Annotated in this window: 54 protein-coding genes and 1 tRNA gene (2 of these 55 only partly in view); 27 read left to right on the forward strand and 28 right to left on the reverse strand. The window is 66.6% G+C overall.

The window, feature by feature from the left end:
- A protein-coding gene (locus JAO74_RS10205; RefSeq protein WP_233150876.1) for an HpcH/HpaI aldolase/citrate lyase family protein crosses the window boundary here: on the forward strand, positions 1 to 176 show its final stretch. 676 nt of this gene lie to the left of the window's left edge; the window shows 176 of its 852 coding nt (coding positions 677–852); the start codon falls outside the window, past its left edge; its stop codon occupies positions 174 to 176.
- A 294-nt stretch (positions 177 to 470) separates the two neighbouring features.
- On the opposite strand, the gene JAO74_RS10210 is transcribed toward JAO74_RS10205, so the two are convergent.
- From JAO74_RS10210 to JAO74_RS10240, 7 genes are all read right to left on the reverse strand, one after another.
- Positions 471 to 1,064 (reverse strand): ABC-type transport auxiliary lipoprotein family protein, encoded by a 594-nt coding sequence (locus JAO74_RS10210; RefSeq protein WP_199037581.1) that lies wholly within the window; start codon positions 1,062 to 1,064, stop codon positions 471 to 473.
- A 7-nt stretch (positions 1,065 to 1,071) separates the two neighbouring features.
- Entirely contained in the window at positions 1,072 to 2,034 is a 963-nt protein-coding gene (locus JAO74_RS10215) for an MlaD family protein (RefSeq protein ID WP_199037583.1), read from the reverse strand.
- Positions 2,034 to 2,963, reverse strand: a complete 930-nt coding sequence (locus JAO74_RS10220; RefSeq protein WP_199037585.1) for an ABC transporter ATP-binding protein — start codon at positions 2,961 to 2,963, stop codon at positions 2,034 to 2,036. Before JAO74_RS10220 ends, JAO74_RS10215 begins: the two co-directional genes overlap by 1 nt.
- Complete coding sequence (locus tag JAO74_RS10225) at positions 2,963 to 4,060, reverse strand: ABC transporter permease (protein WP_199037587.1); 1,098 nt, start codon at positions 4,058 to 4,060, stop codon at positions 2,963 to 2,965. Before JAO74_RS10225 ends, JAO74_RS10220 begins: the two co-directional genes overlap by 1 nt.
- Before the next feature lie 88 nt (positions 4,061 to 4,148).
- Positions 4,149 to 5,411, reverse strand: coding sequence for a DUF445 domain-containing protein (locus JAO74_RS10230; RefSeq protein WP_416194302.1), 1,263 nt, complete (start codon positions 5,409 to 5,411; stop codon positions 4,149 to 4,151).
- 75 nt (positions 5,412 to 5,486) lie between these two features.
- Positions 5,487 to 8,711, reverse strand: a complete 3,225-nt coding sequence (locus tag JAO74_RS10235; RefSeq protein WP_199037589.1) for an efflux RND transporter permease subunit — start codon at positions 8,709 to 8,711, stop codon at positions 5,487 to 5,489.
- Between the two features lie 6 nt (positions 8,712 to 8,717).
- Positions 8,718 to 9,914: an efflux RND transporter periplasmic adaptor subunit gene (locus JAO74_RS10240; protein ID WP_199037951.1), complete on the reverse strand. Its 1,197-nt coding sequence runs from the start codon at positions 9,912 to 9,914 to the stop codon at positions 8,718 to 8,720.
- Between the two features lie 208 nt (positions 9,915 to 10,122).
- On the opposite strand from JAO74_RS10240, the gene JAO74_RS10245 reads away from it, so the two are divergent.
- Positions 10,123 to 10,869, forward strand: a complete 747-nt coding sequence (locus JAO74_RS10245; protein ID WP_199037591.1) for an SIMPL domain-containing protein — start codon at positions 10,123 to 10,125, stop codon at positions 10,867 to 10,869.
- 71 nt (positions 10,870 to 10,940) lie between these two features.
- Here the strand turns inward: JAO74_RS10245 and JAO74_RS10250 are convergent, their stop codons facing one another.
- The 3 genes from JAO74_RS10250 to JAO74_RS10260 all read right to left on the reverse strand — a co-directional run bounded on the left by JAO74_RS10250 (position 10,941) and on the right by JAO74_RS10260 (position 12,024).
- Positions 10,941 to 11,198, reverse strand: coding sequence for a GlsB/YeaQ/YmgE family stress response membrane protein (locus JAO74_RS10250; protein WP_199037593.1), 258 nt, complete (start codon positions 11,196 to 11,198; stop codon positions 10,941 to 10,943).
- Between the two features lie 165 nt (positions 11,199 to 11,363).
- On the reverse strand, positions 11,364 to 11,663 hold the full coding sequence (gene sciP, locus JAO74_RS10255; protein WP_056524071.1) for a CtrA inhibitor SciP: 300 nt from the start codon (positions 11,661 to 11,663) through the stop codon (positions 11,364 to 11,366).
- Between the two features lie 100 nt (positions 11,664 to 11,763).
- Positions 11,764 to 12,024 (reverse strand): hypothetical protein, encoded by a 261-nt coding sequence (locus JAO74_RS10260; RefSeq protein WP_199037595.1) that lies wholly within the window; start codon positions 12,022 to 12,024, stop codon positions 11,764 to 11,766.
- Positions 12,025 to 12,184: 160 nt separating this feature from the next.
- Between JAO74_RS10260 and mnmA the strand changes: the two genes are divergently transcribed.
- Positions 12,185 to 13,303: a tRNA 2-thiouridine(34) synthase MnmA gene (mnmA, locus tag JAO74_RS10265; RefSeq protein WP_199037597.1), complete on the forward strand. Its 1,119-nt coding sequence runs from the start codon at positions 12,185 to 12,187 to the stop codon at positions 13,301 to 13,303.
- Positions 13,304 to 13,604: 301 nt separating this feature from the next.
- Here the strand turns inward: mnmA and JAO74_RS10270 are convergent, their stop codons facing one another.
- Genes JAO74_RS10270 through pdxH form a run of 3 tightly spaced genes read right to left on the reverse strand, consistent with a single transcriptional unit; the run spans position 13,605 to position 15,927 of the window.
- Positions 13,605 to 14,402, reverse strand: coding sequence for a PhzF family phenazine biosynthesis protein (locus JAO74_RS10270; protein WP_199037600.1), 798 nt, complete (start codon positions 14,400 to 14,402; stop codon positions 13,605 to 13,607).
- Positions 14,403 to 14,404: 2 nt separating this feature from the next.
- A complete protein-coding gene (locus JAO74_RS10275) occupies positions 14,405 to 15,352 on the reverse strand; it encodes a cation diffusion facilitator family transporter (RefSeq protein WP_199037602.1) in 948 nt (315 codons plus the stop codon).
- Positions 15,349 to 15,927 carry a pyridoxamine 5'-phosphate oxidase gene (gene pdxH, locus JAO74_RS10280; RefSeq protein WP_199037604.1) on the reverse strand — a complete coding sequence of 193 codons (579 nt, stop codon included), beginning with the start codon at positions 15,925 to 15,927 and terminating at the stop codon, positions 15,349 to 15,351. Before pdxH ends, JAO74_RS10275 begins: the two co-directional genes overlap by 4 nt.
- Before the next feature lie 98 nt (positions 15,928 to 16,025).
- Between pdxH and ku the strand changes: the two genes are divergently transcribed.
- Both ku and ligD read left to right on the forward strand, forming a co-directional pair.
- Positions 16,026 to 16,877, forward strand: a complete 852-nt coding sequence (gene ku, locus JAO74_RS10285; protein ID WP_199037606.1) for a non-homologous end joining protein Ku — start codon at positions 16,026 to 16,028, stop codon at positions 16,875 to 16,877.
- Positions 16,878 to 16,957: 80 nt separating this feature from the next.
- The gene (gene ligD / locus JAO74_RS10290) at positions 16,958 to 19,477 is read left to right on the forward strand and encodes a DNA ligase D (RefSeq protein WP_199037608.1); all 2,520 of its coding nucleotides are present in this window, start codon (positions 16,958 to 16,960) and stop codon (positions 19,475 to 19,477) included.
- An 84-nt stretch (positions 19,478 to 19,561) separates the two neighbouring features.
- Here the strand turns inward: ligD and JAO74_RS10295 are convergent, their stop codons facing one another.
- Entirely contained in the window at positions 19,562 to 19,726 is a 165-nt protein-coding gene (locus JAO74_RS10295; protein ID WP_199037611.1) for a hypothetical protein, read from the reverse strand.
- Between the two features lie 65 nt (positions 19,727 to 19,791).
- Between JAO74_RS10295 and JAO74_RS10300 the strand changes: the two genes are divergently transcribed.
- From JAO74_RS10300 to JAO74_RS10315, 4 genes are all read left to right on the forward strand, one after another.
- Positions 19,792 to 20,172, forward strand: coding sequence for a PEPxxWA-CTERM sorting domain-containing protein (locus JAO74_RS10300; protein WP_199037613.1), 381 nt, complete (start codon positions 19,792 to 19,794; stop codon positions 20,170 to 20,172).
- Positions 20,173 to 20,275: 103 nt separating this feature from the next.
- Positions 20,276 to 20,758 (forward strand): hemerythrin domain-containing protein, encoded by a 483-nt coding sequence (locus tag JAO74_RS10305; RefSeq protein WP_199037616.1) that lies wholly within the window; start codon positions 20,276 to 20,278, stop codon positions 20,756 to 20,758.
- Positions 20,759 to 20,865: 107 nt separating this feature from the next.
- Positions 20,866 to 23,343 (forward strand): circularly permuted type 2 ATP-grasp protein, encoded by a 2,478-nt coding sequence (locus tag JAO74_RS10310; RefSeq protein WP_199037618.1) that lies wholly within the window; start codon positions 20,866 to 20,868, stop codon positions 23,341 to 23,343.
- Between the two features lie 201 nt (positions 23,344 to 23,544).
- The gene (locus JAO74_RS10315) at positions 23,545 to 24,450 is read left to right on the forward strand and encodes a transglutaminase family protein (RefSeq protein WP_199037619.1); all 906 of its coding nucleotides are present in this window, start codon (positions 23,545 to 23,547) and stop codon (positions 24,448 to 24,450) included.
- Positions 24,451 to 24,549: 99 nt separating this feature from the next.
- On the opposite strand, the gene JAO74_RS10320 is transcribed toward JAO74_RS10315, so the two are convergent.
- Positions 24,550 to 24,804, reverse strand: coding sequence for a hypothetical protein (locus JAO74_RS10320; RefSeq protein WP_199037621.1), 255 nt, complete (start codon positions 24,802 to 24,804; stop codon positions 24,550 to 24,552).
- Positions 24,805 to 24,904: 100 nt separating this feature from the next.
- Here JAO74_RS10320 and JAO74_RS10325 point away from each other — a divergent pair, with 100 nt between their 5' ends.
- The 6 genes from JAO74_RS10325 (at position 24,905) to JAO74_RS10350 (ending at position 29,756) form a co-directional block, all read left to right on the forward strand.
- Complete coding sequence (locus tag JAO74_RS10325; RefSeq protein WP_199037623.1) at positions 24,905 to 25,870, forward strand: DnaJ C-terminal domain-containing protein; 966 nt, start codon at positions 24,905 to 24,907, stop codon at positions 25,868 to 25,870.
- A 7-nt stretch (positions 25,871 to 25,877) separates the two neighbouring features.
- Positions 25,878 to 26,837, forward strand: a complete 960-nt coding sequence (locus tag JAO74_RS10330; protein ID WP_332908779.1) for a YihY/virulence factor BrkB family protein — start codon at positions 25,878 to 25,880, stop codon at positions 26,835 to 26,837.
- Between the two features lie 8 nt (positions 26,838 to 26,845).
- Positions 26,846 to 27,637, forward strand: coding sequence for an enoyl-ACP reductase FabI (gene fabI / locus JAO74_RS10335; protein ID WP_199037953.1), 792 nt, complete (start codon positions 26,846 to 26,848; stop codon positions 27,635 to 27,637).
- Positions 27,637 to 28,161, forward strand: a complete 525-nt coding sequence (locus JAO74_RS10340; RefSeq protein WP_199037627.1) for a GNAT family N-acetyltransferase — start codon at positions 27,637 to 27,639, stop codon at positions 28,159 to 28,161. Before fabI ends, JAO74_RS10340 begins: the two co-directional genes overlap by 1 nt.
- On the forward strand, positions 28,158 to 29,225 hold the full coding sequence (gene aroC, locus JAO74_RS10345; RefSeq protein ID WP_199037629.1) for a chorismate synthase: 1,068 nt from the start codon (positions 28,158 to 28,160) through the stop codon (positions 29,223 to 29,225). Before JAO74_RS10340 ends, aroC begins: the two co-directional genes overlap by 4 nt.
- 63 nt (positions 29,226 to 29,288) lie before the next feature.
- The gene (locus tag JAO74_RS10350) at positions 29,289 to 29,756 is read left to right on the forward strand and encodes a hypothetical protein (RefSeq protein ID WP_199037631.1); all 468 of its coding nucleotides are present in this window, start codon (positions 29,289 to 29,291) and stop codon (positions 29,754 to 29,756) included.
- Positions 29,757 to 29,778: 22 nt separating this feature from the next.
- Here the strand turns inward: JAO74_RS10350 and JAO74_RS10355 are convergent, their stop codons facing one another.
- The 4 genes from JAO74_RS10355 to JAO74_RS10370 form a co-directional block, all read right to left on the reverse strand.
- Positions 29,779 to 31,476, reverse strand: coding sequence for a long-chain-fatty-acid--CoA ligase (locus JAO74_RS10355; protein ID WP_199037633.1), 1,698 nt, complete (start codon positions 31,474 to 31,476; stop codon positions 29,779 to 29,781).
- A gap of 45 nt (positions 31,477 to 31,521) precedes the next feature.
- On the reverse strand, positions 31,522 to 33,225 hold the full coding sequence (locus tag JAO74_RS10360; RefSeq protein WP_199037635.1) for a sensor domain-containing diguanylate cyclase: 1,704 nt from the start codon (positions 33,223 to 33,225) through the stop codon (positions 31,522 to 31,524).
- Between the two features lie 90 nt (positions 33,226 to 33,315).
- Complete coding sequence (gene clpA, locus JAO74_RS10365) at positions 33,316 to 35,634, reverse strand: ATP-dependent Clp protease ATP-binding subunit ClpA (protein ID WP_199037637.1); 2,319 nt, start codon at positions 35,632 to 35,634, stop codon at positions 33,316 to 33,318.
- Between the two features lie 110 nt (positions 35,635 to 35,744).
- Positions 35,745 to 35,939 (reverse strand): DUF1192 domain-containing protein, encoded by a 195-nt coding sequence (locus JAO74_RS10370; protein ID WP_199037639.1) that lies wholly within the window; start codon positions 35,937 to 35,939, stop codon positions 35,745 to 35,747.
- A gap of 68 nt (positions 35,940 to 36,007) precedes the next feature.
- Here JAO74_RS10370 and JAO74_RS10375 point away from each other — a divergent pair, with 68 nt between their 5' ends.
- Complete coding sequence (locus JAO74_RS10375) at positions 36,008 to 37,009, forward strand: NAD(P)H-quinone oxidoreductase (protein WP_199037641.1); 1,002 nt, start codon at positions 36,008 to 36,010, stop codon at positions 37,007 to 37,009.
- Positions 37,010 to 37,028: 19 nt separating this feature from the next.
- On the opposite strand, the gene JAO74_RS10380 is transcribed toward JAO74_RS10375, so the two are convergent.
- On the reverse strand, positions 37,029 to 37,286 hold the full coding sequence (locus JAO74_RS10380) for a hypothetical protein (protein WP_199037643.1): 258 nt from the start codon (positions 37,284 to 37,286) through the stop codon (positions 37,029 to 37,031).
- Between the two features lie 249 nt (positions 37,287 to 37,535).
- On the opposite strand from JAO74_RS10380, the gene JAO74_RS10385 reads away from it, so the two are divergent.
- The 5 genes from JAO74_RS10385 to JAO74_RS10405 all read left to right on the forward strand — a co-directional run bounded on the left by JAO74_RS10385 (position 37,536) and on the right by JAO74_RS10405 (position 41,435).
- Complete coding sequence (locus JAO74_RS10385; protein ID WP_199037645.1) at positions 37,536 to 38,222, forward strand: DUF1013 domain-containing protein; 687 nt, start codon at positions 37,536 to 37,538, stop codon at positions 38,220 to 38,222.
- Positions 38,223 to 38,304: 82 nt separating this feature from the next.
- Positions 38,305 to 39,174 (forward strand): dienelactone hydrolase family protein, encoded by an 870-nt coding sequence (locus JAO74_RS10390; protein ID WP_199037647.1) that lies wholly within the window; start codon positions 38,305 to 38,307, stop codon positions 39,172 to 39,174.
- A gap of 3 nt (positions 39,175 to 39,177) precedes the next feature.
- A complete protein-coding gene (locus tag JAO74_RS10395; protein ID WP_199037649.1) occupies positions 39,178 to 39,801 on the forward strand; it encodes a glutathione S-transferase family protein in 624 nt (207 codons plus the stop codon).
- Between the two features lie 99 nt (positions 39,802 to 39,900).
- Positions 39,901 to 40,170 carry a hypothetical protein gene (locus JAO74_RS10400; RefSeq protein ID WP_199037651.1) on the forward strand — a complete coding sequence of 90 codons (270 nt, stop codon included), beginning with the start codon at positions 39,901 to 39,903 and terminating at the stop codon, positions 40,168 to 40,170.
- Positions 40,171 to 40,352: 182 nt separating this feature from the next.
- The gene (locus JAO74_RS10405; protein WP_199037652.1) at positions 40,353 to 41,435 is read left to right on the forward strand and encodes a D-alanine--D-alanine ligase family protein; all 1,083 of its coding nucleotides are present in this window, start codon (positions 40,353 to 40,355) and stop codon (positions 41,433 to 41,435) included.
- Positions 41,436 to 41,577: 142 nt separating this feature from the next.
- Here the strand turns inward: JAO74_RS10405 and JAO74_RS19080 are convergent, their stop codons facing one another.
- The 3 genes from JAO74_RS19080 to JAO74_RS10420 form a co-directional block, all read right to left on the reverse strand.
- On the reverse strand, positions 41,578 to 41,808 hold the full coding sequence (locus JAO74_RS19080; RefSeq protein ID WP_332908780.1) for a DUF1289 domain-containing protein: 231 nt from the start codon (positions 41,806 to 41,808) through the stop codon (positions 41,578 to 41,580).
- Positions 41,805 to 43,286, reverse strand: coding sequence for a DEAD/DEAH box helicase (locus JAO74_RS10415; protein WP_199037654.1), 1,482 nt, complete (start codon positions 43,284 to 43,286; stop codon positions 41,805 to 41,807). The genes JAO74_RS19080 and JAO74_RS10415 overlap by 4 nt, the downstream gene beginning before the upstream one ends.
- Positions 43,287 to 43,396: 110 nt before the next feature.
- Positions 43,397 to 43,846 (reverse strand): hypothetical protein, encoded by a 450-nt coding sequence (locus JAO74_RS10420; RefSeq protein ID WP_199037656.1) that lies wholly within the window; start codon positions 43,844 to 43,846, stop codon positions 43,397 to 43,399.
- 88 nt (positions 43,847 to 43,934) lie between these two features.
- Between JAO74_RS10420 and JAO74_RS10425 the strand changes: the two genes are divergently transcribed.
- The 3 genes from JAO74_RS10425 (at position 43,935) to JAO74_RS10435 (ending at position 46,892) form a co-directional block, all read left to right on the forward strand.
- Positions 43,935 to 45,392 carry an FAD-binding oxidoreductase gene (locus JAO74_RS10425; protein WP_416194303.1) on the forward strand — a complete coding sequence of 486 codons (1,458 nt, stop codon included), beginning with the start codon at positions 43,935 to 43,937 and terminating at the stop codon, positions 45,390 to 45,392.
- A gap of 63 nt (positions 45,393 to 45,455) precedes the next feature.
- A complete protein-coding gene (locus JAO74_RS10430; protein WP_199037658.1) occupies positions 45,456 to 46,229 on the forward strand; it encodes a SapC family protein in 774 nt (257 codons plus the stop codon).
- Between the two features lie 120 nt (positions 46,230 to 46,349).
- Positions 46,350 to 46,892 (forward strand): cytochrome b, encoded by a 543-nt coding sequence (locus JAO74_RS10435; RefSeq protein ID WP_199037660.1) that lies wholly within the window; start codon positions 46,350 to 46,352, stop codon positions 46,890 to 46,892.
- Between the two features lie 197 nt (positions 46,893 to 47,089).
- Here the strand turns inward: JAO74_RS10435 and JAO74_RS10440 are convergent, their stop codons facing one another.
- Positions 47,090 to 47,953, reverse strand: coding sequence for an N-formylglutamate amidohydrolase (locus JAO74_RS10440; protein WP_199037662.1), 864 nt, complete (start codon positions 47,951 to 47,953; stop codon positions 47,090 to 47,092).
- A 93-nt stretch (positions 47,954 to 48,046) separates the two neighbouring features.
- Here JAO74_RS10440 and cpdR point away from each other — a divergent pair, with 93 nt between their 5' ends.
- Entirely contained in the window at positions 48,047 to 48,424 is a 378-nt protein-coding gene (gene cpdR, locus JAO74_RS10445; protein WP_199037664.1) for a cell cycle two-component system response regulator CpdR, read from the forward strand.
- A 45-nt stretch (positions 48,425 to 48,469) separates the two neighbouring features.
- Positions 48,470 to 48,544: transfer RNA gene (locus JAO74_RS10450), tRNA-Val, on the forward strand.
- A gap of 41 nt (positions 48,545 to 48,585) precedes the next feature.
- Here the strand turns inward: JAO74_RS10450 and JAO74_RS10455 are convergent.
- From JAO74_RS10455 to JAO74_RS10470, 4 genes are all read right to left on the reverse strand, one after another.
- Positions 48,586 to 48,840 carry a hypothetical protein gene (locus tag JAO74_RS10455; RefSeq protein ID WP_199037666.1) on the reverse strand — a complete coding sequence of 85 codons (255 nt, stop codon included), beginning with the start codon at positions 48,838 to 48,840 and terminating at the stop codon, positions 48,586 to 48,588.
- A 146-nt stretch (positions 48,841 to 48,986) separates the two neighbouring features.
- Positions 48,987 to 50,390, reverse strand: coding sequence for a glucoamylase family protein (locus JAO74_RS10460; RefSeq protein WP_416194304.1), 1,404 nt, complete (start codon positions 50,388 to 50,390; stop codon positions 48,987 to 48,989).
- Positions 50,391 to 50,447: 57 nt separating this feature from the next.
- A complete protein-coding gene (locus tag JAO74_RS10465; protein WP_233150878.1) occupies positions 50,448 to 53,507 on the reverse strand; it encodes a TonB-dependent receptor in 3,060 nt (1,019 codons plus the stop codon).
- A gap of 2 nt (positions 53,508 to 53,509) precedes the next feature.
- Entirely contained in the window at positions 53,510 to 54,532 is a 1,023-nt protein-coding gene (locus tag JAO74_RS10470) for a LacI family DNA-binding transcriptional regulator (RefSeq protein ID WP_199037668.1), read from the reverse strand.
- Between the two features lie 178 nt (positions 54,533 to 54,710).
- On the opposite strand from JAO74_RS10470, the gene JAO74_RS10475 reads away from it, so the two are divergent.
- On the forward strand, positions 54,711 to 56,353 hold the 5' portion of the coding sequence (locus JAO74_RS10475; protein WP_199037670.1) for a glycoside hydrolase family 3 N-terminal domain-containing protein. It continues 646 nt past the right edge of the window; the window shows 1,643 of its 2,289 coding nt (coding positions 1–1,643); it begins with the start codon at positions 54,711 to 54,713; the stop codon falls past the right edge of the window.

The raw sequence follows: 56,353 nt of genomic DNA on the forward strand, positions 1-56,353 counted from the left end.
ATGCCGCCAATGCCGCCTTCGGCCCCTCCCCCGACGACATCGCCTGGGCCACCCGCGTCATCGCCGCCTTCGCCGATCCCGTCTATGACGGACGAGGCGCGATCCGTCTGGATGGTGCCATGGTGGAACGGCTGCATCTGGCGGAGGCGGAACGCATCATGGCACTAATGCGATAGGAGTTGCGGTCAGTCTATCGCGCCACACCGTTCTCCTGCGAACGCAGGAGTCCAGAATAACGAGTGGCACCGCCCGTGATACGGGATTCCTGCGTTCGCAGGAAAACACCCATCAGCCGCTCACGAGCAACCTAGAGCATCGAGCGTGAAATCAGACCCACCCTCCGTTCGGCCTGAGCGAAGTCGAAGGCCATGTCCCGCGGCGGTGCTTCGACTTCGCTCAGCACGAACGGATCATATTAAACGCTCGATGCTCTAAAAAGACACAGGAAAGCACACCCGCCTCAGGCAATCCTACCGCCCGATCCAGTCCGCCACCTGCGTCGCCACCTGATTGGCCGCCTGATTCAATGCCGGCCCGGCACTGGCCGCATCAATCGCCGCTACCGGCACCCGCGCCTCGAAGCGGCGCTTCTCGGTGTTCGATGCACCCGAACGCGACAGCGCCGCGTCGAACGTCACCACCGCCTCGCGCGTCGTCGCGTCCAGCCCGAAATTGCGGAGTTCACCCGCCAGCTGGTCGTTGGCCTCGGTCACCGCCTGCACCTGACTGATGACCACGCGCCCCGCGCGTGCCGCGATCGTGTCGGACATCAGGCGCGCGAACAGCCGCGCCGGCGGTTCCGACCATTGCGCATCCTTCACATAGGCCAGCGTCGTCGGCGTCGCCTGCACCGGCACCCGCGCCGCGGCGAGCGCGGTCGGCGTCACCGGCACCTGCACCACGATCGACTTCGCCCTGGCCGAATCCTGCTGCTGGCCCACCGGCACCGATGCCGTGCTGGTCAGCGTCATCAGCGTATCGGGCGGGGTCGCGCCGAAACTGATGCATCCGCCCAGCGGTGCGGCCACGGCCAGCATCATGGCGACGGTGATCGACTTGTTCATGATGCCCTCACTTACCCTTGTAGTCCGGCAGCTTCTGCTGCCCGATCAGCGAGCTCGCGCCGCCCTGATCGACCTTTTCCGCCACCGACGACAGTGCCGCCGCCGTCACGCGCAAATCGCGCACCAGCCGGTTGGCCTCCGGCACCGTCTGGCGCGAGAAGGTCTGCAGGCCCGGCCGGGCATCGCCGATCGCCGCGTTCAGCGTCTCCGCCGATTTCTGCGCCGACGCGATCGCGCCGTTCAGGTTCTTGATCGTCGGCTGGATATCGTTCGCCAGCACGCCGTTGGTCGTCTCCGCCAGCGCGCCGATCTGCTTGGACGCCTCGCCCGCCTGCTGGATCGCGATCCGCGTCTGCGCCAGCGTCGCGGCGATCTCCGGCCCACGATCGGCCAGCGCATCGGTCAGCCGGTTCGTGTTCTCCAGAATGCCCGCGATCGATGCCTGATTGCGATCGGTCAGCAGGCCGGTCAGCCGCTCGGTAAGCGTCGACAGGCGTTCCAGCAACTGCGGCGCCGAATTCAGGATCGCGCCGATGCCGCCCTGCTTGGTCGCGATCACCGGTACGCCGTAAGGGCAGACCGTCGGGTTCGGCGGCTCCGGGCAGACGATCGGCGCGGCGCCCTTGCGCGCGCCGTCCAGCGACACCGTGCTGGTGCCGGTGAAGCTGCCGATCACCGTCGCCGTCGTCCCTTGCAGCACCGGCGTATCGTCGTTCACGCTGATGCGGACGCGCACGAACTGCGGGTCGTTCGCCCACAGCACGATCTGCTTCACCTGCCCCGACGGGACGCCCGAATAGGTGACGACCGATCCGCGCGCCAATCCATCCACCGACTGGCGGAAGAAGATGTCGTACTCCTTCTCCTCGGCGCCACCGACACGCGCGATCCACACGGTGAACAGCGCCAGCACCGCCAGAAGGATCAGCACGACGGCACCGACCAGAACATGGTTCGAACGGGTTTCCATCAGCCTGTTCCTGTTGCCTCGTGAGTCGCCCCACGGGCGTTGTTGTCTGCCTGTCCGCCCTGCGACCGTTCGCCGGTGCGGTTCGCCTCGACCTCAGTCGGATGGCGACTTGCCTCGACCTCGGCCCCGTGCATTTCCTGCGTCGAGGCCGCCGCACGGCCACGCGGACCCTTGAAATATTCCTGGATCCACGGATGATCGGTGGCCAGCAGTTCGTCGATCGTGCCGACCGCGATCACCCGCTTTTCCGCCAGCACCGCCACCCGGTCGCAGATCGCGTACAGCGTATCGAGATCGTGCGTGATGAGGAACACCGTCAGCCCGAGCGTCCGGCTGAGCGAGCGGATCAATTCGTCGAAGGCCGATGCGCCGATCGGGTCCAGCCCCGCCGTCGGCTCGTCGAGGAACAGCAGCTCCGGGTCGAGCGCCAGCGCCCGCGCCAGCCCGGCCCGCTTCTTCATGCCGCCCGACAGTTCGGCCGGATATTTCGGCCCGGCATCCGCGGGCAAGCCGGTCATCACGACCTTGTACGACGCGATCTCGTCGAGCAGCGAGCGCGGCAGCGTGCCGTAGAATTCACGCAGCGGCACCTGCACGTTCTCGGCCACCGTCAGCGTCGAAAACAGCGCCCCGCCCTGGAACAATACGCCCCAGCGCTTGCGGATATTCGTCGCCTCGGTCTCGTCACGGCCGATCGTCGGCTCGCCGAACACGGTGATCTCGCCCTTGTCCGGTGTCTGGAGCCCGATGATCGATCGCATCAGCACCGACTTGCCGGTGCCCGATCCGCCGACCACGCCCAGAATCTCGCCTCGACGCACCTGCAAATCGAGATTGTCATGGACGACCGACGATTCGCCGAAACTGTTGCGCAGCCCCTTCACGTCGATGATGACGTCGTCGCGGCGCTGGTTGCGGTCATGGGGCATCAGTTCCACCCCACCCATGTGAAGAATACCGCAAAGAACGCATCGAGCACGATCACCAGAAAGATGCCCTGCACCACCGCCGATGTCGTGCGCAGGCCGACCTGTTCCGCATCCGCCTCGACCTGCATCCCCTGGAAACAGCCGGCGATGGCGATGATCGCACCGAATACCGGCGCCTTGATGAGGCCGACATACAGGTCGGTGATCGGCACCACTTCGCGGATGCGGCTGATGAACGTGACCGGCGGAATGCCCAGCGATATCCACGCCAGCAGGCCACCACCGATGATCGCGATCAGCGAGGCGTAAAAGCCCAGCAGCGGCATCAGCATGATCGCCGCCAGCGTGCGCGGCAGCACCAGCGCCTCCATCGGCGACACGCCGATCGTCCGCATCGCGTCGATCTCTTCGGTCAGCTTCATCGTGCCGAGCTGCGCCGCGAACGCCGAACCCGAACGGCCCGCCACCATGATCGCGGTCATCAGCACGCCCAGTTCGCGCAGCGTCAGCCGCCCGACCAGATTGATCGTGAACACCTCCGCCCCGAACTGGCGCAACTGCACCGCGCCCTGTTGCGCGATGACGATGCCGATCAGGAAGCTCATCAGGCCGATGATGCCCAGCGACGCGACGCCGACCGTTTCGAATTCATGCACGACCGCATTGAAGCGGAAGCGGCGCGGATGGCGGATGACCGATCCGAACGCCAGCGTCGTCGCGCCAAGGAAACCGAGCAGCCCCAGCAACGTGCGCCCGGTCAGGACGACCGCATCACCGATCTCGCCCAGCACGCGGGTGAAGCCGCTCGCCTGCGACGGGCGCAGCGCGACGTGCTGGTCGGACCCGACCACCTGATCGAACAACTGCCGCGCATCGTCATCCAGTCCCTCGACCGGCGCATCGTGACGGGCGGCGAAGCGATGGACGATCCACGCACCGACCGTGTCCATCCGGTCGACATCGGACAGATCGACCCGGTCCACTTTGCCGCCGACCTGTTCCAGTCGATCCGGCAACGTCCCGAGTCGCGCTAGCGACAGGTCGCCGGAAAAGCGAACCGTGTCGCCATCTTCGCGGAAGTCTGCAGCGGCGGTCATCGATCGCCTCTCTGCGGGAAAGCGCCCGCCACGGCAAGCCGGTACTGCATCACGGCGAACCGCGCGGGCGATCGGCCGATGCGTCCGATCACAACAGCTTGTCGACCAGATGGATGACCAGACCGACCAGTCCGCCGACCAGCGTGCCGTTGATCCGGATATATTGCAGGTCGCGACCGACCGCATTCTCCAGCCGGCCAGTGATCGTCCGCGCATCCCAGCCGCGCACCGTTTCCGACACCAGCCGGACGATATGGTCGCCGTAATCCGCGGCGATCCCCACCACGGCGCGACGGACGAAGCGATTGATCGTCGTCGCCAGCCGCCGGTCCTGACGCAGCGTCGCACCCAGTTGGTGCAGCACCTCGCCCAGCTTCCCCGCCATCGCCGCTTCCGGATCGCGCGCGATGCTCAGCAATGCGGCCCGCGCCTGTTCCCACAACCCGTCCAGCCAGCGCGCCATCGCCGGGTTGGCGATCAACTCTTCCTTCACCCGCTCCACCCGCGCGCGCATCGCCGGATCATATTGCAGGTCCCAGGCCAGCCGATCGAGCCCCTCCTCCGCCTTCACCCGCAACGGATGGTCCGGGTTTTCGGCCATATCGATCAACAGCTTGTCCAGCCCGCCGATCAGCTTGTCCGCCAGCGTCTCGTCCAGCCCGGTCCAGCGCAACAGCGCGCCGGCGCGTTCGTGCACCATCTGGCGCATCAGCGCGTCGTTGCTGGCCAGCGCAGCGGCGGCCCAGCGGATACCGGCGTCCAGCACCGGCTTGTGCCGCCCCTGCGCCATCGTCGCCGTCAGCAATTGGCCGGCGATCGGCGACACCTCCGCCTCGCGCAGGCGATTGACCGCCGCCGCCTTCACCATGCCGCCCAGCCGCGCCGGATCGAGCGATTCGAGGATCTGCGCCACCAGCTTCGACGCGCCCTGCCGGAAACGGCCGCCGGCACCCTCGGGCGGATCGGTCAGCCAGCGCGCCACCGCGCCCGCGACGTCCAGCCGCCGCATCCGCCGCGCCACCACGCGCGGGATCAGGAAATTGGTGCGCAGGAATTGCGCCAGCGTGTCGCCGATCCGGTCTTTGTTGCGCGGCACGATCGCGGTGTGCGGGATCGGCAGGCCCAGCGGATGCCGGAACAGCGCCGTCACCGCGAACCAGTCGGCCAGCCCACCGACCATCGCCGCCTCGGCAAAGGCGCGGACGAAGCCCCAGGCGGGATGCTCGTCGACCAGCAGGCGGCTGACGAGAAACACCGCCGCCATCACCACCAACAGCACGGTCGCGACCAGCCGCATCCTCACCAGACCCGCCGGTGGGGCATCCATCATACGCGCGCTGGCCATGTTCATCGCAGGGACAATGACCGAGCGCGCGGATGGTTCATGCCGCCGCGCCGGCGCCTGTCCGAATCCGCGGCGGGCGCATCATTCCGCGGGATGCGGCCCGTCCTCGCGATACCCGATCGATCCCGGTCCGACGCCCAGACGCGGACCGCGACCCGGCCCGACCACGCCGATCACCTCGGCGCCGTCGTCGCCCGGCCTGAACGTCAGCAAGCGACGACCCAGCCGGCTGCCCAGCCGCGTCTCGACCCCCACCGCCAGGCTGAACCCCGCCGGCACGATCAGCAGCGTCAGCAGCGTCGACAGCACCAGTCCGCCGATCACCGTCACGCTCATCGGCGCGCGGAACGATCCGTCGCCGGTCAGCGACAGCGCGGTCGGCACCATGCCCGCCACCATCGCCACCGTCGTCATCACGATCGGCAGCGCCCGCTTGTGCCCGGCATCGACGATCGCCTCGAACTTGGGCACGCCGTGGCTCATCTCCTCCAGCGCGAAATCGACCAGCAGGATCGAATTCTTGGCGACGATGCCCAGCAGCATCAACAGCCCGATATAGACCGGCAGCGACACCGACATGCCCGCGATCCACAATGCCAGACACGCGCCCAGCGGCGCCAGGAACAGCGACCCCAGATTGACGAACGGCGGCAGGAACCGGCGATACAGCAGCACCAGCACCGCGAAGAGCAGGAAGAAGCCCGAGGTGACGGCCAGGATGATGTTCGTCACCAGCTCCGCCTGCGCCTTGGACTGGCCGACCGACAGCCGGCTGACCCCGATCGGCATCGACGTGACCGCCGGCAGCGCGAGGATCTGCTTCATCGCATCGCCCTCGACGATACCCGGCGCCAGATCGGCACCGATCGTCAACTGGCGTTGCTGGGCGATCCGGTCGATCTGGGTCGGACCGGCGCCGAAGCCGATATCGGCGACCACCTTAAGCGGCACCGATCCACCGTTAGACGTGCTGACCGGCAGGTTCTCGATGCTCGACAGCTTCTCGCGCGCGCTTTCGGCCAGCGCGACGCGGATCGGGATCTGGCGGTCGTTGAGCGAGAAGCGGGCGCTGTTCTGGTCGATATCGCCAAGCGTCGCGACGCGGATCGCGTTCGACAGCGCGCTGGTCGTCACGCCCAGATCGGCGGCCAGATCCATCCGCGGCCGGATCACGATCTCCGGCCGTTGCAGACCGCCCGCGGTGCGCGGCGCGCGCAGGATCGGCAGGTGGCTCATCTGCTCGACGATCCGGTCCGCCGTCTGCTGCAACATCACCGGATCGTCACTGCCCAGCGTGATCTGCAGATCGCGGCTCGGCCCGCCCCAGCCATTCTGGTTCTGGAACGACACCCGCGCATCGGGGATCGCCGACAGCGTCGGGGTCAGCGCGCGTTCGAATTCCACGCTGGTCCGGTCGCGATCGTCCGCCAGCGTGGCGGTGACACGACCGGTGCCGAGAAACGCACGTTGATAGACCGAGGTGACGATCGGCTTCTGCGCCGACAGGATGCCGGCCACCCGGCTGACCACCGCCTGCGTCTGTTCCAGCGTCGATCCCGGCGGCAGTTCGACCTGTACCGTGCTGCGATCGTTATCGCGCTGCGGCTGGAATTCCTGCGGCAACATCATGAAGATCGCGACCGTGGCGATCAGCGCGAGCACGCTGATGCCCATGATCCACACTCGGTGATCGACGAAATGCGACACCAACCGCCGCCAGCCGCCCTGCGCCGACAGCCGGCGCTGCCGCGTCTGGTCGAGCGACCAGCGCAACAGCGCGACGTACCGGCTCATCACCGGCCCGTCCTCCGCCGGCTCATGTCCGCCCGCCTTCAGGAAATAGGCGGCGATCATCGGCGTGATGAGCCGCGCGACGGCAAGGCTCATCAGCACCGCCGCGACCACGGTCAGGCCGAAATTCTTGAAGAACTGCCCCGACACGCCCGGCATCAACGCCACCGGCAGGAAGACCGCGACGATCGACATCGTCGTCGCCAGCACCGCCAGCCCGATCTCGTCGGCGGCGTCGATCGATGCCTGATACGCGTTCTTGCCCATCCGCATATGCCGGACGATATTTTCGATCTCGACGATCGCATCGTCCACCAGCACACCCGCCACCAGACTGAGCGCCAGCAGCGTCATGTTGTTCAGGCTGAACCCCAGCAGGTCCATGAACCAGAAGGTCGGGATCGCCGACAGCGGGATCGCCAGTGCCGAGATGAACGTCGCGCGCCAGTCGCGCAGGAACAGGAACACCACGACCACCGCGAGCACCGCGCCCTCGATCATCGATCCGATCGCGTTCTCATATTCGTGTTCGGTATAGGTGACGCTGGTCGACAGCAGCTTGAACTGCACCGACGGATTGCGCTTTTCCAGCGCCTCCAGCTTCTTGACCGCCTCGTTATAGACGGTGACGTCGGACGAACCCTTGGTTCGCGTGAAACTGAACGAGACGACCTGATGGCCGTTCACCGCCGAGGACGATTTCTGTTCGGCATAGGCATCGCGCACATCGGCGATATCGGCCAGCCTGACTGTCCGCCCGTTGCCCAGCGAAATCTGCGTCTGGCCTAGTGCATAGGCGTTCTTGGCATTGCCCAGCACGCGCACCGATTGCTCGGATCCGGCGATCTCCGCCTTGCCGCCCGTCGCGTTGAGGTTGACCGCGCGCAGCGCCGCGTTGACGGTGTTGGCGGTCAGCCCTTGTGCCTGCAACTTCACCGGATCGAGGATGACCCGGATTTCGCGCGCGACGCCGCCGTTGCGCTCCACCGCGCCCAAGCCCGGCACCGACAGCAATTCCTTGCTGACGGTATCGTCGATGTACCAGCTCAACTGCTCCACCGTCATGTCGGTGGTCAGCGCCGAGAAGTTCGCGATATCCTCGTCGCTGGTGTCGAAACGGCCGATCTGCGGTTCCAGAATACCGTCGGGCAGGTCGCCGCGGATCTGCGTGATCGCATTGCGCAGGTCGTTGACCGCGCGGTCGATATCGGTGCCCAGTTGCAACTGGATGATGGTCTGCGAATTGCCTTCCTTCACCGTCGACCGGATCTCGTCGATCCCGCGCAGGCCCCGCGCCGCCGCCTCGACCCGCTTGGTCACCTGCGTTTCCAGTTCGCTGGGTGCCGCGCCCGGCTGGCTGATGATGACGAAGGCGACCGGGAAGTCGATGTCCGGCTGCTGGTTCACATCCATCCGCATGAAGCTGACGATGCCGGCCAGCGTCAGCGCCACGAACAGGACGATCGGCACCACGGGGTTGCGGATCGACCAGGCGGAGATGTTGCGGAAGTTCATATGCGGTTATCCGTTGGTCGCAGCGGCGGCGGGGGCCGCGGCGCGCAGGACCGGCTTCACCTTCTGACCCGGCGACAGGAACGCACCTGCCGCCAGCACGACCCGCTCGTTACCCGCCAGTCCGCCGACCACCGACACGCCTGCATCGCTGACCTGACCGACCTTCACGTCGCGGCGTTCCGCGCGGTTCTGGCCGTCGAGGACGTACACGTAATTGCCGCGGCCATCGCTCTGCACCGCCGATTCGGGCAACAGCGGCACCGCGCTGGTCGCGCCGCTCACCGTTGCCGATGCGAACCCGCCCGGCCGCAGCGCCGGATCGTACCGCAGGCCGATGCGCGCGATCCCCTGCCGCGTCTGCGGATCGATGATCGGCGACACCTGCCATACCTCGCCCGCGAAGGTCTGCGTGCTGCCGACCGGCGTCACCTGCGCCCGCGCGCCGGCATGCAGGCCCTGCAGGTCCGCCTCGCTCATCTGCGCGCGCATCTCCATCTGGCCGCCCTGCGCCATGCGGAACAGCACGCCGCTGCCCGAACTCACGATCTGGCCGGGTTCCGCCTGCCGGGTCAGGACCAGCCCGGCGGCCGGCGCGCGGATGTCGAGGCGGCCGTTGCGCGCCTGCGATTCGGCATAGGTGGCGCCCGCCACCTTCACCCGCGCCGCCGCGGCATCGCGCGTCGCGGTGCGGCGTTGCAGATCGGCCTTCGAGATGAAACCACGATCGACCAGCGATACGGCGCGATCCAGCTCCGCCTGCGCCAGCGTCAGGTCGGCGCGCGCGACATTCACCTGCGCACCCAGCGCGGCGGCGGTCTGCACCTGTACAGACCGGTCGACCGTCGCCAGCACCTGGCCCGCATTCACCCACTGGCCGGGTTCGACGAGCACGCGCGTAATCATGCCGCCCTCGCCCGCGACGCCCACCGGCATCTCGCGGCGCGCGGCCAGCGTGCCGGTCGCGGCGATCGATCGGTCGACGGTGCTGCGCCCCGGCACCACCACGGTCACGCTCGGCAATTGTTCGGCACCGGCGGCGGTGCCGGGCGCGGCGGCGGAGTGGTTGCCGCGTCCCCAGATCGCCCATGCGCCGATCGCCAGCACGACCGCGATCACCGCCGCGACGATCCATGCACGACGGGCAGGCGGCGTCACGGGGCCGGTCAACCGGTCCTGCGCGATAGAGCCCGATTCGTAATTCATCCCGTCGCCATCCCATCCCCGGCTGTTCACGGCCGCCTCGTCAGAGCTGTATTATCGAAATAAGTCACCGGGCTCAAGACACTTCGCCGACGGCCGGTCACTGCCTGCCTGCAAACGTCGGTTCCCGCAACCTGACTTGGCATTCGGTCCGTTCATCGCCGGTTGATCGTGAGCGGGGCATGGCATCGGGGCAACAGGAGAAACAACGATGCGTCTCGCCCTTCCCGTCATGATCGCCCTCGCCGCGCTGCCCGTCGCCACCCTGCCCGTCGCCGCCGCCGCGCAGGGGCAGCAGACCAGCATCCAGCCGATGATCCCGGCCAGCGGCACCGTGGTCGATGTGGTGGCGGAGGGTCGGACGACCCGCGTTCCCGATCTCGCCACGATCCGCGCCGGCGTCGTCACCCCCGGCGCCACCGCCGCGCAGGCGCTGGCCGACAACGCCACCGCCATGGCCCGCGTGCTGGCCGCCCTGCGCAAGGCCGGTGTCGCCCCGCGCGATCTGGCCACCGCGACGGTGCAACTGGCGCCGCAATATCGCTACGCCGAAAACCAGCCGCCGGTCATCACCGGTTATCAGGCGACGAACAGCGTGTCGGTCCGTTTCCGTGATGTCGCGCGATCGGGCGCGATTCTCGATGCGCTGGTGAAGGAAGGCGCCAACCAGATCGACGGGCCGAACCTGTCGCTGGCCGAACCGGATGCGGCGCTGGACGAGGCGCGCGCCGATGCGGTGAAGCGCGCCCGCGCCCGTGCCGATCTCTATGCCCGCGCCGCCGGCCTGCGCGTCGTCCGCATCGTCTCGATCGCCGAGGCGGGACAGGACAGCGGCGGCCCCGAACGTCCGGTGATGCTGATGGCCCGCGCGGCCAAGGCGGACGCCTCGACCGAGATCGCACCGGGTGAGAAGGACATCACCGCGACGCTGCAGGTCCGCTTCCTGCTCGATCAGTAACGAAAAAGGGGCCGCCCGGTCGCCCGGACGGCCCCTTTGGTCGATCCCGCCGAAGCGGCGGGATCAGTGCTTCAGCGCACCCGGCCGCGACGGACCAGGTTCACGATCGCCAGCAGGATGACCGCACCCAGCAGCGACACCAGGAACGAGGTGACGTTCAGCGGCTGGTTGTTGATCGACCCACCCGAGATGATGAGGCCGCCCAGAAACGCGCCGACGATGCCGACGATGATGTTCAGGAAGATGCCCTGCTGCGCATCGGTGCGCATGATGATGCTGGCAAGCCAGCCGATGACGCCGCCGATGATCAGCCAAAGAATAATGCCCATGTCCAGTCCCTCCGTTAAAGCCCGCGACCGGAGCGGGCGATGCCGGAATAACCTGTATTGCTCTATCTTGTTCCGGGTGCGGTTCGATTAGTGTCGACGTTTCGCGCACCGGGTCCAGGATCGGGACGACTTCGCCATCGTCGTCGTCGCCGTTCCCGTACCGGGTCAGTACTTCAGCTGGCGCTCGTACAGCGTGCGATAATGCTGGATGCGCGTGACGCGCAGGCCGGGCATCCCCGACCGGTCGATCGCCCGCTGCCACCCGGCGAATTCCTCCGCCGTCAACCCGTATCGATCGCATACCTCGTCCACCGACAGCAGCCCGCCGTTGACGGCAGCGACAACCTCGGCCTTGCGGCGGACCACCCACCGGGTGGTGGAGGGCGGCGGCAGGGTATCGACCGTCAATGGCTCGCCCAGCGGGCCGATGACTTTGGCGGGACGAATCTTTTCGTTCTGGATCATGTTCAACCTCTGCCGGGGCTCCCGGCCCCCTCGAAACGCGTACTGGTGATGTATCCGGCGCTCCTGAAGAACGCCTGAAACGCCACGGTAAACGAACCCTTCATCTGTCTTTCCACCGGCTTAGCCGGACCGCCACGCGCGGATTGAACGCGCCGTGCGTGGGTGCCAGCAATCCGCCGCCCATGACGGCGACCGCCGCCATCGGCCCGGTTCCCGGACCGGCCGGCGCCAGCCCCGACTGCACCACCGCGGTCGGGCTGGTCTCCTGTCGAGCCGACAGGTCGATCATCAGCGTGCCCAGGTCCTCGGGCAACGCGGCGATGTCGACGATGCCATCGAAAGAGGAGTGGGTCAGGTCCAATGCGGCGTATCTCCGGGTTCGTCGGATGAACGCTCTACACGCGGGGTCATGAAGGTCGGGTAAAGCCGCGGATAACCTATCGTGAACCTTCGTTTACGCCTGCGTGGCTGTCCTTTGTCGATTTGCACCGCCCTGTGCGCGCGCCTATGTGCGCGGGTCTATGGACAACGGCATCGATCAGGACGGCGAATTCCAGCTCGACGACCCGCGCGGCAAGCGGATCGTGGTGGCGATGTCGGGCGGCGTCGACAGTTCGGTCGTCGCCGCGCTGGCGGTGCGGACGGGGGCGGAGGTGATCGGCGTCACCTTGCAATTGTACGATCATGGCGAGGCGGTCGGCCGCGCCGGCGCCTGCTGCGCCGGCCGCGATATCCGCGATGCCCGCGCGGTGTGCGACCGTCTCGGCATCGCGCATTACGTCTTCGACCATGAAAGCGCCTTCCGCACATCGGTCGTCGACAAGTTCGCCGACGAATATCTCGCCGGCCGCACGCCGATCCCGTGCGTGTCGTGCAACACCGGCCCGAAATTCACCGACCTGCTGGGTCTGGCGCGCGAGCTGGGCGCCGATTGCCTCGCCACCGGTCATTACGTTCGCCGTGTGCCCGGCCCCGCTGGTGCCGAATTGCACCGCGGTGCCGACCCGGCCCGCGACCAGAGTTACTTCCTGTTCGCCACGACGCAGCCGCAACTCGACTATCTCCGCTTCCCGCTGGGCGGCCTGCCCAAGTCGCGCGTGCGGGAGATTGCGGCCGAACTGGGCCTCGGCGTCGCGGCCAAGCCCGACAGTCAGGATATCTGCTTCGTACCCGATGGCGATTATGCCGGGCTGGTCCGCAAGCTGCGGCCCGATGCGGTATCGGGCGGCGACATCGTCGACCTGTCCGGCGAAAAGCTGGGCGAGCATCGCGGCCTGATCCACTTTACCGTCGGCCAGCGCCGCGGGCTGGAGATCGGCGGCCATGCCGAACCGCTCTATGTCGTGCGGCTGGAACCCGCCACCGCCCGCGTCGTCGTCGGCCCGCGCCGCGCACTGGCGGTCGAGGCGGCGTCGCTGGAGAACGTCAACTGGATCGGCGGCGATCATGACGGCCCGCTGACCGCAAAGGTTCGATCGATGGCCCGCCCGGTCCCGGCGCGCTTCGTCGACGGCCGGCTGTCGTTCGACACGCCTGAATATGGCGTCGCCCCCGGTCAGGCGGCGGTGCTGTATGCCGGTGAGCGGATATTGGGTGGCGGCTGGATCGCGGCCACCGAAGCGGCGCTGATCGCCGCGTGATTCGAAGTTAGGGGCAAGGCGGGAGAGAGCGCCTGCACTGCGCTCGATCTCCCGCACCATCGTGTCGCCGGTGCCGGTTTTGACCGGCGGCTCCGCTCCGCATTCATATTTCTGATTGACGGCGCAACGACAGTGGCCGGTCGCTAGCGGAGTTGCGCACGAAAAAAAAGGGCCGGCAAAGCCGACCCGTAAAAGTTTTTAGGAGAGGATGCCTGAAAGGCACAGTCGTTGTGCAGCGCAGCGTATGATTTCGCAAGTGCAACTTTATCGCCTCCGATTGCACGAATTGCAATCGTGTCGGTCAGGGAAGCAGAAACGCGCCCTCGATCACCGTGACGCATCGTCCGCCCAACACCACGCGGTCGTCCGCCAGCCGGCATGACAACCGTCCGCCGCGCTCGCTCGCCTGCCACGCGGTGAAGGCATCGCGTTCCAGCCGCGCCGCCCAATATGGCACGATCACCGCGTGCGCGCCGCCGGTCACCGGGTCCTCGTCGATCCCGAAACCGGGGGTGAAGGCGCGGCTGACGATATCGGTCGTGTCGCCCGGCGCGGTGACGATCACCAGCAACCGCCCCGCCGCCGCCAGTGCCCGCTGATCCGGATCGCATGCCCGCACCGCCGCCTCGTCGGCCAGCACGACCACCGCATAACCGCCATCGTGCCACAGCGTCTCGACCGGATCGGTCACGCCCAGCGCCGCGACGATCGCCGGCAGCGGCTTCGGCGCCGGGGCAAGCGCGGGCAGCGCCATCAGATAACCCGTCCCCTCGCGTGCCACTTCCAGCACGCCGGATCGACGCGTGCGGAACCGCACCCGGTCGAGCGCGGTATCCGATTGCAGCACGACATGCCCGCTCGCCAGCGTCGCATGACCGCACAGCGCGATCTCGGCGGCCGGCGTGAACCAGCGCAGCTCGAAATCCGCCTCGCCCGTCTCGTCCGGCAGGAAGAACGCCGTCTCCGACAGGTTGTTCTCCTGCGCGATCTTCAGCAGCAGCGTGTCGTCCAGCCAGGACGACAACGGCATCACCGCCGCCGGATTGCCCCCGAACGCCTCGTCGGCAAAGGCATCGACCTGAGTGAAGGGAAGCCGCATCGTTACAACCTCTTGCCGAACCAATGGGGCGTCACATCCGCCTCGACCAGCGGATTGTCGGTATCCACATGGCCCTCGGGGTCCAGATGGATCAGCACCTCGACCTTCGGGAACGCACGCTTCAGGTTCATCTCGACCGCCTCGACCAGATCATGCGCCTGCGCGACCGTCAGGTTGCGGTCGACCTCCATATGGAACTGCGCGAAATCATGGCTACCCGACCGGCGTGTGCGAAAATCGTGGATGCCGCGCAGGCCTTCCTGCCGCGCCGCCACGTCCAGGAAACCGGCGCGCTGATCCTCCGGCCATTCCTTGTCCATCAACTGGTCGATCGCGTTGGACGATGCCTGAAACGCGCCCCATGCCAGCCATAGCGCGATGACGATGCCGAAGATCGGGTCCGCCTTGGTGAATCCGAAATACTGATCCAGCACCAGCGCCACGATCACCGATCCGTTCAGCAGCACGTCCGACTGGTAATGGACATTGTCCGCCATGATCGCGACCGACCCGGTCTGGCGGATGATGCGCCGCTGATACCAGAGCAGCACCACCGTCGCGCCGATCGCGATGATCGACACGCCGATGCCGAACTCCGCGTCCGCCGTCGGCGCGTGACTGCCAAACGCCTGCACCGCGCGCCAAGCGATGCCCGCCGCCGACGCGGTGATGAGCGCCACCTGAAACAGCGCCGCCAGCGCCTCCGCCTTGCCATGCCCGAACCGGTGGTCATGGTCCGCCGGCGTCGCCGCCAGCCGCACGCCATACAAGGTAACAAGCGAGGCGAGCAGATCGAGGCCCGTATCGGCCAGCGACCCCAGCATCGCGACCGACCCGGTGTGCCACGCGGCAAAACCCTTCAACCCCAGCAGGAACGTCGCCATCGCGACGCTCGCCAGCGCGGCCCGCGTCGCGTGGGGCATGAACCGGCGCTGTTCTTCGCGTGTCATGGGAACAGCAACCCCTCGCTCCAGCCGGCACCGTCGCGCGTGAACAGACGCCGCTCATGCAGCCGGTGCGCGCGATCCTGCCAGAATTCGATGCGTTCGGGCGCGACGACATACCCGCCCCAGAATGGCGGCCGTGGCACGTCCTGCCCCTCGAACCGCGCCGTCACCTCGGCCACGCGCGCCTCGAACGTCGCGCGGGAATCGAGCGGCCGCGACTGGTCGGACGCCCATGCCCCCAGTTGCGAATCCCGCCCGCGCGATGCGAAATAGGCGTCGGACTGCGCATCGGTCGCCAGCGTCACCGGCCCTTCGATCCGCACCTGCTTGCGCAGCGATTTCCAGTGGAACATCAATCCGGCGTGCATATTGGCCGCCAGCTCGCCCGCCTTGCGCCCCTCGCGATTGGTATAGAACACGAAGCCGTCGGGGCCGTGCCCCTTAAGCAACACCATCCGCACCGACGGACGCCCGTCGGCATCCGCGGTCGCCAGCGCCATCGCGTTGGAATCGTTGATTTCGGACGCTCTTGCCTCGGCATACCATGCGTCGAACAGGGCGATGGGATCGTCGGTCATGGCCGCCCCATAGCCGATCTTCGCGACCAACGGAACGAGTCCCCATTCACGTACATTGTCGCAACGGCATTGAGTAGTGCGCGAAACTGAGGTGGCAGATGGCGGCACGGGCATATTGGCAGGGACAGATCCGGCTCGCGCTGGTGTCGATCCCCGTCGAAATCTATTCCGCCACCAAGAGCGGCGCCGCGGTCCAGTTCCGCCAGATCCACGAACCGTCGGGCAAGCCGATCTCGTATGAGAAGGTCGTCACCGGCGTCGGCCCGGTCGATGTCGACGAGATCGTGAAGGGCTATGAGGTCTCGAAGGGCGAATATGTCCTGCTGGAGCAGGACGAGATCGACGCGGTGAAGCTGGAATCGAAGAAGACGCTGGAATTGACCCAGTTCGTCGACGCGCACGAGATCGACGTCCTCTATTACGAGAAACCCTATTTCGTCGTCCCCGCCGACGATCTGGCCGAGGAAGCCTTCATCGTCCTGCGCGAGGCGCTTCGTCGGACCAAAAAGGTCGGGCTTGGCCAGCTCGCGATGCGCGGCCGCGAATATATCGTCAGCCTGAAACCCTGCGGGCGCGGACTGGTGATGGAGACGTTGCGCTACGCCGACGAGGTCAACAAGGCGCAGGGGTATTTCCGCGAAATCCCCGACGACAAGCCCGACGCCGAACTGCTCGATCTGGCCGAGGCGCTGATCGACCGCAAGACCTCCGCCTTCGACCCCGCCAGCTTCCACGACCGCTATGTCGATGCGCTGAAGGCGCTGGTGGAGCGCAAGCGCAAGGCGAACGGCAAGAAGATCATCGAAGATAAGGACAAGGGCGACACCGGCGGTTCCAACGTCGTCGACCTGATGGCGGCACTCCGCAAGTCGATGGGCGACAAGGCTGCGAAAAAGGCGCCGGCAAAGAAGGCACCCGCCAAAAAAGCGCCCGTCAAAAAACGTGCATGACCCCCTCCATCCGTCACCCCAGCGAAAGCCGGGGTCTCTCCGCTACAGGGAGATGCAAGCCTCCGCCGGCATGACGGCCAATGGCTGACGCCCCCGCCGACCCCCTCGCCCTATACAACGCCAAACGGAACTTCACGAAGACCGCCGAACCCGCCGGCACGCTCGCCCCCGGCCACGGCAACAGCTTCATGGTCCAGAAGCACGACGCCACCCGCCTGCACTGGGACTTCCGCCTCGAAATCGACGGCGTCCTGAAAAGCTGGGCCGTCACCCGCGGCCCCAGCCTCGACCCCGCCGAAAAACGCCTCGCCGTCCGCACCGAGGATCATCCGCTCAGCTATGCCACGTTCGAGGGCACGATCCCCGCCGGCGAATATGGCGGCGGCACCGTGATGCTCTGGGATCGCGGCACCTGGTCGCCGATCAAGGGGAAGAGCGCGAAGGACCTCGACAAGGGCCATCTCCACTTCGTCCTCGATGGCGAACGGATGAAGGGCGAATGGCTCCTGATCCGCCTGAAGGGCCGCCCCAAGGAAAAGCGCGAGAACTGGCTGCTCCGCAAGATCGACGACGCCGAAGCCGGCGGCACCGACACGCTGGTCGAGGAAGCCCTGACCAGCATCTCGACCGGCCGCACGATGGCCGAAATAGCCGATGGAAAATCCTCCCCGGCAAGGAGTTCGAGGGTGGATCGCCCCCGGCGATCCAAGATTGTGCCGGGGGCACAATCGACCTCGAACTGGGGACCGCGCACGAAGCGCGTGGTGGAGGGGGGCCAGCCAAAAGCGGCGCGCTCCCGAAAAACCACCACGCCCCAATTTCGCGAACCGCAACTCTGCACCCTGGTCGACACCGTCCCCACCGGCACCGCCTGGTTGCACGAGATAAAATACGACGGCTACCGCGCCCTGATCGCCTTCGCCCACGTCAAGGCCAAGGTCCACACCCGCTCCGGTCTCGACTGGACCGACAAGTTCCCCGCCATCGCGAAAGCAGCCGCCACCCTCCCCGGCACCGCGTTGATCGATGGCGAGATCGTGTCGTTCAAGGACGGCAAACCCGATTTCTCCACCCTGAAGAACGCCATCGCCGACAACGGCGCGATGACGATGTTCGCGTTCGACCTGATCGAACAGGACGGCGAGGATCTTGCCGACCTGCCCCTCACCACGCGCAAGGACCGCCTCCGCGCGCTGATCGGCGATGGCACCGACGAACTCCGCTATTCGGAACATGTCGTCGGCTCGGGCGAAAAACTGTTCGACCAGATGTGCGCCGAGGGGATGGAGGGCATCGTCTCCAAACGCGCCGACAGCCCCTATCGCGGCGGCCGCAGCAAGGCGTGGCTGAAGGCGAAATGCATCCAGCGGCAGGAATTCGTGATCGTCGGCTGGCAACCCTCCACCAAGGGTCGCGGCTTCGCCTCGCTGTTGCTCGCCACCCATGACGACGGCGAATGGACCTATCGCGGCAAAGTCGGCACCGGCTTCGACGCCGCCACCCTCGATGAAGTCGGCGCGAAGCTGAAACCTCTTGCCCGCAAGACCGCCACCGTCAAAGCACCCAAAGCCATGGTCCGCGGCGCGCACTGGGTATCGCCCGATCTTGTCGCCGAGGTCGCCTATGCGGAAATCACCCCCGACGGCATCCTCCGCCACGCCAGCTTCGTCGGCCTGCGCACCGACAAGCCCGCGACCGAGGTCGTGACCGAAACACCCGCCGCCCCGCCGGCCGACCCGAAACTCCCGAAAATCTCCAGCGCCGATCGCCTGATCTTCCCCGACTCCGACGTCACCAAGGGCGATCTCGCCGCCTATTACGCCGCTGTCGCGCCCGTCATGCTGCCCTGGGCCGGCGACCGCCCGGTCAGCCTCGTCCGTTGTCCGCAAGGTCGCGCCCGCGCCTGTTTCTTCCAGAAGCACGACGCCGGCAGCTTCGGCGACATGGTCCATCAGGTGCCGATCCGCGAAAAGGACGGCTCCACCGAAAACTATCTCTATGTCGACGACGCCGCCGGCCTCGTCGCCTGCGTGCAGATGGGGTCGATCGAGTTCCACGGCTGGGGTGCCGCCAATGCCGCGCTGGAAAAGCCAGACCGCATGGTCTTCGATCTCGACCCCGACGAGGGCCTCGATTTCGCCGACACCAAAAAGGCCGCCGAGCATCTGAAGGAACAGCTCGCCGAACTCGGCCTCGTCAGCTTTCCTTTATTGTCGGGCGGCAAGGGCGTGCACGTCGTCGTACCGCTGACCCCGCAGGCGGAATGGCCCGCCGTGAAGGACTTCGCCAGCCGCTTCGCCCAGGCGCTGGCGCAGGCCGAACCCGACCGCTTCGTCGCCACCATGGCCAAGGCGAAGCGCAAGGGCCGGATCTTCATCGACTGGCTGCGCAACCAGCGCGGCAGCACCGCGATCATGCCCTATTCCGCCCGCGCCCGCGCCGGTGCCCCCGTCTCGGCCCCGGTATCGTGGACCGAACTGCGCGACACCGACACCGCCGCCCGCTTCACCGTCCGCGACGCAAAGACCCTGATCGACCGCGCCGGCAGCCGCGCGTTGCAGGGATGGGGCATCGCCAACCAGACGCTGCCCGATCTTTAGGGGCATCGTCCCGTCAGAGCACGGACAGCGGCGAGCCGAACGATGACGCTTGCCGACTTTACCGTCGCGCTTATGACGCGTGCCTCATTCGGGGGAAATAATCATGCGATATGCGATGGCGGCCATGGTCGCGCTTTTGATGTCGGCACCCGCCGATGCGGCCACAATTATCCGCGCATTCGAGGTGACGGCCACCAGTTTCCGGAATTTCGACGGCAGTCCTGCGCCCTTCGCTTCGCTCGTCAGCACGTTCCAGTTGACCTACGACGATGTCAACGGCAGTTTTTTTTGGCACGCCGGATCGCTTCCGGGCGATGACCGACGGCAAACCGGATACCGGTCCGTTTTCGGTCACGCCGACATTCGCCTACATGCCGCCATCGGCATTCTCGACGACACCGCGACTGGTGGTCGGTGGCGCCGTCAACGGGATCAATATGCTGGTGAACGGGACGAACGACTTCTTCCTCTCGTTCGATGCCAATCCTGCCGCGGCCGGTTACGCGATGATGAATTTCACGACGATGGCCGACCGGGTAGGATTTGTCGCCACCGACGCCAGGGTCGTCGAAGTGCCGGTGACGACTGCGGTTCCCGAACCATCCGTCTGGACGATGATGATCCTCGGTTTCGCAGCCATCGGTCTGGTGTTGCGGCGGCGATCGCTTTTCTGCCGGTCGGCCATCCACGCCTGATCCTCTTCTAGGCGACGTCAAGCCGGACGGGAAAACTACCGTTTTCGATGGCGGATATACCTGCGTTCTTGGGGATCGACCGGAAACGCCATATCTATGGTGCATGAGGAAAGAATTCGACCTTCCCGACAGCGATCTGGCCGAACGCGCGTCATGGGCGCGGTTGATCGGGGATCATGACCGGATCGCGCGGATGTGCCGCGCGCTCGTTGCGGTGTCGGAGGAGCCGGTGTCCAGCCGCGGCAAGGCATCGGGCATGCTGGCGCGGCTGGCGGTCGTCGTCGCCGACCATCTCGGCGTCGAGCGCGAGGTGGTGGACATGACCGCCGTCGCGATGGCGGCCGATTACACGGCCGACACCGTCATCGACATGCAGGCGACGCTCGACCTGCTGAAACAGGACTGGAAGGCGTTCATCGCCCGCTGGCTGCCGACGATCGAGGCGGATGGCTGGTCGCAATTCGGCCGCGACGCCGCGGCGATGCTGCCCCGACTGTCGCAACAGGTCGAACAGGAGAACCGTCTGCTCTACGACGGCGCCGTCCGGTACGGCATCATCGGGCTGGGCCATAGCGTCGTGCATTGATCCGGCCCCCGATCGCCGAAACAGGTTGCGCCTGAACCCGGTCCTGTGTGACCACGCCCGGCAATCACCGCACCCGACGATCGTAAAAGGACGTGCAAGCGACAGCCATGGCGACGCAGCCCGCTCCCCCTGCCCCCGGCCAGTCGGCGCCGCTGTTCGATGCGCAGGTCCATGCCCGCCGCTGGATCGACGATTATATCGCCCGCGCGCCCCTCCACGATCTGTTGCGCAGCGGCCCCACCGCGCCGTGGCAGGCGATGCTGGAAGAGTTGGCCGCCGTCGCCTCCGACGATCTCGGCCATGCGCGAGAACGGGTTCAGCGGCACGCGACCGATATCGGCACCGGTTTCCGCATCATCGGCGATGGTGAGGAGCGGCCCTGGCCCGTCTCCCCGGTCCCGCTGCTGATCGACGCCGCCGAATGGACCGGTATCGCCGCTGGCGTCGCCCAGCGCGCCGAACTGCTGGAACGGGTCACCGCCGATCTCTACGGCGCCGGCACGCTCGTCGCGAACGGCACGTTGCCCGCCGCGCTCGTCACCGGCAGCCCGCTGTTCCTGCGCCCGATGGTCGGTATCGATCCGCCCGGCGGCCATCATCTGCATTTCATCGGCGTCGATCTCGCTCGTGGCCCCGGCGGCGAGTGGCGGGTGCTGGCCGACCACCTCCGCGCCCCCGCCGGTGCCGGCTATGCGCTCGAAAACCGGCTCGCGGTCGCGCGCACGCTCGGCGGGTTGCAGGCCAAGCTGAACGTCCAGCGCCACGCGCCGTTCTTCGCCGCCTTCCGCGCCGGCATCGCCGCCGCCTGCCGCCGCACCGATCCGCGCATCGGCCTGCTGACCCCCGGCCGCTACAATCCGTCCTACCCTGAACAGGCGCACCTCGCCCGGTATCTCGGCCTGTTGCTGGTCGAGGGCGCGGACCTCGCCGCATTGGAGGGCAAGGTCTATGTCCGCACCATCGCCGGCCTGAAACGCATCGACGCGCTCTGGCGCCGGCTCGATCCGCGCCTGCTCGATCCGCTGGCGTTCGACACCCATTCGCAGATCGGCGTGCCCGGCCTGATCGACGCCTGGGCGGACGGCGAGGTCGTGCTCGCCAACGCCCCCGGCGCCGGCGCGCTGGAGGCCCCCGCCTTCGCCGCGTTCATGCCCACCCTGTCGCGCGCCGTGCTGGGCGAGACGTTGAAGCTGCCCACCATCGCCACGTGGTGGTGCGCGGGCGATGCGCAGCGCGCGCATGTCGAGGCGAACCTCGACACCCTCACCATCGCCCCCGCCTTCGGCCATCTGCCGCTCGGCCTCGCCGACCATGCCTCGCGCGCCGACCTGCTCGCCGATCTCGCCCGCCGGCCGCAGGATTATGTCGGGCAGGAGGAGGTCGCGCTGTCGACCATGCCCGTCGTCGTCGGCGACCGGCTGGAACCGCGCCCCTTCACGCTGCGCGTCTTCGCGGCGCGCGGGGCGGATGGCGAATGGGTGGTCATGCCCGGCGGCTTCGGCCGGATCGGCGAACATCCTCAGGCCACCGCCGTGGCGATCGGCGAGGGACTGTGGTCGGCGGACGTCTGCATCCACGGCTCCGAACCCGTCGCCGCCATCTCGCTGCTGACCGCGCCCGATTCGCTGCACGTCCGCCGCAATCCCGGCACCCTGCCCAGCCGCGTCGCCGACAATTTCTATTGGCTCGGCCGCTATCTGGAACGGGGCGAGGCGCTGCTGGCGGCGATCCGCGTACTGCTCGGCAATTCGATCGACGTCGATGGCGGAGCGGTGCTGTCGCCGGCGACGGTCGGCAAGCTCGTCGGCCTGATCGTCGGCGCCGGCGGCGCGGCGCATCCGCCCGGCCTGTCGCGCGCGGCGCTGACCGCTTTCGCTCGCGCCGCGATGGAGGACGAAGGCTGGCAATCGGTCGCCGCCGTCAACCGCTACGCACGAGAGATCGGCGAGGCATCGCGCGACCGCCTGTCCGCCGATATGGTCCGCCTGCTGGAGGCGCCCTTTCCCACCCAGCGCGGGATGCTGGAACGCGCCGGCACGCTGCAGCGCCGTTACGCCGCCATCGCCGGGCTGTCGGCGGAACACATGGTCCGCAACGATGCATGGCGCTTCCACGATCTCGGCCGCCGGATCGAACGCGCCATGGCCACCGCCCGCGCGCTGCGCCTTTTCGGGATGAAGGACGACACCGTCTCGACCCCCGACGACCTGTCGACGCTGCTCGATCTCGGCGACAGCCAGATCAGCTATCGCCAGCGTTATCCCACCGGCGTCGCCCGCGTGCCCGTCGTCGATCTCGTTGCGCTCGACCCCGGTAACCCGCGCAGCCTCGCCTTTCAGGCCGAGCGCATCGCGGAGCATCTGGCGAAGCTGCCGGTGCTGGGCGACGACGACATGGCCGAATCGCAACAGTCCCACGCCACCGCCCTTGCCGCGATCATCGCGACGGCGACGGCCGCCGACCTGAACCCCGACACGCTCGGCGACGTCGAACGCCGTCTCGGCACCCTGTCGGAAGCCGTCGCCCGCCGTTACTTCCTGCAAGGCGCCGAACCGCTGCGCGCCGTAGGCCTGACGCTTGCGTGAAGCGATCCAGATCCTCCCCGGCACAGGGAGGGGGACCATCGGCAAAGCCGATGGTGGAGGGGGCTCACCGCGAACGCCACGCCTGCAAAAAGGCACCGGCCCGCGACAGCAGGTTCAGCCACCCGCCCGCCTGCGGTCACCCCCCTCCACCACCAGCTACGCTGGCGGTCCCCCTCCCCGTGCCGGGGAGGATTTAGGCATATGATCTACCACATCCGCCACATCACCCGCTTCGACTACGGCAATCAGGTGAAGTTCGCCCGCTGCAACCTGCGGCTCAAACCGATCGACTGGCCGGGCCAGCACCTTGAGGACTATACCCTCACCGTCGAACCCGTCGGTCGCCTCGGCCCCGCCCATGCCGAGGCGGGGCTGGCGAACGTCACGCGACTCGTCGTCGACACCCCCGTCCGCACCCTGTCGATCGAAAGCGCCGCGCGCGTCACCGTCGATCGCCTGATCCCGATCCCCGACGCCAGCGACCCGACGCTGGCGGACATCGCGGCGTGGGCGCGCGCCAGCCACGACCTGTCCGCCGCCGGCCCGGCCAATTACATCTATCCCTCGCCCCTGATCCCGCTCGATCCAGAGATCGGCGACTGGTGCGCGCAGGACCTGACCCCCGACCGCGGCTGTCTGGAGGCCGGGATGGCGCTGGCGCTTCGCATCCAGCGCGATTTCCAGTTCGACGGCACCGCGACCTTCGTCGATACGCCGCCGCGCGACGCCTTTCGCCAGCGGCGCGGGGTGTGTCAGGATTTCGCGCAGATCATGATTACCGGGCTGCGCGCCGCCGGCCTGCCCGCCGCCTATGCCTCGGGCTATATCCGCACCATCCCGCCCCCCGGCCAGCCCCGCCTCGTCGGCGCGGACGCGACCCATGCCTGGGTGTTGCTGTGGTGCGGGCCGGTGCGCGGCTGGGTCGGCATCGATCCGACCAACGGCATCTGGATGGCCGGCGATCACATCGTCATGGCGGTCGGCCGCGACTATGCCGAAATCGCCCCCGTCGATGGCGTCGTGCTGGGGTCGGGCGCGCAACAGATGGACGTCAGCGTCGATGTCGAACCGCTGGAGGGCGGGCTGTCCTACAGCACCGCTCCCTGATATCATCCGATCGCCCCCGGTCCGTCCAGTCGGGGGCGAAGCGTCGGAAAGTCACACTCCACCCCGTCCACGGTGTGACTTTCCGTTGTCGAAGGCCGGTTACCCCCCGGTCACCGCATTGGGATTGCCCGTCTTGTCGTCGTTCTCGCCACCCGGCCCGGAATAATCCATCTCGGTCTGGCCGCCATGTTTCAAGAAGCCCTCGTTCTTCTCCTTCTTGCCGGTCTGCGGGTTGGGATAGGCACCCCCGCCGCTCTCGCCGCCCGCACCCTTGGCCGGCGCGTCCTCGATCCCGTCGGGGCGGGTGCCGGGGCTGTCCTGCCCACTGGCCTGCATCGGTTGCTTGTCGGTCATGTTGGCTTCTCCTCGGTCGTTCAACGCACCAGCAACCAACCGCGTTGCGCCGGGCGCACGACTGCCCCACATAGGCCGGTAACACACATAGGACCCGTGAATGGCCGATCCCTACAAGACCCTCGGTGTCGCCCGCACCGCTACCGAGGCCGACATCAAGAAGGCATATCGCAAGCTCGCCAAAGAGCTTCATCCCGACCGCAACAAGGATAATCCCAAGGCGTCGGAGCGGTTCAGCCAGGTCACCAACGCCTATGACCTCCTGTCCGACAAGGACAAGCGCGCCCGCTTCGATCGCGGCGAGATCGACGGCGACGGCAATCCCGCCTCGCCCTTCGGCGGCGGCTTCGGCGGCGGAGCGACCGGTCGTCCCGGTTACGGCCCGCCGCCGGGTGGCGGTTTCCGCAGCCAGGGGTTCGACTTTCCTGGCGGTGGCGACACCGGCGACATGAGCGATATCTTCGAGGGACTGTTCGGCGGCGGCACCCGTGCCGCCGGCGGCGGTTTCCAGGGCGGCTTCGGCCGCCGCCAGCCGCCGCCCAAGGGTGCCGACATCCAGTACAAGCTGCAGGTCTCGTTCACCGACGCGGCGACCCTCGCCCCCCAGCGGGTGACGCTGGGCGACGGCAAGGCGATCGAGGTGAAGCTGCCCGCCGGTCTCCAGTCCGGCACCCAGATGCGCCTGTCGGGCAAGGGCGAACCCGGTGCCGGCGGCGCCGGTGACGCCATCGTCACGATCGAGGTCCAGCCGCATCGCTTCTTCGAACGCGACGGTGACGATGTCCGCCTCGACCTGCCCATTGCGCTGGGCGAGGCGGTGCTGGGCGCCAAGGTGAAGGCACCGACGGTCGAGAATGCCGTCATGCTCACGATTCCCGCCGGCACCTCGTCGGGCCGCACGCTCCGGTTGAAGGGCAAGGGTTTCCACAAAAAGGGCGGCGGTCGCGGCGATCAGCTGGTGACGTTGCTGGTCAACGTCCCCGCCGACGATGCGGCCCTGCGCGAGTTCGTGGAGGGCTGGCCTGGCCGCGACGGGGGGAACCCGCGCGCCTCCATGGGCGTCTAAAGCCCCCGTGGACGATAATGATGATCTCACCCCGGAATCGCGCGCGCATCACCGCGCCCGCGCCAAATTCGATCGCCAGCTGGCGAAGGTCAGACCCGGCAGCTATGCGTTCGAAGTACTGAAGCGGGCCGCGCTGGGTGTGTTCAACGACGGTTTCACCCATGCCGGCAACCTCGCCTATCTGGCGTTGATGACGCTCTTCCCGTTCTTCATCACCGCCGCGGCGGTGCTGTCGCTGCTGGGCCAGAGCGAGGAGACGGTGCGGGCGGTGGACGGTTTCCTGCACGTCCTGCCGCCCGACGTCGCCAGCCTGCTCCAGAAACCGATTTCGGACGTGCTGGCGGCGCGGACCGGCAATCTGTTGTGGCTTGGCGGTCTGGTCGGCCTCTGGACGGTCAGTGGCTTCGTCGAGACGATCCGCGACATCTTCCACCGCGCCTATGGCCTGAAGGCGACCGCCGCCTTCTGGAAATCGCGCCTGTCGTCGTCGGGCGTCATCATCCTGTCGGTCATCGTCGCGCTGTTCGCCTTCGTGGCGCAAGGCGTGCTGACCGCCGCCGAACAGTTCGTCTATCGCCTGCTGCCCTTCGCCCAGGATTGGGTCGGCCTGATCGGCCTGTCGCGGTTCATTCCCGGCCTCATCATGTTCGGCGCGCTGTACATGCTGTTCTATTCGGTCACCCCGTCCAAGTACCGCTATACCGACAGCCGCAAATGGCCGGGTGCCGCCTTCACGACGGTCTGGTGGGTCAGCATGACCGCGCTGTTGCCCATCGTGCTGGGCCAATTGGGCGGGTATGACCTGACCTATGGCAGCCTGGCAGGCGTGATCGTGATGCTGTTGTTCTTCTACATCATCGGCTTGGGACTGGTTTTTGGCGCTCATCTGAACGCAGCACTGGCGGAACCGCCCGAACCGGCGCTAAACGACACCGCGATGACAACGGCAGAGGCACAGGCGGCGTGAACGGATTGATGGCAGGCAAGCGGGGACTCATCATGGGTCTCGCAAACGACAAGTCGCTGGCCTGGGGCATTGCGAAGTACCTGTCAGAGGCCGGGGCGGAACTCGCCTTCTCCTATCAGGGAGCGGCGATGGAAAAGCGCGTGCGGCCACTGGCGGAGCAACTGGGTGTCGCCCGCCTGTTCGATTGCGACGTCGCCGACATGGCCGCGCTGGACGCCACCTTTGCCGCAATCGCCGAGGAATGGCCGACGATCGATTTCGTCGTTCACGCCATCGGCTTTTCGGACAAGTCGCAGCTGCGCGGTCGCTATTACGACACCACGCTCGACAATTTCCTGATGACGATGAACATCTCCGCCTACAGCCTTGTCGCCGTCGCCCAGCGCGCGCGCAAGCTGATGCCGGAGGGTGGTTCGATCCTGACGCTGACCTATTATGGCGCCGAAAAGGTCATCCCGCATTACAACGTGATGGGCGTCGCCAAGGCCGCGCTGGAAACCAGCGTGAAGTATCTCGCGGTCGATCTGGGGCCGGAGAACATTCGCATCAATGCGATCTCCGCCGGTCCGATCCAGACGCTGGCGGCACGCGGCATCGGCGATTTCAACTACATCCTGAAGTGGAACGAGCTGAACAGCCCGCTCCGCCGCACCGTGACGATCGAGGATGTCGGCGGCGCCGGCCTGTACCTGCTGTCCGATCTGGCCAGCGGCGTGACCGGCGAGATCCACCACGTCGATGCCGGTTACAACGTGATCGGCATGAAGGCCGAGGACGCACCCGACATCGCGCTGGCCTGATGCTTGCCATCCGCCCCGCCGCGCCCGGCGATGTCGCCGCGATCGACGACCTGTTGCTTGCCAGCTTCCCGGCGCCAGCCGAAGCACGCCTGATCGGCGACCTGTGTGCCGAGGGTGATATGGTCCTGCTGCTCGTGGCGGCGGAAGAAGGCAGCGGGCAGATCGCCGGCGTCGCAGCATTCAGCCGGATGGACGTGTCGGTGGCGGATCGATCCGTCCCCTCGGTCGCCCTGGCGCCGGTCGCTGTCGCCGGCGATCATCGGCGACAGGGTGTGGCGGAGGCATTGGTCACCGCCGGGATGGAGCGGCTGGAGGCGGAGGGCGTCGTGTTATGCTTCGTGCTCGGTGATCCCGCCTTCTATACCCGGTTCGGGTTCGATCCGCTGTGCGCAAAGGGTTTCGCGTCGCCCTATGCCGGCGATTATCTGATGGCGACGGCGTTGCAGGGCGGTTTGATGCCCTGCGGCGTGCGCGGCGAGGCGCGACATGCCGCCGCCTTCGCCCGGTTGGGACAATCCGCATGAGCTGGAACAGCTTCGGCCGCGTGCTGCGTTTCACGACCTGGGGCGAAAGCCATGGCCCGGCGATCGGTGCGGTCGTCGATGGCTGCCCGCCGGGAATCGCCCTGACCGAGGCCGATATCCAGCCATGGCTCGACAAGCGCCGCCCCGGCACCTCGCGCTTCACCACGCAGCGGCGCGAGCCGGACGAGGTCCGCATCCTGTCCGGCGTGTTCGACGGCTGCACCACCGGCACGCCGATCAGTCTGATGATCGAGAATGTCGACCAGCGGTCGAAGGATTATTCCGAGGTCGCCAAGGCATATCGCCCCGGCCACGCCGATTACGCCTATGACGCCAAATACGGCTTCCGCGACCATCGCGGCGGCGGCCGGTCCTCCGCCCGCGAAACCGCCAGTCGCGTGGCGGCCGGGGCGGTCGCCCGTCTCGTCATCCCGCAGGTTCGGGTCCGCGCGTGGGTAGAGGCGATCGGCGGCGACACCATCGACCCAGCCCGCTTCGATGCTGGCGAGATCGACCGCAATCCCTTTTTCTGCCCCGATCCCGAAGCCGCCCGCCGCTGGGAGGCGTTGGTCGATGAAGCGCGCAAGGCCGGTTCGTCGCTCGGCGCGGTCATTGCCTGCGAAGCGACCGGCGTCCCTGCCGGCTGGGGCGCGCCGCTCTATGCCAAGCTGGATGCCGAACTCGCCGCCGCCTGCATGGGCATCAACGCGGTGAAGGGCGTGGAGATCGGCGACGGTTTCGCGGCCGCCAGCCTGTCCGGCGAACAGAATGCCGACCCGATGCGCCCCGGCGCCGACGGCCCCGAATTTCTCGCCAATCACGCCGGTGGCATCGCCGGTGGGATTGCGACGGGACAGCCCATCCGCCTGCGCGTCGCGTTCAAACCGACCAGCTCGATTTTGACGCCGGTCGAGACCATCACCCGCGAGGGTGACGCGACCGAGATCATGACCAAGGGTCGTCACGACCCCTGTGTCGGCATCCGCGGCGTTCCCGTCGTCGAAGCGATGGTCGCGCTCGTCCTGGCGGATCAGGCGTTACTTCACCGTGCCCAATGCGGCTGACCATACGGAACGTCTGCCGGTAGCAAGTCGTTCTACCTCTGACAAAAATTAGGAGAGAACATCATGCGTATCACCCTCCCCCTTGCCGCGATCATGCTGGCCGTCCCGGCGATCGCCACCGCCCAGACCGGATCGACCACCACCGGATCGACCGCCACCGGATCGGCGGGCAGCACCGTCGGCAGCATGCCCGGCCAGACGACCGGTACCCTCAGCACCGGCACGTCCGGAACCCTCGGCACCAATCCGATGGGTACCGGTACAATGGGTACGGGAACGACGGCGACCGGTACGACGGGCGTCGGCACCACGCCCGGTACGCAAGGCCAGACCACCCGCTCGACCCGCACTCGTCGTGGTAGCACGACGCAGACGCCCGGCGGTGTCGGCGCGACCGTCAATGGCGGTGCCACGGTCAACACGCCGGGAGCGGCCGGTAACTATGGTGGGACCACCACGGGATCGACGACGCCGGGCAGCACGACGACGACCGGAACCTCGACCACCGTCACCACCCCCGGCCCACGTTAAATAATGGCAGGCGACCGGGGCTTCATGCCCCGGTCGCCTCGGCCAACACCTCCGCCAGTAAATCCTTCCGGCTCAACTTGCCGATCATCGTCTTTGGCATGCTGGACCGAACGATGACCCGATCGACCCTCTCGTGGCGCCCCAGTTGCGGATTGAGCCAGCCGCACAGCGCCTCTTCCGTCACCACCGCGTCGTCGTTCAGCGTTACGAATGCCCGTGGTCGCTCGCCGCGATAGGCGTCCGGCATGCCGATCACCAACGCCTCTTTCACCGCCGGGTGATGATAAAGCACCGCCTCGATCTGGCTGGGAAAGACCTTGAAGCCACTGACGGCGATCATATCCTTCAACCGGTCGACGATCGTCACGAACCCCTCGGCATCGATCACGCCGACATCGCCGGTCCGCAGCCATCGGTCGCCCGCTGCATCGACGACGAACACCGCTTCATCGGCATCCGGCCGGTTCCAGTACCCCTTCATGATCTGCGGCCCACGCACGACGATCTCACCGGGCTCGCCCGGCGCGGCAGACCGGGTGGGGTCTTCCTTGTCCACCAGTCGCAGGTCCGTGCCGGGAACCGGTTGTCCGATCGTGCCGTCCTTGCCCCCCGTTTCATACGGGTTGCACGACACGACCCCGGAACTCTCCGACAGTCCATATCCTTCGACCAGCGCCGCCCCCGTCACCGCCCGGAACCGCGCCTTCAGTTCGGCCGCGAGCGGCGCGCCGCCTGAAATGCAGAGTCGGAGCGACGAGAAATCCGTCGTGGCGGTTTTGGGATGATCCAATAGCGCCTGATACATCGTCGGTACGCCCGGCAGCGACGTCGCCTGCGTCCGCTGAAGCGCGGCCAGCACCTGCCCGGCATCGAATCGTGGCAGCAACACGATCTCGCCGCCGGTCACGATCGTCCGGTTCAGCACGCATGTATTGGCGAAGACGTGGAACAGCGGCAGCACGCCGAGGATGCGGTCGGTGATCTGCCCCCGCTCGGGATCGAGACCCGCAACCTGCACCGCATTGGCCGCCAGATTGCGGTGGGTCAGCATCGCCCCCTTGGGCGTGCCGGTGGTGCCGCCCGTGTACTGGATCAGCGCGACGTCGCGATCGGGATCGATCGACGGCGTGGCGCACGTCCCCTTGTTGGCGATCAATCGCGAGAAGGCGGTGACGCGCGGGTCGTTCGGGGTCTTCGCAACCTCGCGCCGACGCCACAATCGATAGATCAGCGACTTGGCCGGCGGCAGCGCCCCCGCCACCGACCCGACCACCAGCCGTTCCAGCGCGCTTCGTTCCAGCACCGCTATAGCTGTTGGCAACAAGGCGGTCGCCGACAGCGTGAACAACAACCGCGTCCCCGAATCGGCCACCTGATCGGCCAGCTCCGCCACCGTATAGAGCGGCGAGAAATTGACGACCGTCGCGCCCAGTTTCAGGATGCCGTAATAGGCGGCCAGATAATGCGGCACGTTCGGCAGGAACAATCCGATCCGGTCGCCGGGGCCATACCCCATCGCCGCCAGCCCGCACGCTACCCGGTTCGCGCCGTCATGCGTCTCGGCATAGCTGTAACGCCGGCCGAGAAAATCGATCAGCGGCGCCGATCCGTGCCGCGCCGCCGCGTCGTTGAACAGATCGACCATCGACCGTTCATCGGGCACGTCGCCCCATGGCACGGGGTGGCGATAATGGGTTGCCCAGGGTCGTTCGTCGCTCATTTACATCAGTGTAAGCAAGCTTGTGCGAGCGTCAATCCGGGCCGATCACGCCGCGACCGGAGAGGTCGTCGCATCGCGGGCCCGGTCGCGTCCCGCCGCCTTTGCCGCGTACAAGGCCCGATCGGCATCGCGATACAGCGCCTTCCAATCCGCCTCGCGCAGCAACGGCCCGGTGCAGGTGCCGATGCTGCACGTCACCGTCAGGTCGAACGGCATGCGGGCATGCCGTAACGCATGGAGGATCGCCGGTCCGTCGATTCCCGGCCCGGCCCCGGCCCCGGCCCCGGCATCGGCATCCCCGACGACGGCGAATTCCTCGCCACCGATCCGCGCGACCAGTGCCCCCGCCGGCACGGCCGCCGACAGTGCCCGCGCGAACGAGCGCAGCACCTCGTCACCGCCATCGTGCCCGATGGTTTCGTTGATGTGCTTGAAATGGTCCAGATCGGCGATCAGCAGCGTCTGTGCCCCCGGACGTCCGATCGCCTGCCGCAGGAAGGCACGGCGATTGAACAATCCGGTCAGCGGGTCGACATCCGCCAATTCGCGCGCCACCACTTCCTGCTCGCGCGCCTGATCGCGTTCCCGACTGAGCAGCCTGATGCGATAGGCGATGCCCAGACTCGACAACACAGCCTCCAGCGCCATCGCCAGGATCGTCGAATGATCTGTCCAGATATGCCAGCGGACCAGTCCGAACGACGACGCTATGCGGAAGCATCCCATGACGATCGGTACGCCCCAGGCGATCGCGAACAGCCACAGATAATTGCTCCGCCGCCGCCACGCCTGTACCAGAATAGCCAACACGACGATCGCCAGCAGCAGGAAGCTGATCGTCACGGCATTATCCAGCGCGTTGATATGCCATGGCGCCAGCAAGGCGAAGATCGCCGTCGAGCCGACGAGCGCCACCATCACCAGGTCGGTCGCCCATGCGAGCCAGCCGGCGAACACCCGCCTTTCGAAAAAGAACCGGGCGAACAGCAGGACGGACGCGCCCGATGTCCCGAGGAAAAATCCGGCCAGACGCAATCGCAGTTCGTTGTCGATTCCCGGCCACCACAGCCCGATCGCACCCGACGACATGATCGAATAACAGATCAGCGACAGCAGCATCAGGCAATAGACGGGCTGGAACCCCTGCCGCAACGCCGCCCATAGCGCGAGGTTATAGACGATGAGCGCCACCGCCATGCCGGCGAAACTGGCATAGAAGATCGCGAAGAGCAGCTCGGTCCGATCGCCCTCCGGCCGATCGACGAGGGTGGGCTCCACCAGAACACCGCGCATGTTGCCGGCGCCGCGAATATGCCAGAGCAGGCGGACGGGCGGCGCCGCCCGCTCTGCCAGCGGCATCCGGATCATACCGCCCGGCCGCAGAAACTGCCCGGTCGTCCGGCTGGTGAAGCTGGACCGCTCGATCGCTCCGTCCGCGTACAGGGTGTAGAGCGTGGTCCGTTCCCGCCACATGCCGGCGAAACGGACGGAGAACGGCGGATGATCGGCCGTCAGGTCAGGCAATGGCTGGGACAACAGCCAGAAATCGCCTCGACCAAAATGTTTTTGGGGCGTGACGCAATCGAACCGGCCGGGATCGACGAACAGCGCCTGCGGCGTCATGCCCGGCGCGGCGCGGATCATACACACGGAGAGCGATGTGCTGGCGGTGGCGGGACCGGCGGTTACGGCACAGGCGAGCAGCGTCAGCCACCCCCAGAATACCAGCCGCGTTACCCGTCCCATCATGGGTTCCCGTTGTACCAACGGTTCTCTTGATGGAAGGTCAACGCGGCAGAAATAAGGGCGGGAAGCCATGACCGGCTTCCCGCCCTACCATTATTTGGCCTCGACTGCTTCGGTCTTGCCGCCCTTCTTGCGCGGCTTCTTCGGCGCGGCGGGCTCGATCGCGAAGGACAATTGCCCGTCCTTCATCCGCACCGTGACCTCGCCACCATGGACCAGCTTGCCGAACAACAGTTCCTCGGCGAGCGGCTGTTTGATCTTCTCCTGGATCAGGCGACCCATCGGACGGGCGCCGTACAGCTTGTCGTAACCCTTTTCGGTCAGCCACGCCTTGGCCGCGTCGTCGAGATTGATGTGGACATTACGATCCGCCAGCTGAAGTTCCAGCTGGAGGATGAACTTGTCCACCACCCGCGCGACGACATCGGTCGGCAGATAGCCGAACGGCACCACCGCATCGAGCCGGTTGCGAAACTCCGGCGTGAACATCTTCTGGACCGCCTGCTCGTCCTCACCCTCGCGGGTCAGGTTGCCGAAACCGAGCGTCTCGCGCGCCATGTCGGCGGCGCCGGCATTGGTCGTCATGATCAGGATCGTGTTGCGGAAATCGACCGACTTGCCGTGCTGATCGGTCAGGCGACCGTTATCCATCACCTGCAACAGGATGTTGAACAGATCCGGATGCGCCTTTTCGATCTCGTCGAGCAGCAGCACGCAATGCGGGTTCTGGTCGACCGCATCGGTCAATAGACCGCCCTGATCGAACCCGACATAGCCCGGCGGCGCCCCGATCAACCGGCTGACCGAGTGCCGCTCCATATATTCGGACATGTCGAACCGCTGGAGCGGAATGCCCAGGATCGTCGCCAACTGCTTGGCGACCTCGGTCTTGCCGACGCCGGTGGGACCGGTGAACAGATAATTGCCGATCGGCTTTTCCGGATCGCGCAATCCTGCCCGGCTCAGCTTGATCGCCGAGGACAGTTTCTCGATCGCCGAATTCTGGCCGAACACCACCCGCTTCAGGTCGGTTTCGAGCGACTCCAGCGCCTTCTTGTCGTCGGTCGATACGCTCTTCGGCGGGATGCGCGCCATCGTCGCGATGACCTGCTCGATCTCGCGCGAGGTGATCGTCTTCTTGCGCTTGGCGACCGGCACCAGCATCTGCATCGCGCCGACCTCATCGATCACGTCGATCGCCTTGTCCGGCAGCTTGCGGTCGTTGATATAGCGCGCCGATAGCTCGACCGCCGATTTGATCGCATCGGGGGTGTATTTCACCTTGTGGTGATCCTCGAACGCCGAGCGCAGGCCGGCAAGGATCTTGATCGTATCCTCGATCGTCGGCTCGTTCACGTCGATCTTCTGGAACCGGCGCAGCAGCGCGCGATCCTTTTCGAAGTGATTACGGAATTCCTTGTACGTCGTCGAGCCGATGCAGCGGATCGATCCGCCCGACAGCGCCGGCTTCAGCAGGTTCGACGCATCCATCGCTCCGCCGCTCGTCGCGCCCGCGCCGATCACCGTGTGGATCTCGTCGATGAACAGCACCGCGTGGGGCAGCTTCTCAAGCTCGTTGACGACCGCCTTCAGCCGCTCCTCGAAATCGCCGCGATAGCGGGTGCCGGCCAGCAATGCGCCCATGTCGAGCGAATAGATGACCGCCTCCAGCAACACGTCCGGCACGTCGCCCTCGACGATCTTGCGCGCCAGACCTTCCGCGATCGCCGTTTTGCCGACACCGGGATCGCCCACGTACAGCGGGTTGTTCTTCGACCGGCGGCACAGGATCTGGATCGTGCGATCGACCTCCGGCCCACGCCCGATCAGCGGATCAACCTTGCCGATCTTCGCCTTCTCGTTGAGATCGACGGTGAATTGCTTGAGCGCGCTTTCCGTCTTGCCCTTCTCCTGTCCCTTGGCCGGCTTTTCCTCCTCCGCGCCCTTCGGCGTCGGAGTCTCGGCGGTGGCACCACCCTTGCCGACACCATGGCTGATAAAGCTGACGGCATCGAGTCGGCTCATATCCTGCTGTTGCAGGAAATAGACGGCATAGCTTTCGCGCTCGCTGAACAGGGCCACGAGCACGTTGGCACCCGTCACCTCGTCGCGACCCGACGACTGTACATGCAGGATCGCGCGCTGCACGACGCGCTGGAACCCGCTGGTCGGCGACGGATCGGTGGCCGCATCGACCTTCAGCGCGTCGAGTTCGGTGTCGAGATAATGCGCGACCGTGGTCTTCAGTTCGCCGAGATCGACATGGCACGCGGTCATCACCTTCGACGCATGCTCGTCATCGATCAGCGCGAGCAGCAGGTGTTCCAGCGTCGCATATTCGTGCCGGCGGGACGAGGCAGCCTCGAGCGCCTTGTGCAGCGTGGTCTCGAGCGCGGGAGCGAAAGAGGGCATTTACGATACTCCAGTCGGACCCGAAGCCGGGTCCTTTCGATCTATGTCGGAACGCCCTGCCCCCGCATCAAGCACCCCCGCCCGGATCGGCCGTTCGGGAGCGCCCCGGGTCACTGGCGAAACAGCGCATCGGCATGGGCGCGGTGATCGACGGCGCGCTCCCGGTGGCGCCGGCTGCGGGCGATCTCGCCCTCTAGCGCGGCGATCCGCGCATCCAGTTCGGTGACGGACAGCGGATCGAGGTCCTGCCTGACCAACCGGGTCAGCGGATCGCTCGGCGTCGACGTGGCATCGTCCAGCTCCATGCGACAGAGCGTTGACCGGCGGCGGGGCGATGTCAATAACGGCGGCGACACCGTGATGAGGCTGACCGATGGATGCGATCCCCCCGACGATGAAGGCGATCGACCCGGCGGAGCCCGGCGGGCCGGAGGTATTGCAGGTCGTCGACCGGCCCGTCCCCCATCCCGGCGAGGGCGAAGTGCTGGTCCGCATCGCCGCGATCGGCGTCAACCGGCCCGAGGTGATGCAGCGCGAGGGCAAATATCCCCCGCCCCCCGGCGCGTCGTCGATCCTGGGTATGGAGTTCGCCGGCACGATCGTCGCGGTCGGCGACGGCGTGATGGCCGAGGTGATCGGCCAGCCGGTCTGCGCGCTGGTATCGGGGGGTGCCTATGCCGAATATGCCGTCGCGCCCTATGGCCAGTGCCTGCCGGTGCCGGAAAGCCTGTCGATGGTCGAGGCGGCGGCGATGCCGGAAACGCTGTTCACCGTGTGGACCAACCTGTTCGAACGGGCCTATGCGGTCGAGGGTGATACCGTGCTGGTTCATGGCGGCACGTCCGGCATCGGCACGATGGCGATCGGACTCGGCAAGCTGTTCGGCCTGACGACGATCGTCACCGCGGGCAGCGACGACAAATGCGAAGCCGCCCGGCGCCTCGGCGCCGATCACGCGATCAATTACCGCAGCGAGGATTTCGTCGAGCGGGTCCGCGCGATCACAGACGGTCGCGGCGTGCAGGTGGTGCTCGACATGGTCGGCGGCGATTATGTGCCGCGCAACATCCAGTGCCTGGCCGACGATGGCCGCCACGTCTCGATCGCGGTGCAGCGCGGGGCTTCCGCGACGATCCCGTTGTTCGAGATCATGAAGCGGCGCCTGACCCTGACCGGATCGACGCTCAGGGCGCGCAGCGTCGCGTTCAAGTCGCTGGTCGCCGACGAGATCGCGCGCAGCGTCTGGCCGGCGGTAGAAGCAGGTCGCCTGAAACCGGCGATCGACCGCACCTTCCCCTTCGCCGATGTCGCGGACGCGCATCGGCGGATGGAGGCGGGCGACCATGTCGGCAAGATCGTGCTGACCCTGCCCTGACGATCACCCGCTCACGGAATCAGTTGCTGTCGGAGTCGTCGTCGCCACCGGTGGTCGCGACCAGCACGATCGCGGCCAGACCGGCGAGGATGCCGATATTGATGAGTGTCGCGGTGCCGCCCGCGGCGATCTTGCTGCCACGCACGGTCGGCGAAGCGGCGCGTGCCTTGGCCACCGACAGCGATGCCGCCGGACTGGCGGGTGCTGCGATCGCCGGCGTCGCGGCGAGGGTGAAGGCGGCGGCGGTTGCGACCAGGCCCTTGAAGATGTTCGTCATGATGATCCCCTTTTGCTTGTCATGCAGGCGCCACGGTTCGTGTCCGCCGCACGCATGTCAACGCCCGACCTGAGGCACGAAGGTTGCAGAACCGTGACGGTGATGGCTTTGTCGGCGGGGCGTGGCTCTGGTGTCACAATCCTCGTTTTGCCCGACTCCTTGCCCCGAGAGGCCATTCGCACTAAGTCGGAACCATACGAGGCCGCTCCGGGAAGGGGCGGCCCTTTCTGTTTTTACGGAGTTCCCCCCGTGGCCCAGCCGCTCATGCCCCACGCGACCGCTTCCTGGCTGGTCGACAACACCTCGCTCTCGTTCGAGCAGATCGCGGAATTCTGCGGCCTTCACATCCTGGAAGTGCAGGCGATCGCCGACGATACCGCCGCGACCAAGCTGACCGGCCGCGATCCGGTGCGCGCGCATGAGGTGACGCAGGACGAGATCGACAAGGGTCAGGCCGATCCCGACTACAAGTTGAAGATGACCAAGGGTCCGGAACAGGTCCGCCGTACCAAGGGTCCGCGCTATACTCCGGTGTCCAAGCGTCAGGACAAGCCGGATGGCATCGCCTGGATCATCCGCAATCATCCCGAGATTTCGGACGGCGCGATCGGCAATCTGATCGGCACCACCCGCACGACGATCGCCGCGATCCGCGACCGCAGCCATTGGAACATCGCCAACATCACCCCCAAGGACCCGGTCACGCTGGGCCTGACCTCGCAGCGGGAACTGGATGCCGCCGTCGGCAAGGCGTCGAAGGCAACCGGCGACGAGCCGCAGCCGACCGACACCCGTCTGGAAGGCGATCGCGAGGCGCTGATCGCGCAGTTGCAGGCCGAACGCGTGAACGCGTCGCGCGACACCGACTCGGCGCTGCACGGCGGCGATGCCGCATCGCAGGCCCGCGCGCTGTTCGACGACCCGTTCAAACGCTGATCCACCAGGCGCCTGCGGGCGTGGTTGCGTCCTCTCGCGTTGGGTTTAAGCTGCCGCCCAACGAACGAGAGGAATGCGACCGATGTGCGACGAACTGACCGCGCAGGATAATCAACGAACCGGCGCGACTCGGCGCGAATTCGGCATCGGTATGAGCGTGGCGAGTCTCGCGATGCTGTTGCCCAGCCCCGCCGACGCACTGACCGTCACCGGGCGCGACGTGACGGTCGCCACCGCCGACGGCACTGCCGATGCTTATTACATCGCCCCCGCCAGCGGCCGTCATCCGGCGGTGCTGATGTGGCCCGACATCATGGGCCTGCGCCCCGCGTTCCAGCAGATGGCGCGGCGGCTTGCCGAGTCGGGTTATGCCGTGCTGGTCGTGAACCAGTTCTACCGATCGACCAAAGCGCCTTTCGTGAAGCCCGGCGAATCGTTCGACCAGCCGGCGGTGCGTGAACGGATCACGCCGTGGCGCGCGACGTTGACGCCCGCGGCCACCACCAGCGACGCCGCCGCCTTCGTCGCGTGGCTCGACAAGCAGCCGCAGGTCGATACGCGGCGCGGGATGGCGGTGACGGGATATTGCATGGGCGGCCCGATGATGATGCGCACCGCCGCCACGCATCCCGCCCGCGTCCGGGCGGGGGCGTCGTTCCACGGCGCGGGACTGGTCGGCGATGCCGCCGATGCGCCGGACAAGCTGATCCCCCGCATGAAGGGCGGCTATCTGATCGCGATCGCCACCAACGACGACCAGCGCGCGCCGGGCGACAAGGACGTGCTGCGCGCCGCCTTCGCTGCGGCTAAATTGCCGGCGGAGATCGAGGTGTATGAGGGCGCGATGCACGGTTGGTGCCCGCCCGACAGCAAGGCATATAACCAGCCCCAGGCCGAACGCGCCTGGACCCGTCAACTCGCCCTGTTCACCCGGCAACTAGGAAAGGCATGATCGATGGCGCTTACCTTCTATACCAATCCGCAATCGCGCGGCCGGATCGCCCGGTGGATGCTGGAAGAGGTCGGCGTGCCGTACGAGACGGTCGTGCTGGACTATCAAGGCAGCATGAAGGGCGATGACTATCGCGCGATCAACCCGATGATGAAGGTTCCCGCCATCGTCCACGACGGCCAGGTCGTGACCGAGGGCGCGGCGATCTGCGCCTATCTGGCCGACGCCTTTCCCGATGCCGGTCTGGCCCCGACACCGGCAGAGCGGGCGGACTATTACCGCTGGCTGTTCTTCGCGGCGGGGCCGCTGGAGGCTGCGGTCACCGACCGGTCGATGAAGGTCGAACCCACCGCCGAGCAACAGCGCATGGCTGGATATGGCAATTTCGACCTGACCGCATCGGTGCTGGAGCAGGCGGTCGGCCGTCATCCCTATATCGCCGGCGACCGCTTCACGGCGGCGGACGTGTATGTCGGCTCCGGCGTGTCGTGGTACACGCAGTTCGGGCTGATCCCAAAGACGCCGGTGATGGCCGCCTATCTGGAACGCATCCTGTCGCGCCCGGCCTATAAGCGGGCGGGCGAACTGGACGACGCGGCGGCGGCCGGGGTCGGACAGTCAGGCTAAGGTCAGGCCGCCCGCAACGTACCATGACCGGAACAATCCGGACCGTCGGCGATTGATCCCGCTTGGCCCTCGGGTCATCCACCACAGGGGTTATCCACGATGAAGAAGATGTTCGTTCTCGGTATGGCAGCCGGCCTCGTCTCCCTGTCCGCCTGCAACTCGACGCCGACCGAGCAGGCCGCCGACAACATCGAGGCGAACAGCGAAGCCGTGGCCGACAATCTGGAAGAGGCCGCCGACAACGCGACGACCGAAACCGGCGAAGCAGCGCTGGAAAACCGGGCCGATGCGGTTCGCGCGACCGGCCAGAATCAGGCCGAGGACATGCGTACCAATGATCCGGATACGAACCTCGCCAACGGCATGTGATCGCCGGCGCAAAGTTTCACGAATAGGTCGAGCTGCTCCCAAGCGTGGCTCGAACCGGAAGGGCGTTCGAGATCACTCGGGCGCCCTTTTCGCGTTTCCGGGGATTGCCATCCACTTGATCGCAAAACCCTGGAAATGCGCCACTGCCTGCGACAACAGGTCGGGGAAACAGGAGAACGATTTTGCCATCAGCGCCCGTCGCCGTCCTCTTTCAGGCCCTGCCGCCACCGTTGATCGACGGCCTTCGCAAGGATGCGAAGCCGGGCGGTTATTCCGATGGCGGCGCCGATATCGCGTTTGCCCTGCGGTCGGCGGGCCTGCAGGTCGTGACGCCGGCGGCCTCGCCCAATCCAGCGGCGGCGCTCGACTGGGTGTTTCCCGACACGGTCGAGGGCATCAATGCCGCACGTACCGCCGGGGCGGCGACCTTATGGGCCAATACCGTGCTGTTTGCCGGTCATCCGCTCGAAGATGTGATGGGCGATGTCGATATCGTCGGGCAATTGCCCCGTGCGATGCAGGCGTTCGACGACAAGTTCGAGACGAACCGGGCGCTGACCGCCGCCGACTTGCCGACCGCGCGATCCTTCCTGCTGGCCGGCACCGCGCGTGAGGGTGTGCGTGCGCTGGCCGATATCGACCGGGCGTGCGCCGACATGGCGATGGTCTTCCCATTGATCGTCAAACCCGTGCGCGGACGCGGCAGTCAGGGTGTGACGCTGGTCCATGATCTGAGCGCATTGCGTACCGCCGCCTCCGCCCTGATCGACGCGGCGACCTTTGGCGACATGCTGATGGTGGAGGAGTATCTGGACGGCGAGGAGATGACGGTCACGGTCATGCCCCCTGCCGCCCCCAGACCGGACGGAACGCACGGTTCCCACCATTGGGCGCTGCGGCCGGTGATCCGCTTCGACCAGCGGGACGGCGTCGCCCCCTATAATGGCGATGTGCCCGTTTCCGCCAACAGCGTCGCGCTGGCCGCCGGGCGCCTGCGGGAACCGTCGGTGACCGCGATGATCGATGCGTGCACCGCCGCCGCCGCACTGGTCGATGCGCGTACGGCGATCCGGATCGATTGCCGGGCGGATCGCCATGGCCGGTTCAAGCTGTTCGACCTGAACATGAAGCCGAACATGACCGGCCCCGGCCGGCCGGGCCGTGACGATCAGGATTGCCTGTCGGCGATCGCTGCCCGCGCGGACGGGTGGGCGTATGTCGATCTGCTCAGGGCGATGCTGGCGGCCACCTGGCGGCAGCGCTGACGGGTGATCGAGAAAGACGGACCTGGAGCACGATGATGTCAGGCGGACCGGTTCGTCATTGCGAGCGTAGCGAAGCAACCCAGAGCGTCACGCGGTTCCCTCTGTTGCTTTACTCTGCGCGCAATGACGGTTGCTGAAGTCGTTACTTTCCAGCCGCTGACGATCGGTATGCACCGTCGGCCAACATCGCCATCCGCGCCGGCAGCGCCGCGCGGATGGCACGGCGTTCGGCGGAGGGCTTGGCACTCCAGTTGGAAATTTCGCCAATTGTGCGACCGCAGCCGCGGCACCAGCCGGTCGCATCGTCCAGCGCGCAGATGTTGACGCAGGGGCTGGCGATGCTGGCCGGTTCGGCCGGCACGATCTCGATCACGCGTCGATGGGTGTGCGGTTCAGGACCACCTTCAGGAAATCGGGGATCGGGCCGTTCCAGCCGCCATCGTCAGGCTCCTCGCGATACTGCCGCGAGTCCTGGCGCTGTTCGGTACGCGGCTGACGGTCCTCCGTGCGGGAAGGACGCGCATCGCGGGGGGCATCGCGGCGGGGCGCACGCGCCGGGCGTTCGGCACGGGCCTCGACCGCCGGTGCTTCCTCGACCGGTGCCGTGGCGACGGGCGCATCGATGGCTCCCGAAGGAGCGCGATCCGCCCGGTTGCGACCACCGCGACGCGGGCGCTCGCGGGCGGGTTCCTGCTCCGACGCCGGTTCGCCCCCCGCAGTGCGAGCTGCTTCGGGCACGGCGAGACGCGGAATCTTCTGGCCGGTCAGCTTTTCGATGTTCTCGACATTCTCGGCATCGTCGGGCGCGATGAACGTATAGGCGGTGCCGGTCGCCCCGGCCCGGCCGGTACGGCCGATGCGGTGGACGTAATCGTCCGGGTGCCAGGGCGCATCGAAGTTGAACACCGTGCTGACGCCCTTGATGTCCAGCCCGCGCGCCGCGACGTCGGACGCGACGAGGATGTTGATGTGGCCGTCCTTGAACAGATCGAGTTCGGCGATCCGCTGCGCCTGTTCCATGTCGCCATGGATTTCGCCCGACTTGAACCCGGCCTGCTTCAGGCTTTTGTTCAGTTCGCGCACCGTCGTCTTGCGGTTACAGAAGACGATCGCGTTGGTCACCTCTTCCTGTGCCAGGATCTGGCGCAGGCGTTCGCGCTTGTCGACCGACGAACCCTTAACCGGCACCAGCCACTGGGTGATGTTGATGTTGGTCGATGCCGGCCGCGCGACCTCGATCATCTTGGGATTGTCGAGAAACTTGTCGGCCAGCCGCTTGATCGGCGCGGGCATGGTCGCGGAAAACAACAGCGTCTGACGCTGTTTGGGCAGCTTGGTGCAGATCTCCTCGATATCGGGGATGAACCCCATGTCGAGCATCCGATCCGCCTCGTCGATCACCAACATCGAACAGCCGGTCAGCAGGATGTTGCCGCGCCCGAACAGGTCCATCAGGCGGCCGGGAGTGGCGATCAGGACGTCGACGCCCTTCTCCAGCGCCTTGATCTGGTCGCCCATCGACACGCCACCGATCAGCAGCGCCATCGACAGCTTGCTGTTGGCGCCATATTTCTCGAAATTCTCGGCCACCTGCGCGGCGAGTTCGCGCGTCGGTTCCAGGATCAGGCTGCGCGGCATCCGTGCGCGGCTGCGCCCGTGCGCCAGGATGTCGATCATCGGCAGCACGAAGCTGGCCGTCTTGCCCGTCCCCGTCTGGGCGATGCCGATGATGTCGCGCATCATCAGCACCGGGGGGATCGCCGCCGCCTGGATCGGGGTCGGCTCGGTATAGCCAGCCTCGGTTACGGCTTGCAGGAGTTCGTCGGAAAGGCCGAGATCGGCGAAGGGCATGCAGTTGTCCGGAATGAGGGTGCGTGTGGCGCACCCGGTGCAGCTTGCGGGCTTGCCCAACTGCCCGCGAAAGTCAAGATAAAGAGCAAATCCGCGGTGTCGGGATCGCCCTATCGCCGCGCCACCAGCACCTTGAACGAATCGATCTCGCACCGGGCGCCGGAGCGGACGCGGATGGCGTCTCGATCCGCGCAGATGCGGCCATCGCCGCCGGGCCGGATATAAAGCCCGGAATAGAAATCGACCGAGCGGCAATCGTTATCCAGCCGCGCGCGCATCCAGCTGCCATCCGCCAGCAACAGGTCGACCGACGACGGCGCGACGATCGCAGCGGCCGCGACAGCGGCGGTGTCGAGGCATTTGGGGCCTTTGCGCTCCTGCCACCCCTTGCCCGGCTGCGGCCGGGATACCGGCGCGGCAAGGGGCATGCGTGGCACCCGGATCGTGATCCGTTCATGGATAACGATCTGCGCCACGGCCGGGCTCACCGGCTCCGCCATCGCGACCGCGAGCGGCGCCGACAGCGCGATCAGGGAGGTGGGAATGGCGGGATGGTGCATGGATCGATGACCTACATGACCGGTGGCTGTTGAATAGGCGATTAACCCGGCCGTCGTTGCCAGCGCGAGCATGGGATCGTAGCGGACCATGATGACGAGCCGCATCACGCCCCCGCAACAGGCCATGATCGACGAACTGGCGCCGCTGCTCGACGCGGCGGCGATCGTCACCGATCGCGACATGATCGCGCCGTGGGAGCGCGACTGGCGCCGCCGCTTCCACGGCCATGCCCCCGCCCTGCTGGCGCCGCGTTCGACCGATCAGGTGGTGGCGATCGTCCGCGCCGCCGCCCGCCACCGCGTGCCGCTGGTGGCGCAGGGCGGCAACAGCTCGATGGTCGGCGGCGCGACGCCGCCGGTCGACGGGTCGGCGCTGTTGCTGTCGCTGCGCCGGATGAACGCGATCCGGACGCTGGATGCGGAGGCCGGGCGCGTGGTGGCGGAGGCGGGGGTGATCCTGCAGACGATGAACGATGCCGCGCTGGTGGCCGGCTGGCGCTTTCCGCTGACGCTGGGCGCGCGGGGGACGGCGACGATCGGCGGGCTGGTGTCGACCAATGCCGGCGGCACGCAGGTGCTGCGCTTCGGCACGATGCGCGGGCTGGTGCTGGGCGTGGAGGCGGTGATGGCCGATGGCAGCGTGCATGACGGTCTGCCCGCGCTGGCGAAGGACAATCGCGGCTATAATCTCGACCAGTTGCTGATCGGGGCGGAGGGGACGCTGGGCATCGTCACCGCCGCCACGCTGAAACTGGTGCCGGCGATTGCGGCGCGCGGGGTCGCCTGGGCCGGGGTCGCCGATCCCACGGCGGCGCTGGCGCTGCTGCGACGGTTCCAGCGGGCCGGCGATACGGTGGAGAGTTTCGAGATATTGCCGGCCGATACGCTGGCGGCGGCGCTGGCGCATGTACCGGACAGTCGCGCGCCGATCGCCGGCCATCATCCCTGGCACCTGCTGATCGAGGCGACCGCCGCCTCCGCCGGACAGGAGGCGCCCGCCGCATTGCTGGAACGCGTGCTCGCCGCCGCCATAGCAGACGGGCTGGTCGCCGATGCCACGATCGCCGCCAGCGAGGCGCAGGCGACCGCGTTCTGGACCCTGCGCGATTCGCTGTCCGATGCGGAGCGGGCGCGCGGGCCGGCGGTGCAGCACGACATCGCGGTGCCGGTATCGGCGATGCCGCGCTTCATGGTCGATGCGGCGGCGGCGTGCGACGCGCGCTTTCCCGGCACGCACGCATCCGGCTTCGGCCATCTCGGCGACGGCAACATCCATTTCCATGTCCGTGCACCTGCCGGCGTCGATCGCGACCGCTGGTATGCGGAGGATGCGCCCGACATTACCCGCTTCGTCCACGACCTCGTCACCGACGCGGGCGGCACGATCTCGGCGGAGCATGGCATCGGCCAGATGAAGGCGGCCGAACTCGCCCGCCTCGCCCCGCCGGGCCGGCTGGCGGCGCTCACCGCGATCAAGGCCGCGCTCGACCCGCTGGGCATCCTGAACCCCGGCAAGCTCCTTGCCCCGAACTCGTCGGCGGCCTAGAGCCTCGCCCCATCCGGCGCGGGCGGGGGGCCTGCGCGTATATCCAGTCTGGAGTCTTCGTCCATGGCCAGCGCGCCGCAACTGCCGCTCTTCTACAACGGTCTCGAACCGCTTTCGAGCGAGACGCATGCCAATTACCGTGTCCGTCCGCAGGATACCGCCCCCTATCTGGTCGGCCAGCACGCGATCCCCGTCACGGTGGACGAATTCCCGCTGGTGCAGCGCCACATGCCGATCGTCTTCTCGATCGGTGACGATGCCATTCCACTGGCGCTGATGGGCCTGAACGAGGGCACCAACGTGTTCGTCGACGACGCCGGCAAGCTGACCGAGAGCGCGTTCTACGTCCCCGCCTATATCCGCCGCTATCCGTACATGCTGGCCCGCCTGCGCCCGGATGCCGAGGAGCTGTCGCTGTGCTTCGACCCGACGTCGGAGACGATCGGCGCGTTCGACGACGGCGAGCTGCTGTTCGAAAACGGTCAGCCGAGCGAGTTGACCAAGCAGATCCTGGGTTTCAACGAAACCTTCGAACAGGCCGGTCAGCGCACCCAGCAATTCATGCGCGAACTGCGCGAGCTGGACCTGTTGATGGACGGCGAAGTCACGATCCAGATGGACGGCAACGATCAGCCGTTCGTCTATCGCGGTTTCCAGATGGTCAACGAAGAGAAGCTGGCCGGCCTGCGCGGCGACCAGCTGCGCAAGATGAGCCAGTCGGGCATGCTGCCGCTGCTCTATGCGCACCTGTTCTCGCTGTCGCTGATGCGCGACATCTTCGCGAAGCAGGCGCAGCGCGGCCAGGCGCCGCAGCCGCAACTTCAGCCCGCCCTCTGACCGATCCGGCGAGGGCCGCCGCCCACCCGGCGGCCCTCGCCACCCCACCCCCTTGCCATCGCGAGGGATTAGGGGTTCTCTGGCCCGGTCGCGTCGCGCCCGCCAGGAGAACCCCCGCGCATGAGCACTCATCCCGATACCGTCGCCCGTTATTCGCGCGTCGCGATGTGGTTCCACTGGACCATAGCCGTCTTCGTCATCGCCAATCTGGCGATCGGCCTGCTCCACGACAGCGTGCTGGGTTTCGCCTTCCCGATCCACAAGGCGCTGGGCATCACCGTGCTGGTGCTGACCGCCGCCCGGCTGGCATGGCGGCTGGCGCACAAGGCACCGCCGCTGCCCGCGCATACCCCGGCATGGGAACGCGGCGCGGCGCATGCCACGCACTGGGCGCTGTACCTGTTGATGATCGCCCTGCCCGTCACCGGCTGGCTGATGGTGTCGGGCAGCGCCCAGCGCCGGCCCCTCACATGGTTCGGCCTGTTCGACATCCCGTATCTGCCGGTCGGGAAGGCCGCGGGCGGTTTCGGCCACGAATCGCATGAGATACTGGGTTGGGTGATGCTGGCGCTGGTGGTGCTCCATATCGGTGCCGCACTGCGCCATCGCCTGATCCTGCGCGACCATGTGCTGGCCCGGATGGCCCCGGCGCTCGATCGCTAAGCCGTTCGACAGGCCCGGCAAAAAGTTTTTTACGCATCGGGCTTGAACAAAAATGCGGAAAGTCCATTTATGACCCGTACGGCTTTCGTGTCCCCCCTTTCGCGAGGCCGTACGACACGCTTTTAGCGTGTCTCCTCCCTGAACCTTGGCCACCTCGTGCGGACTACCGCGCGGGGTGGTTTTTTATGGATGGCCGGTCACTCGGCGGCTATCGCGATCGGTCCGGCGCCCGCGCCTGCTTCATCCGCCAGCACGTCGATCAGTCGCCGGACCAGCGCCGCGGTCGCACCCAGCCCCGGCCCCGGCAGGTCGAGCCGGTCGTCGAGATACAGGCTGCGGTCCAGTTCGATCTGGATGGCGTGGATACGCAGCGACGGCCGCCCATGCCGTTCGGTGATGTCACCCCCGGCATAAGGCCGGTTGCGTCCGCAGGAGACGCCGGCCGCCATGACCGCCGCCTCCAGCCGCGCAACGAAGCGTGCCCCCGCCGATCGGCCGAACCGGTCGCCGATCACCACCTGCGGCTCGCCCACCGCCAGCGGCGGCATCGAATGCAGGTCGAGCAGCACCGCCACCCCGAACTTCGCCCGCGCCGCCCGCAACAGCCCCTGCAAGGCGGCATGATAGGGTCGATGATCGACGGCAATGCGCTCCTCGATCGCCGCACCGGTGAACCGGCCGCGCCACAAATCCCCCGCCCCGCTCACCCGTCGCGGGACCAGCCCCAGTCCGCTACGCAGGCGGGGGGATGGTGGCACCGGCCGACCGGCGCACGCGCCTTCATCGACCCGCGGATCGCGCTCCTGCTCCGCCCGGTTCAGGTCGATCCACGCCCGCCCGCGCCGCTGGACCAGCATCGTCTCGACGCCGCGTGCGCCGCACGCCACCGCATCGACATACCGGTCCTCCAGCCCCACCAGCGCGGCGACCGGCACCCGCAATGCGGCGAGCAGCGCCGGCGGATACTCGCGTCCGGCGTGCGGAACCGATATGATGACGGGCGATACGGGGTCGCCGCTGCCCCACCGATCGAAACTTCCCTGATCGACACCGCGCTCCATTGGGCGCAGCGTAAGGCCGGCACCGCGATATTTCGACTATAATTCTTTAACCTGGCCCGCCCTATGCGCGCTGTTCAACGAAAAGGCGCCGACATGATCCGAATCCTGCTGGCCGAGGACGACCAGGTCATGCGCGAATATCTGGCGCGGGCGCTGGAGCGTTCCGGTTACCGCGTTACCTCGGTCGATCGCGGCACCGCGGCGATGCCACTGTTGCAGACCGAGACGTTCGATCTGCTACTGACCGACATCGTGATGCCGGAGATGGACGGCATCGAACTGGCCCAACGCGCGAACGAGATCGCGCCGACGATGCGCGTCATGTTCATCACCGGCTTCGCCGCCGTCACGCTGAAGGCCGGACAGGCGATGCCGAACGCCCGAATCCTGTCCAAACCCTTCCATCTGCGCGAGCTGGTGATGGAGGTGGACCGCCTGTTCGAACAGGATAGTGCCAACGGCATCAATTGAAGGCTTGCACGATCCCGGACCTCCGGCTAGTGCCCCGCCCAGAGTGGGCGTGTAGCTCAGTGGTAGAGCACTGTGTTGACATCGCAGGGGTCGCAAGTTCAATCCTTGCCACGCCCACCATCAAAAAGCCCCGGTAGCTCGACTGAGCAACCGGGGCTTTTTTATTGTCCGACGGGGGTTCGCGGTCGGGCGATGGGATGGGCGCCGTTCCACGCATCCACCGCATCGCGCGGGGCGCCGATGCGACCGCGCCGGCCGCAGGAGAAACATTGCACCGCAAAGGTCGCGGTCGGTCGCTCGCCACTCTGGCGTCGTTCGCTGACGCCGACGAAGCTGCGCTTGCCGCAGCGGACGCAAGGGTGCGCGCGGACGAGTTCGGCGGTCATCAGGTTGCGATCGGTTTGCAGCTGGATCATCCGGCTAGCCATAGCATGCATGTTGCAGTGCAGCATGGTCATATCGGATCGTCCGATCACGTCCTCTACCCGGCTCGACCGGAAACAGGCGTTCTGCCGTCGGAACATCGCACGACTTCTTCCGTCAGGCCGAAGTCATCCAGCTTTCAGCCCAGCCAACCACCCTTGAAGCCCGCCAGCGTCAACCCACGCCGGATATGCGGGTTACGGCGCATCACTTCCCAGACGAAGCCGGTGCGGTGGTTCTCGATCATCGCCACGATCGGCCCCTGATCGATGCCGAGATAATCGCCATCGACCCAGCCGATACCGGGGACGATCCGGCCATGCTTCAGCGGTTCGTGCGGTGCGGTCAGGGTGGGGTTGAAGGAGTCGAGGAAACCATAACGACTGTAGATGCCTGCACCGTAGCGGGCATGCATCGCGCGGATCGTCGGCTCCACGATCTCGGGCGCGAAGGCGATCGATCCCAGCGCCGCGGTGGGGGCGATGGTGCCGTCGTCGCGTTCGCCGGGGCCGCGCGCAGAATAGCTGAAATACTCACGGGCATCGTCGCCCTGCCCGGTGCGGAAATCGCCGGGGCCGTCGCATGCGGTCAGGCCCCAGCAATCGGCGCCATATCCCGCCCAGCGGCCGGGATTGGCGACCGCATAATTCCGCTGGTGATAGGTCGCGCGGCAGCTGTTCTCGAAATAATCGATACCCCTGGTCGCGATATAGGGATCGCGGATACCCCGGAAGTCGATCCAGACATGGCTGTACTGATGGCCGAACATCGGCGCGAAATGCAGATGTGCCTGATCGCCGGTGCCGGTCCAACTGGCGTCGAACCGCTCGGTCAGGCGCGGCCACGTCTCGGGCGGCAACGGATGCGTCGGCGAAGCAAGGCCGAGCACATACAGGATCATCCCCTCGTTATAGATGTTCCAGTCGCTGGGGATGAACCCCGTCTCCGGATGCCAGCCCATCGACACGAACGGCGGACGCGGCACGATCCAGCTCCAGTCGACCGCCCGGTACAGTTGCTCCGCCAGCGCGCGGATGCGGACCTCGTCCGGGTGGTCGCCGTCATAAAAGCTCTGCGCGAACAACACGCCGCCCAGCAGCAGCGCGGTGTCGATCGTCGACAACTCGCACCGCGCGAACCGCTGACCCTTCGTCACGCCGAGGAAGTGGTAGAAGAAACCCTTGTAACCGCTGGCGCCGGTCGGCTCCGGCCCCTGCGGCGCCCCGGCGAAGAACTGCAATGTCGTCAGCGTCCGCGCCCGCGCCGCCTCGCGCGTGACCCAGCCATGCTTCACGCCGATGGGATACGCGGTCAGCGCGAACCCCACCGCCGCGATCGAGGCGAAGGACGGCGTCGGCCAGCGATCCATCGCCAGCCCGGTGGCGGGATCGGTCGTCTCCCAGAAGAAGCGAAAGGCGCGCTCCTGAATGTCGGTCAGCAGATCGGGGGAGTGGCCCGTGGCACGTCGGGTCGTGACACAGCCGGTCAGCATCATGGCCAGCGTCGACGTACCGGCAGCGAGGAAGTGGCGACGATCGATCACGAATGGCCTTCGGGCAAAAGGAGGCCGGGGCGGACGGTGCCGCCCCGGCGAGGCAGATCAGAAGCTGAACCCGGCGGACAGCTTGACCGTCCGCGGCGGATTGCCGCCGATGCTGTATCCGGTCCGTTGACGATAGACGGTCGGCGAGGCAGCATCGACCACGTTGTCGTTGGGATCGTTGTTGTATTCCGTATAGTTGCGATCGTTCATCGCGTTGATGATGTCGACGCGCAGGCGGATACGGGCCTGATCGTTAACGAACCCGATCGGAATGTATTTGGTAAAAGCCAGATCGAGCTGGCGCCGACCCCACCGATCGCCCAGCGAATAGACCTCGGTCCCGACGACGGTGCGTCCGAACGGGTTGGCAGTATCTTGGATCGCCTTTTGATAACGGGGCGATTCGATCTGGAATTTGCCCGACATCGACACGCCGATCGGCAGATCGACGCTGGCTGCGGTGACGAACCGGTGGCGCGGCACGCCTGACGACCGCAGAGTCGGGTAATCGTTGATCGACGGGAAATCGAGCGAGAAGGTTTCGCCGAACTGCCGATTCTCGACTGCATCGGTATAGGTATAGGTGGCGTCGATGCTCCACGGCGACGCGGCCGAATACGACTTGGTCAACTTGACGTAGGCAGCATTGGACTTTGTCTCCAGGCCGTTGTCACCGATAATGATCGCGCCATATCCCGGCGGTGGCGAACCGAAGGGCGAACTGGGCGTATCGGTAGGATTGGCTGGATCGTTGAAGAAGAACGATCCATCGGCCCGGCGATTGCCGAGCAGATAGACAAAACCGTCCTTGCTTTCGATGTGCGTGTAGCCGACTTCCACTTCGACTGCCCGCACCCGGTGACGCACACCCAAGCTCAGCTGGTCCGAATACGGCACCTTCAGATCATTGTTGATGAAGCGTAATTCGCGCCCGCCGCCGACAGTTTGTGCCGCCAGAATATCGCGGCCAGCCTGTGTCAGATAAACAGGATTATAAGCGATGCAAGTCAGCCCCGGATCGCAGGGGTTCTGGGAATTATTGCCGATAAAGTTGAATTCCCGTGTCCGGAACGCGCCCTGGCTAAGTTCCTGCTGAAGGAAATCGAACTGATTGCGATCGTAGGACCGGCCGACACCACCGAACACGGTGAAACGGCCCTGCTCGTCGAGGCGATAGGTGAAGCCGATCCGCGGCTGGAACGCACCCTTGAACGCCTTACGCTTGCTGCCGTCGGTGATGTAATCGTTTATGTTGTAATCAGCGTTGACCAAGTTCGGGTAGTTGGCGACCGACACCGCAGCCAGATTCTCGGCAGGTGTGACGTAATCGAGATAGGCGGGCGTCCGCTCGTAATCCCAACGCAAGCCGAGGTTAAGCGTCAACCGATCGCTGATGTCCCAGTCATCCTGCAAGTAGATGCCAAACTGAAAATTGTTGGATTTCACGACCGAATTGCCGGACGTTCCCGGTGCGCCGAACTGGACGCGGTACGGAACCGTGTCGTTGAAGCCGGTCTGGCTGAACAGGTTGACATCGTAGGTATAGAGCGGATTGAGCAGATTCTGTTCGAGCGAGTTGAGCTTGACCCACTTGGTCTTCACCCCCGCCTTGATCGTGTGACGGTCGATGCCGGTCCAGGTGAAATCGTCCTGGACCGTCCATCCCTTCTGGCCCTTGTCCTGATAATTGGAGCCGCCGCCGATGCGGAAAAGGTCGAACCGCGTCACGCCGCCGTTATTGCGGATCGTCGATTGGAACAGCGAGCTGTTCGCAAACAGGGCCGGCGTCGGCGCCCAGCTGACATCCTCGTACGACACACGGAAATCGTTGATCCAGTTGGCGGCGGTATGCTGCCACCGACCCATCGCGCGCAGTTCGTCGACCTTGGTCGGGCTGGCGGTTTCCACCGCCGCGATGCCGCTGTTGACGCCGGTGTTCGATTCCTTGCGATACTTGCCGGTGAATTCGATCAGGTCGCCGTCGGTCGGCACGATATCGATCTTGCCGAAATACAGGTCCTCCTTGAACGTCGAGCTGACCGTGCCGAAGAGGTTCTGATATTGCGCGGGCAGCGAGGCGACGGTGATGCCGTTGCCGGGCAGGATATCGACCGGGAAGGCCCGCCGCTTGCCTTCATAACTGGCGAAGAAGTGCATCACGTCCTTGATGATCGGACCGCCCAGCGCGCCGCCGAACTGCTGGTCCTTGGTCTTCACCTTGGCGATCGGGGTCGGGAAGATTTCGGTCGGGCGTTTGTCGCGCAGCGACTGGTTGGTGTAATCGTAGAAGCCCTCACCGTGGAATTCGTTGGTGCCCGACTTGGTCAGCGCAACGATCGCGACCGAGCTGACCTGATCGAACTCCGCCTTGTAATTGGAACTGAGCACCTGATACTCGCCGATCGCGAGCTGCGGGAACGGGTTGCCGGGGCTGGAATCCTGCCCGGTGATACCGTTCTTCAGGACATAGTCCTTCTGGCTGACGCCATCGATGAAGACATTGACGGTGCGGCTGTCCTGCGCGCCGCCCTGAATCCGCGCCGCACCGCCGCTGTTCTCCTCCACGAAGCGCACACCCGGCGCAAGGTCGGCGAAGGCGAGGAAGTTACGGCTGTTCTGCGGCAGCTGGTCGATCAGCCGCTGCGTGATCGTGGTGCCGACGGTGCCGCCCGACAGCGAGCGGATACGGCTGCCGGTGACGACGATCTCGTCGCTGTTCGACGTGGTCGATCCGACCACCGTCTCCTCCGTCGCGGGCTGGGCCGGCGCGGCGGGAGCGGACAGGTCGAGGTCCAGACCGGCGTTCTGGCCGACCTGCAGGGTGAACGCGTCCGAATTGCGCGTGCCGTTCTTCAGCTGGATTTCAAGCGTGTACGTGCCCGCCCGGATCGACGCGAAATTGTAGGAACCGTCCGCCCCGGCGACGACCGTGCGACGATACCCCGTCGATGCCTCGACCGCGGATACCTGCTGCACCGGATTGTCGGCGGTCGAGGTGATGCGGCCGCGCAGCGACGCCTGCCCGACCTGCGCCGCGACCGGCACCGGCATCAACATCGCACCGCCGGCGAGCGTGGTGGCGGCAATCAGCGCCGCACGGAGCATCGTCCTGGTCATCATCATATTCCCCTGCTGTTCCCGGTTGTCGGGCTGTTGTTGATTCCGGTGGTCTCGCGCTCGATCAGCACCGGCGCGCGATGTTCGACGGCGCGGTCGTCCTCGCCCGCGACGATGCCGGCGAGGCGCGCGACGGCGCGTTCGCCGATGCCGGCGATGTCGATGCGCAGCGTGGTGAGCGATGGCGAGATCAGGCGGGCGAGCGGCACGTCGTCGAACCCGGCGACGGCGATCCGGCCCGGCACGTCGATGCCGGCCCGGCGCAGCGTCATCAGCACGCCGATCGCCATCATGTCGTTGGCGGCGAACACCGCATCGACCTCGGCCCCCTCGGCGATCAGCCGTTCGGCAACCGCGACGCCGGCTTCCTCCATGAAGCTGCCCTGCTCCACCCGTGGCGCCAGCCCGGCGGCGACCATCGCGGTGCGATATCCCTCGACCCGTTCGTCGGCATCGATATTGCCCGCAGGACCAGCGATGTGGACGATGCGGCGATATCCGCAGGCGACCAGATGCTCGACCATCGCCACCGCGCCCGCCGCATTGTCGACCCGCATCTCGGCGCGCGCCTGATGATGGGGGGCGCAATTGACCAGCACGGCGGGGATGCCCGGCGGCAGATGGCCGAACAGCCGGTCGGGATCGATATGCGGCGCCATCACCACCAGCCCGTCGACTCGCCCGCGCATCGTGTGCAGCGCCTCGATCCCGCGTGCCGGATCGTCGTGCATATTCGACAGCAACAGTTGCAAGCCGCGCGCCGACGCCTCGCGGTCCATGCCGCGCAGCAATTCGGAAAAGAACTCTCCGTGCAGGTCGGGCAGCACCACGCCGATCGCGCCCGATCGCGCGAGGCTCAGGCTGCGCGCGCCGGCATGGGGGACGTAGCCAAGCAACGCGGCGGCCGCCTGCACCTTCGCCTTTAGCGCCGGCCGCACATTCTCATGCCCGTTCAGCACGCGTGACACGGACGCCACCGATACGGCGGCCTCACGCGCGACATCGCGGATCGTGGCATGGGGCATTCGCCGTCGCATCCTCTCGCAACCCATCATGGCGACGGGCCGTTTTCCCTGTCGATCCGGACGCACCGGTGCGATCAGGCTTGATGTAACCGGTTACATGAACCTAAAAGGGCGTTCAATACGCAAATGCAACAGATGGCCCGCCCAGTGGCCGAAATGTCACAGATGGAGGATGAGGATGACCGAGCAGCGCATCTCGCGACGTGCCCTGATGATCGGCGGCGGCGTCGTGGCCGCCTGGGCGAGCAGCCCGGCGCGCGCCCTGCTGGCACAGGCAGGCACCGCCGCGCTGCCCGCATCGGTCGAGGCGCTGGTCGCGCAGATGACGGTCGAGGAAAAGGCTGGGCAGCTGACGCTGATGGCCGCGACCTGGGCGGGCGGCGCCGCGACCGCGCTGAACCCGATCGCCGCCACCGCCAGCTTCGACGAGCAGTTGGCCGAGGTGAAGGCGGGCCGCCTGACCGGCGTCTTCAACGGCAACGGCGCCACCATGGCGCGGCGGATGCAGACCGTCGCGATGCGCGAGCAACGGCTGAAGATTCCGCTGCTGTTCGCCGCCGACATCATCCACGGCTTCCGCACCGTCTTCCCGATGCCGCTGGCCGAGGCGGGCAGTTTCGAGCCCGACCTCGCCGAACGCACCGCCCGGGCGGCGGCGGTCGAGGCATCGGCGGCCGGCATCGACTGGACCTTCGCGCCGATGGTCGACATCGCCCGCGACCAGCGCTGGGGCCGCGGGATCGAGGGCGCGGGCGAGGACGTGCTGCTCGGCCGGATGATGGCCGATGCACGGGTGCGCGGCTTTCAGGGCAGGCGCGGCCTGACCGCCGACGATGCGGTGATGAGCTGCGCCAAGCATTTCGCGGCCTATGGCGCGGGGGAGGCAGGCCTCGATTACAACAGCGTCGACGTGTCCGAACGCACGCTGCGCGACGTGTATTTCCCGCCGTTCCAGGCGGCGTTCGCGGCCGGTTCCGGCACGACGATGGCCTCGTTCAACGAACTGTCCGGCGTCCCCGCCACCGCCAATCCGTGGTTGCTCGACACCGTGTTGCGCGACGAGTGGAATTTCGATGGGCTGGTCGTGTCCGACTATACCGGCGACATGGAGCTGATCGATCACGGCTTCGCCGCCGACGCGCGCGAGGCGACGAAGCTGGCCTTCATGGCCGGTGTCGACATGAGCATGCAGTCGGGTTTCTACATCGCCCACCTCCCCGATCTGGTCGCCAGGGGCGAGGTGCCGATGGCGCGGCTGGATCAGGCGGTGCGCCGGGTGCTGGCGCTGAAGGTGCGGCTCGGCCTGTTCGACAACCCGTTCCGCCGCATCGACCCGAAGCGCGAAACGACACGCGTACGCACCAAGGCGCATCTGGCGCTGGCACGCGAGGCGGGACGGCGATCGATCGTGATGCTGAAGAACGACGGCGACCTGCTGCCCCTGCCCCGATCGGGCAAGCGCATCGCGCTGATCGGGCCGTTCGCCTCGGGGCAACAGAATCTGATCGGCCCATGGAACGTCTATGGATCGGATGCCGATGCGGTCGATCTGTTGACCGGCGTCCGCGCCGCGCTGGCCGATCCGTCGCTGGTCACCGCGACCGCCGGCGCCGGCGTCAATGCGGTTCTGCCCGGCGGGATCGAGGCGGCGGTGGCGGCGGCGCGGGCGGCCGACATCGTGGTGCTGTCGATCGGCGAGAGCCAGGACATGTCGGGCGAGGCGCAATCGCGCACCGACATCGTCGTACCGGCCGCGCAGGTCGCACTGGCCGAGGCGGTGGCGGCGACCGGCAAACCGATCGTCGTCGTCCTGCGCAACGG

Source organism: Sphingomonas mollis (assembly GCF_016427505.1).
Lineage (GTDB): Bacteria > Pseudomonadota > Alphaproteobacteria > Sphingomonadales > Sphingomonadaceae > Sphingomonas > Sphingomonas mollis.

Excerpts from the sequence above, each read along its gene's own strand:
- mnmA (WP_199037597.1), top strand. The coding sequence starts at position 12,185 with ATGGACAACGGCATCGATCAGGACGGCGAATTCCAGCTCGACGACCCG.
- pdxH (WP_199037604.1), bottom strand. The coding sequence starts at position 15,927 with ATGACCGACGATCCCATCGCCCTGTTCGACGCATGGTATGCCGAGGCA.
- JAO74_RS10250 (WP_199037593.1), bottom strand. The coding sequence starts at position 11,198 with ATGGGCATTATTCTTTGGCTGATCATCGGCGGCGTCATCGGCTGGCTT.
- JAO74_RS10225 (WP_199037587.1), bottom strand. The coding sequence starts at position 4,060 with ATGACCGCCGCTGCAGACTTCCGCGAAGATGGCGACACGGTTCGCTTT.
- JAO74_RS10360 (WP_199037635.1), bottom strand. The coding sequence starts at position 33,225 with ATGATGGGACGGGTAACGCGGCTGGTATTCTGGGGGTGGCTGACGCTG.
- JAO74_RS10370 (WP_199037639.1), bottom strand. The coding sequence starts at position 35,939 with ATGGAGCTGGACGATGCCACGTCGACGCCGAGCGATCCGCTGACCCGG.
- JAO74_RS10455 (WP_199037666.1), bottom strand. The coding sequence starts at position 48,840 with ATGATCCAGCTGCAAACCGATCGCAACCTGATGACCGCCGAACTCGTC.
- JAO74_RS10310 (WP_199037618.1), top strand. The coding sequence starts at position 20,866 with ATGGCGACGCAGCCCGCTCCCCCTGCCCCCGGCCAGTCGGCGCCGCTG.
- JAO74_RS10420 (WP_199037656.1), bottom strand. The coding sequence starts at position 43,846 with ATGCACCATCCCGCCATTCCCACCTCCCTGATCGCGCTGTCGGCGCCG.
- JAO74_RS10230 (WP_416194302.1), bottom strand. The coding sequence starts at position 5,411 with ATGAACATGGCCAGCGCGCGTATGATGGATGCCCCACCGGCGGGTCTG.
- JAO74_RS10325 (WP_199037623.1), top strand. The coding sequence starts at position 24,905 with ATGGCCGATCCCTACAAGACCCTCGGTGTCGCCCGCACCGCTACCGAG.
- JAO74_RS10430 (WP_199037658.1), top strand. The coding sequence starts at position 45,456 with ATGGCCAGCGCGCCGCAACTGCCGCTCTTCTACAACGGTCTCGAACCG.
- JAO74_RS10400 (WP_199037651.1), top strand. The coding sequence starts at position 39,901 with ATGAAGAAGATGTTCGTTCTCGGTATGGCAGCCGGCCTCGTCTCCCTG.
- JAO74_RS10465 (WP_233150878.1), bottom strand. The coding sequence starts at position 53,507 with ATGACCAGGACGATGCTCCGTGCGGCGCTGATTGCCGCCACCACGCTC.
- JAO74_RS10270 (WP_199037600.1), bottom strand. The coding sequence starts at position 14,402 with ATGCGGCTTCCCTTCACTCAGGTCGATGCCTTTGCCGACGAGGCGTTC.
- clpA (WP_199037637.1), bottom strand. The coding sequence starts at position 35,634 with ATGCCCTCTTTCGCTCCCGCGCTCGAGACCACGCTGCACAAGGCGCTC.
- JAO74_RS10320 (WP_199037621.1), bottom strand. The coding sequence starts at position 24,804 with ATGACCGACAAGCAACCGATGCAGGCCAGTGGGCAGGACAGCCCCGGC.
- JAO74_RS10210 (WP_199037581.1), bottom strand. The coding sequence starts at position 1,064 with ATGAACAAGTCGATCACCGTCGCCATGATGCTGGCCGTGGCCGCACCG.
- JAO74_RS10380 (WP_199037643.1), bottom strand. The coding sequence starts at position 37,286 with ATGACGAACATCTTCAAGGGCCTGGTCGCAACCGCCGCCGCCTTCACC.
- JAO74_RS10355 (WP_199037633.1), bottom strand. The coding sequence starts at position 31,476 with ATGAGCGACGAACGACCCTGGGCAACCCATTATCGCCACCCCGTGCCA.
- JAO74_RS10235 (WP_199037589.1), bottom strand. The coding sequence starts at position 8,711 with ATGAACTTCCGCAACATCTCCGCCTGGTCGATCCGCAACCCCGTGGTG.
- JAO74_RS10350 (WP_199037631.1), top strand. The coding sequence starts at position 29,289 with ATGCGTATCACCCTCCCCCTTGCCGCGATCATGCTGGCCGTCCCGGCG.
- JAO74_RS10440 (WP_199037662.1), bottom strand. The coding sequence starts at position 47,953 with ATGGAGCGCGGTGTCGATCAGGGAAGTTTCGATCGGTGGGGCAGCGGC.
- cpdR (WP_199037664.1), top strand. The coding sequence starts at position 48,047 with ATGATCCGAATCCTGCTGGCCGAGGACGACCAGGTCATGCGCGAATAT.
- JAO74_RS10275 (WP_199037602.1), bottom strand. The coding sequence starts at position 15,352 with ATGACACGCGAAGAACAGCGCCGGTTCATGCCCCACGCGACGCGGGCC.
- ligD (WP_199037608.1), top strand. The coding sequence starts at position 16,958 with ATGGCTGACGCCCCCGCCGACCCCCTCGCCCTATACAACGCCAAACGG.
- JAO74_RS10220 (WP_199037585.1), bottom strand. The coding sequence starts at position 2,963 with ATGCCCCATGACCGCAACCAGCGCCGCGACGACGTCATCATCGACGTG.
- ku (WP_199037606.1), top strand. The coding sequence starts at position 16,026 with ATGGCGGCACGGGCATATTGGCAGGGACAGATCCGGCTCGCGCTGGTG.
- JAO74_RS10340 (WP_199037627.1), top strand. The coding sequence starts at position 27,637 with ATGCTTGCCATCCGCCCCGCCGCGCCCGGCGATGTCGCCGCGATCGAC.
- fabI (WP_199037953.1), top strand. The coding sequence starts at position 26,846 with ATGGCAGGCAAGCGGGGACTCATCATGGGTCTCGCAAACGACAAGTCG.
- JAO74_RS10305 (WP_199037616.1), top strand. The coding sequence starts at position 20,276 with ATGAGGAAAGAATTCGACCTTCCCGACAGCGATCTGGCCGAACGCGCG.
- JAO74_RS10375 (WP_199037641.1), top strand. The coding sequence starts at position 36,008 with ATGGATGCGATCCCCCCGACGATGAAGGCGATCGACCCGGCGGAGCCC.
- JAO74_RS10245 (WP_199037591.1), top strand. The coding sequence starts at position 10,123 with ATGCGTCTCGCCCTTCCCGTCATGATCGCCCTCGCCGCGCTGCCCGTC.
- sciP (WP_056524071.1), bottom strand. The coding sequence starts at position 11,663 with ATGATCCAGAACGAAAAGATTCGTCCCGCCAAAGTCATCGGCCCGCTG.
- JAO74_RS10315 (WP_199037619.1), top strand. The coding sequence starts at position 23,545 with ATGATCTACCACATCCGCCACATCACCCGCTTCGACTACGGCAATCAG.
- JAO74_RS10300 (WP_199037613.1), top strand. The coding sequence starts at position 19,792 with ATGACCGACGGCAAACCGGATACCGGTCCGTTTTCGGTCACGCCGACA.
- JAO74_RS10425 (WP_416194303.1), top strand. The coding sequence starts at position 43,935 with ATGATGACGAGCCGCATCACGCCCCCGCAACAGGCCATGATCGACGAA.
- JAO74_RS10390 (WP_199037647.1), top strand. The coding sequence starts at position 38,305 with ATGTGCGACGAACTGACCGCGCAGGATAATCAACGAACCGGCGCGACT.
- JAO74_RS10240 (WP_199037951.1), bottom strand. The coding sequence starts at position 9,914 with ATGAATTACGAATCGGGCTCTATCGCGCAGGACCGGTTGACCGGCCCC.
- aroC (WP_199037629.1), top strand. The coding sequence starts at position 28,158 with ATGAGCTGGAACAGCTTCGGCCGCGTGCTGCGTTTCACGACCTGGGGC.
- JAO74_RS10415 (WP_199037654.1), bottom strand. The coding sequence starts at position 43,286 with ATGCCCTTCGCCGATCTCGGCCTTTCCGACGAACTCCTGCAAGCCGTA.
- JAO74_RS10395 (WP_199037649.1), top strand. The coding sequence starts at position 39,178 with ATGGCGCTTACCTTCTATACCAATCCGCAATCGCGCGGCCGGATCGCC.
- JAO74_RS10470 (WP_199037668.1), bottom strand. The coding sequence starts at position 54,532 with ATGCCCCATGCCACGATCCGCGATGTCGCGCGTGAGGCCGCCGTATCG.
- JAO74_RS10215 (WP_199037583.1), bottom strand. The coding sequence starts at position 2,034 with ATGGAAACCCGTTCGAACCATGTTCTGGTCGGTGCCGTCGTGCTGATC.
- JAO74_RS10435 (WP_199037660.1), top strand. The coding sequence starts at position 46,350 with ATGAGCACTCATCCCGATACCGTCGCCCGTTATTCGCGCGTCGCGATG.